Origin of the sequence: Enterococcus durans, from assembly GCF_002277935.1 — a bacterium.
GTDB lineage: Bacteria > Bacillota > Bacilli > Lactobacillales > Enterococcaceae > Enterococcus_B > Enterococcus_B durans.
Map to the genome: position 1 here is coordinate 730,172 of NZ_CP022930.1, position 57,671 is coordinate 787,842.

The window sequence follows — 57,671 nt, forward strand, 5'->3', positions numbered from 1 at the left end:
CAAAGTCCAACTTGAGGGCGGATAATCCACGGTGCCACCTCAATCATATGCTAAAAAAACATATCTCTATCGACCGTCTAACAACGGTCTTTCTCTATAACGGGAGTACCCGGAAGTCCCTACTTGATTCAACACTTCAGTCCAAAAGTCCATTTCACATCATCCACTTACTGATTCGCAGCCCCATCAGCTCTCTGAAAAGATCAATCATGTTACTTCTCTTTTGTAAGACACTTATTTTTGATAATAATACGCTCTCTTATTTTACTTGTCAATACTTTTTTTAGTCAAAATAAGGTAAAGGTCCGTTGGCTAAAATTGCCAATTGTTCCTTCGTCGTTCGCTTGATCGATAATGGTGGCAACTCATCTAAAGCAAAAAAAGCACTGTTTGATGTTTCACTATTTTCCACAAATGAGCCGGCCAGGATAGTACAGGAAAAAACAAGCTTATAATATTGAAAAAGTTGCGGAACATCTTTTCTTACATTTGTATCGAACAATGCAAGTAGTTTATCTGCTGTCACGATGAGCCCCGTTTCTTCTTCAACTTCTTTTTCGATATTTTCTTTAGGCGAGAGCCCAACTTCTGCAAATCCCCCTGGCAGTGCCCATTCTTTTGTCCGCTTATCTTCAATCAAGAGAACTTTATCCTCCTGCTTGATGTAGGCTCGAACATCGATTTTCGGTGTGGGATATCCTTCGTTTTGCTCTGTTAAACGAAATAGTTCAGCTGAAGTTTCTGTACCAATCCCACTCAATAATTCAAGAGCAATCGTCCGCAGCTCTTCATATCTTTCTTTATCAAATACGTCTTTTCCGTAAAGTAAGCCTGCTTCTGCAATCGTCAATAGTCTTCTGTACTGATCAAATCTGGTCTGCATCTCGTTTCTCCTTTATCGACATCCTTTTCTCAAGTATAAGGATGTTTGGACCAACTGACAAATCCGTCTACTTGAACGTAGCATAATTTTAACTTTTCCATTACTTCACTTATCCACATGATTTATAAGCTATTGTCTATGGATCGTTTAATCTGTGTAAATTGGTTGAATAAAATCTGCTCTCCAGAGATTTTCTTCCTGATCATAGTCAAAGTACCATATTTGAGAAAAATGCTGTTGTCTCCTACGGCTACCTGAAATAACCCGTCTATCTCGCCGATCGATCGTGTAATCTAAACAACTGAAATCAATACGGATCGAGAAACTTTCTTCGTGGATTTTCCGATAATTTTCTAAGCCTTGAATACTTACCTTTTTAGTATGATTCTTGACCCCATCCGCTTCATTTTCCTGCAGTACCCGTTGATGTTCCTCAAATAGCCGTTGTGTATAGTAGTTTCTCACTTCCTCAAGAGTTTCATGATCCCAAGCATTTTGAATGGTCAGAAAGATATTTTCTACTGTTGCACATAATTCTTTTTTTTGTTGTTTCGTTCCTGACATAGCAGCAAATAGAACATCTTTACGCTTGCGTTCGACTTTATTCCGTTTATAGCGCCTGAAACCATAAGAACCGATGATCGCAAGCGGTGCGATCCACATTCCACGACCCACAGGATAGTTACTTGTTTCATAATCGCTGTAATACCTACCTCCTGTGTTCATATAGCCACGAGAACTCGATCTGTTACCAATCGAAACTCCTCCAGAACTAAACCCGCCACCGCTACTACCAAAACTACCACCGCCATGTCCACCAGCAACTGCAAAGCAAGCAGTTGGCATAGCAAATAAAGCGAAGAAACATCCTAAACTCACAACTAGACCGATTATCTTTTTCATCATTATCCTCTTTTAACTAAAATATTATAAAAATCATATCCTTTGTTTCTTTGCACGTCAATATGTATTACAATGTATCTAATTTATTGTTCTGTGAACCATTCTATTCACAGAACAACAGTGTTCAACAATTTAGGGGGAAGTACACATGCTTGCTGATGCATTACTGATCATCGATCTTCAAAATGGCGTCTGTCACCAAGAAGACCACTCAATCGATCATCTCGAACAATTAGTTCTAACTGTTAATTCTTTGATACACAACTATTCCGAGCGACCAATCATCTTTGTTCAACATTGCGATGAAGAATTGGTGGAAGGAACCTTTGCTTGGGAGATCATTCCTGAGATCCACACTGAAAAAGGAACTCATTTTGTCAATAAGATCCATGCCAACTCTTTCTATCAAACAAATCTTCAGGAACTGCTCACACAATTAACTATCACTTCTTTAGAAGTCTGTGGTGCTCAAACACAATATTGTGTAGATACCACCGTTAAATTTGCCCATGGATTAGGGTATCACCTACAGATGCGTAAATCTGCTTCTACTACGTATGATACTCCTGTCATGTCTGCAGAAACGCTGATTCGTTTTTATGAAGATATCTGGGATGGCCGTTTTTTGACCCTCTACGAAGAGTAGTCCTAGGACTTTTTTATCTCTGACAATGCGTATTGAACAAAAAAAGAATTAAGTTGTATTTACGTAGAAATAACCTCAAAAGTTAGTTGATGTTGCACCCCATGACTCGGATATTAGGCCAGGTTATGGCGCTCTTCAATGAAAGTCTAACTTTTTTGGGTCACTACATTTTTCCGATCACCTACCATGTATTTAGTTCAACAATCTAAACTTCCAAAACAATTTGAATCCTATGTGTACATTGTACTTGTAAGAATCAACAATCTAAGCTAATATAAAGAAAAGGAGCTATGCGCGAACATAGCCCCCATGTAGAACTGTTAAAAAGACAGTGACAGTTATTAATTGTTTTTTTCAAACCATCTAACGACCTGTCAAAGTGTTTAGATGGTTATTTTTTGTCCTTATGGTCACTAATCAGCAAAACCAATGTCGCAAAAGCGATCATCAGTTGAATTGCTTCAAAAGTTGACACTTGCTTACTCCCTTCTAGGGATAAAGCGATGAACCATAGGCATCACCCCTTTTTCAAGAGATTAGCCACCATCTTTTCACTTTTCTACTTTACTAGTATATCATATATCGAAGCAAGAATAAGACAAAAAAATACGATAAAGCGCCCGAGAATCCCATCTCATCGGTACTTTATCGTATTTTAACTTATTGAACAATTAGTCTGCTGAATTTTTTAAGTTCTAATTGCTGAATGGTTACTGATGATCCCATAAATCGTTCTACTATTCTGGACTTTTCTATCTTCAGAAAAGTTGGCGTTAAGGTAATCCATTATCGTTTAAAAAACTTGTGTAGGTCCAATTCCATTTAATATCTCAGTCATTCATTAACAGTTGAAGCCAAGTGTTCTTCCGCTGTCATATCAGTATGTTTGATTACTCAAGCATTTAAATTATCTCTTACGATATAAAACCCTTGTTTCTCTTCAACACTATAATTACCTAAATTTAATTGTTCTTCAACAATATAAAATTGATCTTTTTTATCTAGTTTAATCAGACTAGTATAAACATGATCAATTTCATTCACTAATTTATTTTGTACTACAAGTGCTGTAGGTGTCCCTACAGTTAAAGGAGCTACAACATCAAAAATATCTGCAACTTCAGAAGTGATAGCCGGGTTCTCTGTTGCTAGAACAGTAGTCCAAAAAAAAGCTAAGCAATCCTGCTTAGCTCCCAATGATCCAGTTTTATGGGTGCGCTACATTGTTGGTCTAACTTTTGGGGCGCACTTCATTCCCCTAACTTTTTGGGGTTATTTTTATAACAAACTGGATGCTTGTATGTTTTACTAATGTTGAACGAGAACACGATCGTTTCCTTGGCTTTTTTTTTCCCAACTTTTCACTTCTACCAAAAATATACCAGCTGCCAGCAGATCTGCACTGCCGCCAGGTGAAATTTGTTTCTTTTGGCAAAAACGAAGAAGTTCAGAAAAACTAGGATTCGGTAGCAGACGTTTACTAGCATCATAAGCCAGTTTTTGCATCTTGAACAATGTCGTTTCATCGCTACGATGCAACACACAGGTATCTTCAATCGTACTCATCAAGACTAATAACATATGCAACTGCTTTTGCTCTTTTGAATCTGTCGAAAAAGACTCATAGGAGGTCAATGCATGTGCCAAATTAGGATAGCCTAAGACAGCTTCTTCGTATGCCCCATTGACACCATATTTTTTCTTAACGACAAGTCCATGACTTTTTTGTTTCGTTTGAAATTTAGAGTCTGGAAAAGCAGCTAATTTTCCCACAGTTTCGAATAATTGAGGATAGTCTAAAGATTCATTACTACTGATTTTCTGAGAAATGACACTGCTTAAGAGCCCCATGACCCAAATAGCCCCTTTATGCGTATTCACACCATTGGTTGCTTTAAGCATCGCTTTTTCCGCCTGTCGGCCAATTTCTGCAATTTTCTCACGTAATTCTTGGTCGATTGGATGGTTCCACGATACAATAGCCATTTGTTTAAAAAAAGGAGTCAATGACTTAGCTGAGCGAAGAAACAAAGACAGATCCATATCATGATGGGCACCCGTACTGTGGGCATCCACTAAACCAGGCTTGGGGCTCAATTCCACTTCTGCTATCAATGCTTTCTCCACAGAATAAGCAATCTGCGCTGCCACCATTTCCCTTTGTTTTTCTCTCATGACAAAAACTCCTTTCATTTTTTACTTACTAAATACTTTCTTCACGTTAGACCAGATAAGGTGTAAGATCCAACTTAAAGCAAATGCACAGCTAGCTGTAGCTAAATATGCCACAAGGATCATTATTCCAGAAGGTAATCGTAAGAAACTATCTTTAAAGAATAGTAACAATACTTGGAATACAAAGACATTCGCTAAATACGTACGATATGCGTACACAGATAACCATTTGAAAAGTGGTAATTTAGGTGAATCATTGATGATCATTTTTGAAGCGCCCATGAAGACGGCAAAAATAATAACTAAGCTATACAAACTTTGAATCGTATTCAAGTAAGGAGCGTTAGCAAAACTCAAATCTCCTGGATGTTCTAATAATGAACGAACAGAAAATAGCGCAATGACTAAGCCTACAGGCAAGAACAAGTAACGAACTCGATTCAATACATTGAATACTTCCTTGTGATACATGAAAGCAGCTACGCCATAGATACCATAGATAATAAAACTTAGTACAAATCGATCAAGTAGGTATAAACTTTGATGGTATGGTCCATTCAATACTTGTGATTGATAGAATAAATACCAAACAACGTAGATGGCTGTTGAAACGATCATTGTTGGCCAAACATGCTTTTTATTCGCAAAGAATTTATAGCCTAACCAAACAAAAAACGGCATAAACAATTGGATCTGTAACATCATCACGGTATACCATAAATGTGGCGCTCCGTCACCAGTCACATATTTCAATAAGAAGCTACCTACATTTGTATACAGTGTTTGTTGTTGTACAGCTGGGAATAACCATAGATACGCAGTTGCCCATAATACGTACGGAACAAATAATTCAAAGAATTTTTCTTTTAAAAATTCCCCGTAAGATATATGTTGACTAGTTTTTACCATATTATAAACAATTGCAAAAATAAACATCGGAGCAGTATATTTAACCATCACGTAAAATGTTCCAATAAAAGTAGCTGTCGTTTCATTGTGTGCATTCGCTAATGCAAATGATAAAATAGTTTGCATCATTACAGCAGTTACAGCAGACACTTTTCGGAAATCGCTTACATTGATTTTGATTTTCTTATTTTCAAACATCTCTTTCTCTCACTTCAAATTTATTACCAAATTTCTTTGGTTAATTTTGGACCTTCTGTTGTTTTCAAAAGAATTTTTTTCTCTGGATTTCTCAAATATTCTTTTAAGGAAAAACCACCTTGAGTTGTGATCACTTGGGTATCGAATTGCTCAAAAAAATCAGGGTGTGACTGGATCGCCTTCAATGGCAATCCAGCTGGAGTATCCACATAAAGTAAAAGATCAAAGTCACTTGTTTCTTTTACTGCCGGTATATCCGTTGTCAGTTCAAAACCTAAACTTCCTCCGACTCCCCACTTTGTTCCTGATAAAATTTCTCTTGCAGCATGAAATTGCTGATAAACAGGGAATTGGGCAATGTCTGTTTGACGAAATGATTCACGGTCTGTGATTTCCCACGGATGTATTACTTTTTGAACCATTCGAGTAGGTATTTCTAGTGCAAACCGCTGATTTCTGGCAGTTCCACGCAAGCCGATCGGTAAGGTTTCAGAATAGTCGGTCATTGCTCGGCGGACTGTCGCAAAAACATGATCTGAAAGAGTTACCCAGTCAGGCAAATCATTATTTTCAATTACTTGTTTATCAAAACAAACAATATCATGTGCGTTGATCATTTTTTAAGCATCCCATTCTTCAGCCATTTTGGCACGTACTTTGTTTGTTTCAACACGTCCCATTTTTTTAGCTGTTTCATTTGTATAACGAGCTGTTAGCATCGTATCATTTTTTTCACGTACGTCACTGATAGCAGCATTGATTGCTTTGATGACTTCATTGACATTTTTTTCTGAAGCTTTTTGATCAGTGATATCTTCTAGGAAGCAATGGATTGCTCCTAATTTTGTATAATTGTTGATATCGTAAGCAATAGCAGGAACTTTATCTGCTGCAGCTTCGATTTCTGCAATCGTCCGTTTTGTTACACGAGCAGCACTTGCTTTAGACATTGCTTGAACAGTGATTTCTTTACTGTTTAAAGCAATCAAGCGACTTGATTGTAATCCGTGTGCTAAGAATGCACCAGAAATTGCGTTACCAGCAATCAAACCGATAACTGGATGACCAGCTTGACGTAATTTTGCATATGCAGCAGCGCTGTTTGCAAGAGCGACATGGATCCCGATCAATTCTTCATTATAACCATATGCTTGACTAGGAACATCAATAACGATGACGATTGGACGTTTGATGACTTTATCTTTATCTTCTTCATAAACATGGTTCAAGATTTGTCCCATGCGGAAGCCTTCAACCAATCCAACTTCACCATTACGGACACGGTACATTGGATTTTTTGGATCAGGAACGATTGATGTAACAATTGCATCTTCTGCAAATTTATCTGATTCACCATAGTAAACTGTACCAACAGATGAAGTAGGATTTTTCATATCAGTCAATGCTTCAAACCATTCGTAACCAACACTTGTAGCTGCTGGTTTGTCGCCTTCTGAAACAGTTGGTAATTCAACTGGTGTTGCTTGATGTTTCGCAATTGCTTCGTTGTATTCAGCGATAGTCATTGGTTTTGAAAGATCAAGTGAATCCAATAAAGAAAGATAGAATTCTGAGCTTTCACTGCGATGTGTATCTTTACGTTCATTGATTGCAGCTACTACTGCTTCTTTGATCGATTCAACACTATCTGTAACCAATTCATCGATGATTTTTGATTCAACACGTTGGCGTGAACCTAATGTGTTCCAAATCAAATCTTTATCACTTGAATCGAATTCACGTACGCCAGCTTCTTGTTCAATAACTTCTGGTCCATTCAAACCAACTCTTGCTTTTTTCGTTGCAATCAAGTAGCTCATTAGTGCAGAAGTGATTGACATCCCACCAAATGAACCAACGCGGCCAGGAACAAGTCCAATAACTGGAACATATTCTTTTAATGCAATAATCATATTTCCGATTTCAGAAATAGATAATAAACCGTAGTTTGCTTCTTGTAAACGAACACCACCGGTATCTAAAACGATGATTGGAAAGATTTCATTTCCTTTTTTGTTTTCTTCTAAAGCATGTTCCAATGCAGAAACGATTTTCGCACCAGAAACTTCACCGATACCACCACCTTGGAATTTACCTTCCATTGCAATGACTAATGCTTGTTTTCCAGCAATCGTTCCTCGGCTTACGACGATTCCGTCATCACTTTCAGGGACGATTCCTTGTGCTAATAAACTTGGTGCGATCAATTGATCAAAAGGATCGATCAATTCATGACCGTTGTCTAACAATGCGTTGACACGGTCTCTAGCATTTAATTCTACAAAACTATTTTTCATCAGACAGTTCCTCAATTGCTTGCGTCAATCGTAAATAGACAACACCTGGCGTTGCGCCAAAGTCATTGATGACGATATCTGCTGAAATTGGATAACGATCAAAAAATCGAGTTAGGACATTTGCCCAAACTTCACCAAAACCGTCACTACCTGTACAGATTTTGATTGTTGATTCTTGTTTTGTTGTTGGAAACATCAAGATTTCTAAGTCTCCTGATCCAACTACACCTACATGGATTTTTTTATTAATTGGTTGATTCGTTGGGTACGTATAGGATAATTGTTCCATGAATCTCTCCCCTTTTCATCCGTATTTTATTTGATTCTTTCTATTGCTTCTATAGAAGAAAGCACAAAAATCAAACATTTCTTTTTGCACTTTCTTTCGGAAGCGAAATGCGTAGCAATGCTCTTTTATGCATGTACTAGCATATTTTTTTCAACTATAAGACAAGTCAAAAAGTTGTTGAAACACTGTCACCAAAATAGTACGACTCGTACTTTCTATGACCAAGTTCTGAATTTCATTGGAGGTTCATACAATCCATCTGACCATTCGATCAAATCATCGACTGTTTGAGCAGCTAACAATGAACGTTTTGCATCACTACGTTTGATTCCTAGATCTTCTGGTAATTTAACGATTCCAGCTGCACGTAATTGATCCAATGATTCTTTTGTGCTTGTCATACCTAATGGAGTAACGCCGCCGACAGCTGCAATGGCTGCTTGACGTTCTTCTTTTGTTTTTGCTTTATAAAGGTAAGCAATACCTTCTTCAGTAACGATATGTGTTGTATCTTCGCTATAGATCATGACTGGTGCATTTGCTAATCCTGCTTGTTTTTGAACAGCTAAAGCATCTAATTCTTCTACAAAGACAGGTTTTTTATTTGAGCCAAATGTTTCAACCATTTGAACAACCAATTTTTGACCTTTGCCTAGTGGATCGCTGTTGTCGCGTAATGATTGCCATGCTGGTGTAGAGTGACGACGTCCGCCAGGGTTATGTCCCATGTTTGGCGCACCACCGAAACCAGATAAACGACCTTTCGTAACAGTAGATGAATTTCCATCATAGTCTAATTGAAGAGTTGATCCAATGAACATATCGATCGCGTATTGACCAGCTGCTTGAGACAACGTACGGTTACTACGCATTGAGCCATCTTTACCAACGAAGAACACATCTGGACGAGCAGCGATATATTTTTCCATCCCTACTTCGCCACCGAAACTGTGGATACTTTCGACCCAACCAGATTCGATTGCTGGAATAATTGTTGGATGTGGATTCAATACCCAGTTTTTAGCAATTTTTCCTTTTAATCCAAGAGATTCGCCGTAAGTTGGCAACAATAGTTCAATTGCTGCTGTATTGAAACCAATCCCATGGTTCAATGATTGTACGCCATGTTCAGCATAGATACCTTTGATTGCCATCATTGCCATCAAGATTTGTAATTCAGTGATGTTTTGAGGATCACGAGTGAATAATGCTTCTAATTGATAAGGTTGATCTGCTTTAACAACAACATCGATCCAATCACCAGGAATATCAACGCGTGGTAATTCGTCAACGACTTCATTTACTTGAACAATAACGATTCCGTCTTTAAAAGCCGCAGCTTCAACGATTGTTGGTGTTTCTTCTGTATTGAAACCTGTATATAGATTACCGTCTTTATCTGCTTTGTCGGCAGCAACTAATACGACATTTGGAATCAAATCAATGAACAAACGTCCATAAAGTTCCAAGTACGTATGGATATCTCCTAATTTCATCGTGCCGTCTTCAATCATTTGTGCAACGCGTAGACTTTGTGCGCCTGCATAAGAAAAATCAATTTTACTTGCGATTCCTTTTTCAAAAACATTCAAATGTTCCGGTCTTGAAATACTAGACATGATCAAGTGAAGGTCATTCACTTTTTCTGCATCTACTTTTTCTAAACTTTCTGATAGGAAACTTGCTTGTTTTTGGTTGTCTCCTTCTAAGACAACTTTATCACCAGGTGTGATCAATGATTCTAGTACTTCAACGATCTTATCAGTTTCAACATATTTACCTTTTAGTAAATGACTGATGCTAGCTAATCGTTGCGCTTTTTTTTCACGCTTTGAAGCCCAATTACGTGTTGGTTTTTCCATAATATTCATCTCCATTTTTGATATAGAAACGTGGTGTCATCAACGCCATGTTGATCTAAATTAAGAGTTCGTATCCCTTGATCTACACCAAATCTTGCGTGAATCAACTTTGTTAAAGTATTGCCGGGTGGAAATTCAATCGTCAAATCCATTCCTAGCTCATGTGCAATCCCCATCATTTGGTTCCATTGAACAGGAAAAGCCAGGTTTTCAAGTAAATCTTTCCGGATCTCTTCTGCATCTTTCGTTGCTCGGCCATCGATATTTTTCAAATACAAACAGTCGGCATCTTTAACAGAAACGGTATCCATGTAAGGCTTGAATTTTTCAACGGTATCATTCATCAATACACAATGGGAAGGAACTGGGACCTTCAATAACTTCGCTGTCCGCGCTTGCTGTGTTTTCGCTGCGGCCAATGTTTTTTCTAAGCCAGTGATACTGCCAGAAATCGTATGTTGCAATGGGCAATTCTCATTTGAAAGATAAACTGGTTCATTGGGATCAAATGTTTCTGCAACGACTTTTTCCGCTTCACTTCTTGTTAGACCGACGATAACGCCCATCGCATAACCGCTTGGGTATGAAGTTTTCATCAAATTTGCTCGGTGATAAACAAGTTCGGCAGCATTTTCAAAGCTTAATGCTCCACAAGCTACTGCTGCACTGAATGCCCCAATTGAATGTCCTGCTACAAGATCTGGCTTGATTCCTCGTTCTTTCATTTCATCAAGGTAATAAGCCGCTTTTGTTAGCAAAGCTAACTGGATAAAAACCGTATCCTGATAAGATGCTTCTTCATCTACCAGTCGAAATCCAGTCACATTTTCAATACTGTCAATGTATTCAGTTGGCACATCTTTTAACATCCCAAGTGTTTGACTTCCCTGTCCCGGAAATAAAAATCCTGTACTCATGAATGTTCCTCCTTTGGCACTTACTTTTTCCTCTGTTATCATAGTAAAATTCTGCTATAATGAAAAATACCAAAAAAAGAAAAATCCATAACAAAAAGGTATGAATCGGGTGTAGGACATGAAATTACTTCATTTACAGTATTTTAAAAAGGTTTTTGAAACACAGAATGTCACACAAGCAGCAAAAGATTTATTTATTTCCCAACCAGCTTTAAGTAGGGCAATCAAACACCTTGAAAGTGAGTTAGGCGTTCCTTTGTTTTATCACAGCGGGCGTAATATCGAACCAACGATTTACGCAGAAGAGTTTTACCCTTACGCTGTCAAGACATTAGCCACTTTAGACGAAGGAATCAAATTGATTTCTTCTGTGAATGAAAAGATCATCACCTCTGTTATTCTCTACTTAGAAGTCGCTTCGGTCTCGATTCCGAATCTAGTAAAAATTTTTCAAGAAAAACATCCTACGATCCAATTAACGATCATGCAGCATCAGTTACCAGAAGATATCACTGATCCAGTTTTATATATCACTTCGGAAATAAAACCAGGTATGACAAACGTGCCGATCATGGAAGAGCCTGTTTATGTAGCGATCCCTAAAACACATCCATTAGCTAAAAAAGAAACTTTGCAGTTAGATGATATCCGCCGCACACCGATGCTGATGCTGTCTAAAAATAATGCCTTTCGCCATACATTAGACGTCGCTCTCGAAGCAAAAAATATTGAATTAACGATCAGTTCATCGACTGATGATCCCGCTACCCTTCGCTCCATTCTTAGACAAGGATTAGCGATTAGTTTCTTTCCCAAAATTTCTTGGTCTTATGATGAGAACGATCCATTTGTTTTGAGAGAGATCGAAGACTTACCACTCAGTAGAACGATTTACCTTTCCACGACATTCACAAAAGATCATCCTTTGACTAAAATGATTTCGAAAACATTGAAGGAATTCTATTTAAATTAATTAAAAAAACGAAGCAGCAAGAAAAAATTCTTTGCTACTTCGTTTTTATGGTTTATTTTGTCGATCGTACTCGTAGATTTCCGACTATCGCTCATTGATGAAAAAACAGACACCTTTTCTCTGAGTAATCATCTTTCTAGCATGTCTCGCTTTTCTTTTATTTTCTATTTCTTCTAATTCTTGGGACTTGGTTGACCACTCCAACTGATAGCAACGAGAAAAATAAAGAGCATTCCACATCCTTGTTATCTCTATAGTAGCTTGAGCTGACAGTAATTCGCGTTCCTGCGCCTGATCCACTGCTGCTGCCAAACTAGCCACCGCATCAGACGTACATTCACTTAAACTAGACATCTGATTCCACACGTCATTCTTTTTTTCATCAGCCACTTTGACTTTTTTTCGATCATACATGCCCCCTTCGATATGGCTGGAACTCTTTTGTCTTTCTTTTATTAGACTGTTTGCTTTTATGTAATTGAAAGATTGTTGCAAATCTGGCGTAATAGGTATATTTTTCATTTTCTCCCCCCTGAACCTAGAATAAATCATTTACCAGAATCTGTGAAAACTATTTTTCCCAAATAATAGAAACTTTATTTTTATTAAAATAACAAAGATCCTAATCAAAAAGTAAGCGATGAGATTTTCTTTTTTCTTTATTGTTAAAGAATATCACTAGTTTTTTACTTTCCTTTCTTTTTTCCTTATACTTAAGAAAAGCTATTTTTTATAAAGCAAAGAAACAAAACAATAATTAATCCATGTCTTGTTTATAGGCAAAAAGGAGAGCCTTATGTATTCTTTGATGAAAAAAATTATTACTGAAAAAGACATCCAGCGTCAGGTCACCCTACTCGAACTACTGTTGAACCACCCAAAAATCACAGTCAATGAACTGGCCAATGAAGCAGACACGACAGAAAGAACCGTATTTTCCGATCTGCAAATGATCCGAACTCAACTTCCAGACGGTTGGGTGATCGATAGTGATCAAGCTGGTATCCACTTAAACCATCAACCAAATTTATTGGCCAACGATCTATGGGAAATCTTTTTGCGGCAATCCATCAGTGTCCAACTTTTAAAAGAACTATTAGTGAATAAACAAGTAAGAATCCCTTCTTTTTTAAATAACAACGGTCTGTCCTATGAAACGCTAAAAAGGCATGTGAAAAAATTGAACCTCTCGTTAAGCCCTTACCATTTGCAGATCAAGTTGACGCGTCACACGGCGGAAATCATCGGCAAGGAACAAACCATTCGCCTTTTTTATCATCGGTTACTTTTACCATTCACCCATAATAGTTATTTTTTCGAAGATTTTTCTGTACATGAATCACATTATTTCCGTTTTTTAAAGCAGATCGATCAGACTGATTTAGCAGTAGAAACAGAAGAGATTTTTGGTGTCTGTTGGTTTTTCATTAATACGATTCGTATAAAAGCAAATAGTCGAATGGCAACATATAGCCTATCACCGACTGATCCGTTGTTTCTCCTTTATCTCTCTGATCTACAGACATTATACGAAAATGAAGGAGTTTATTTAAAAAATGAAGAAGCCGTTTTTGCCTTTTCTTGTTTTTTGGATAGTTGGAATTACAATAACAACTATACAACTAAAATTACTAACACTTTATCAAGTTATCCTTTTTCAACAAGTATCCAAGCGTTTGTTCAGGAACTTTCAGATCATTTATCCCTGTCTTCTTTACGGGATACAAAATTAAGTCATAATTTGATTTTGATGTTATTGAAATATCATGAATCACCGTTACTTATGGAACAACTCCAGTCACAATATCATTATTTCGTGGAAGAATATGAAACTAACTATACCGACTTGTATCCTTACAAAGTACGTTTGTTTGAAAAAATAAAAACACCCGCTCTTCCAATCAATGATGAAACCTATTTTTTCTATCTATTATCTTTACTAACACAGCAAGCACTCTTAGCCGTCAAACCGAATCAGGTAATCGTCTATTTTCTCTTTCAAGGAGAACCCTCATGGAAAGCATTCTTGCAACAGGAACTAAATGCCTCCTTTGGAAAAAGAGTACAAGTAAAACCAATAGAATACAGTCAACTCGCAGAAATAAAACTCAATAAAAATGATTTATTCGTCTCAAATATCCCAATAGAATCACCACCAATAGAAGTAATCTACCTCTCAACCATCCCAACAAAAAACGAACTAGACCGCCTCTACAAGAAAACAAAAAGAAGTTATGTATAAAGGTTGTGAAAAGGCTGGTCTGCATCAAGCAATAAGAATGAACAGAGAAAAACAGCTTCTCATGTTTTTCATCTGTTTAGGCTTATTGTTGAAGATGCAAGCCTTTGAACACCGTGAATAAGGTTGTGAAAGAAGCGCCCAGCTCCGAGCAAATAAGAACTAGATTTTTAAAATAGCTTCCCATATTTTGAAAATCTAGGCCTTATTGCTGAGGAGTTGCTTCTTGAACACCGTGAATAAAGGTTGTGAAAAGAGCGTTTTGACCTGAGCAATAAGGAGGAAAATCTCGAAATAGCTTTTCATATTTTGAGATTTTTTGACTTATTGTTGAAGGTCAGCTCTTTGAACACCGTAGATAAGGTTGTGAAAAGGCTGGTCTGCATCAAGCAATAAGAATGGGTTTTTCGAAACAGCTCTCCATGTTTTGAAAAATCCATTCTCATTTCAAGGAGTTGGTCTTCGATAAGTTAGATGTTCCACAAAATCTTTTCCATGGATAATTTATTCTCTCATTTTGATCATTTTCTTACTAACTATCTTCTCTACCTCAACGATTATAAATAACATGATGATATTTAATAAGATTGGTAGTTGCTGTTGTAGTGAAAGACTGGTTGTACCAATCAAGTGTTGCATGAAGGGAAGATAAACGACCGCTGCCTGTAGGATGAAAAGGATTCCTAAAGAAATGAACAATGCTTTGTTTTTCAGCATTCTTTTATTCAAGGAAGCATCTACTAATTCTCGGCAATTGATCATATATACTGCTTGCGCGCCGACGATATTTTGTAAAAGCATGGTTTGCTGTAACGCTTGTCCCTCAAAGCGCATTGCCAGAAAGTAAGCTGGGATCATGATCAGCAAGGAGACATAAAAGATTCGAAAAACATTGTACCTCGTGAGAATTCCTTGCTTTGGATCTCTAGGTGGTCTTGTCATCGTATCTTTCCCTGCCTGTTCGAATCCTAATGCGTAGGATAACGTGATCGTCGTGACCATATTTACCCAGAGAATTTGTACAGGCGTCAACGGTAGTGGTTGGTTAGCCAACAGTGCCCAGATAATGATCAATCCTTGTGCTAAAGCTGTTGGTAAGAAGAAGTTGATCGTCTTTTGCAGATTGTCTAAAATTCTCCGTCCTTCTTTGACTGCTTTGGCAATCGTATGGAAATTATCATCTCCCAAAACCATATCTGCTGCTTGTTTACTGACTTCACTACCCTTGATTCCCATAGCGATCCCGACATCTGCTCGCTTTAAAGCTGGAGCGTCATTGACTCCATCACCTGTCATCCCAACGATTTCCTCATTCTTTTGTAGCGCCTCAACGATTCGGAGTTTATGCTCTGGTGTCGTTCTGGCAAAAACATCCACTGTTTGGACCTTCACTGCTAATTCTCCCGCCGAGAGCTGATCCAAGTCGATTCCTTCTAATACAGTAGTGGTATGTTTCAACCCAATCTGCTCTGCAATAGCTTTTGCCGTGTCTTTGTGATCACCTGTGATCATTTTGACCGAAATCCCTGCAGTTTGACATTCCTTGACAGCCTTGATTGCACTTTCTTTAGGCGGATCAATGATGCCAGCGATCCCGACAAACGTTAATTGCTCTAACGCTTCATGTGTTAATGGTTGCTCATTCGGGACCACTTTATAAGCAAACCCGAGTACACGTTGCCCTTTCTGTGCTAAAGCTTTTGCTTTTTCTTGCCATTCTTTTAACTTTTCAGCCGTTAAGTCTGCTTTAGCCATTAATACTTCCGGTGCTCCTTTGACATAAATGACTTTCCCACCTTGGTGTTCGTGCATCGTAGCCATATACTTGTAACTGGAGCTAAAAGGCAGTTTTCCGTGTAACTTTTCCAAAGAAACTTCTGCATTTTCAGCGTAGCGCAATAGCGCTAACTCTGTCGGATTCCCGTTCAATTCTGCTACACGTTGATCTGCTTTTGTTTGTGCTTCCTGACAATTTTTCATGATCGCAATCATCTTTTCTTTCTCATCTGTCAGAGTCTCTACAACACTCATCTCGTTCTTTGTTAAGGTTCCTGTTTTATCCGAACAAATCACGGTCATTGAGCCGAGAGTTTCAACTGACGGTAATCCTTTGATGATTGCTTGCTCCTTCGCCATTTCATTCACACCCAATGAAAGGATCATCGTCAACACCGCTGGCAAACCTTCTGGAATCATTGACACGATCAAAGCAATGATCGTAGAAAAGAGAAAATTCAATTCCAATCCGTAGCGGAATGTTGTGAAGAAAATCAGGAATAGGCTCAAGAAAATGATTCCGCGAAAAATCTGCTTATTCAACTGATGGATTTTCCTGACAAGCGGCGTGGTCTGTTGTTCTACCGTTTGTAGTGCTTGGTTGATCTTACCGATTTCTGTTGAGTTGGCTGTTTCAACCACTACGCCAATTGCTGACCCCGTTTGTACTAACGTTCCTGAAAACGCCATGTTCACTTGGTCACCAGTAGCAACCCTCTTTTTGATCGTTGCGCTCGTTTTTTCGATAGCTTCCGATTCCCCTGTCAAAGCAGCTTCTTCTACCATGAAGTCATGGACCTCAACCAGTCGAATATCTGCAGGAACGACATCGCCAGCTTTTAAAGCGATAATGTCTCCAATGATCAGCTCTTTGGCCTCAACCAGTTCTTTGATGCCTTCCGTAAAGATCACAGCTTCTTGCCCCATCATCTCTTTTAATCCATTTAGTGATTCTTCTGCTTTACGTTCCTGCCAGTAGCCCACAAAACTATTCACGACGACCACAGCTAAAATGATGCTTCCTTCGATCACATCGCCTGTGAAAAATTTCAAAAGAGCCGCAATCAATAGTATGATCATCAGCAAATCGGTAAAGTGCTTGAAAAATTTTCTTAAAGGATGAACTTTCTTTTTGACTTCGATTTGATTGTACCCATGTTTCGCTAAGCGTTTCGTCCGTTCTTCTTGTCCTAATCCATCTTGGGTTGTCTGAAGTGTCTGCATCACCTGGTCAACTGTTTCTTTATACCACATCATGGCAATCCCTCCTGTTTCAATTTGATACTTTTATTATACGTAGGAGAGCCATGGATGAACGGCGATTATTTCAGAGACCCCTGAAATAAATAATTTTAGAGGAGTTGCTTCTGCTCCCACCGTTTATTCGTTTTTAAAGAATGAGATAAAAGTATTTCTTACTTTTGTTCCACGCTCATTTCTTTTTTATGGCTGACGTGGATTTTTCTATACATCAGATTCAAGACAATAAACCAACCAAGGGAAATCAATGGAATCATTCGGGTAGCTGATTCAAAAAACAGACTCAATCCCACCATAAGGAAGAAAAGAAACGTTACTTTATCTCGATTTTTTTGTAGCAGATTGATTGGCAATTTAAGATGGGCACAAAGAATCGAAGACCAAACAAATAAAAAGCAAACTGTAGTCATCCCAGCTAATAATTGAAATAACATGCGACTATCTGCAACAAAAAAGTGTAGACACAACCCTAGCAAGAACATACCACCTGTAAATAAAATGCCATGTAGCGGTACACTGCGGGAAGAAATAAATAAAAACCATTTGGAGAGATTTTTTTCTTTTGCCGTATTATATAAGATACGACTTGTACTGTAGATTGCACTATTCGTGGAGGATAAGGAAGCCACCAAGATGATAAAATTGATCATTCCCGCACCTTTGCTCCAATGGACCATTTGAAGCATCGTGACCAATGGACTTTCTTTTAAATCAAGATTTTGCCAAGGGACAACCAATAAAATTGCTACGATCGTTCCAATATAGAAAAAAAGAATGCGTGCAGGTAAACATTTGATTGCTTTTTTCAAATTTTCTTGTGGGTCGCTTGTTTCCCCTACTGTCAATCCAATCATCTCCACACCGGCAAAGCTAAATAATACCATCGGAAAAGAAGTAGCGATTCCTGTCAGCCCAAATGGGAAAAAGGAATGAATCGTCCCGAAATTCTCCTTGACTCCAATATGAGGTGTCTGAAAATGCCAGATGCTGATACCGATACCCAACAAAATAAATAGGAAGATCCCAAAAATCTTGATCGTAGAAAAAAATGATTCTAATTCGCCAAACCAGCGTACAGCAACAATATTGACGACGACCAACACACTAAGAACGAGGATTCCGCTAAGTAATGGCGAACTGTCAGGAAACCAAAAGCGAATATACAATCCTATCGCCGTTAATTCCGTTAACCCTGCTGCCATCCAACATAACCAATACGTCCAATTGACAAAAAAAGCCCAACGGTCACCCAGATAGTAATGAATGAAATCACCGATCGATTGAAAGTCGCTATTCGTTAAAAATAGATCACCCATTGCGTGCATCAAACTATAAATAGCAATTCCACAAATAAAATAAGTGAGTAAGACAGCCGGTCCAGCCAATCGGATTGCTTTAGCAGAACCTAAAAATAATCCTGTACCGATCGCACCTCCTAGCGCAATCATTTGGATATTTCGATTCGTTAAAGCTTTCTTCATTGTTGTTCGTTCCATCTTACTCACCTTTTCTTTATTCTTTGTTCAATTTGTCAGTTACTTCTTGCTCCCATGATGGTTTTCTGATTTTTTCGATACCTAAAGGTGCAAAAAATAAGACAAGGCTGATCGCAGTCACTGCAATCAAGTTGATCAATGTGCCTGCTTTCATCGTCAATCCCACAGAAAATACAATCGCTGTAAACAAGATAAGGACAACGATCCAAGCACCTAGATTGCTATTGCTTCCTTTTTTGCCAATTCTAAATGGTCGTTTGTATTCAGGATGAGCCTGTCTTAATTTCAAGATAGCGATCCCCATGATCACATAGACGATACAATAGATAACTGTGGTTGAATTGACTAACATCAAGAAAGCTTGATTGACTCCAGGAATCAATAGATAAAACAATGCAAAAATCGAAATAATTGTTGATTGAGTTAAAATCACTGATTTTGAAACATCAAATTGATTCGTTTTCCAAAAGTTGAATTTTGGTGGGTAAGCTCCTTTTCTGGCACTTGCGGTAACTGTTTTCGCAGGTCCCGAAGCCCAAGCAGACAACTGTACAGCAACTCCGACAAAAACAAGCAGACTGAAAATATTCACGATGATATGTGGTAACCCCAAGATTTGACAATAGATGGAGATAGATTGAGCAATATTGTTTAATTCCATTTGTCCTTTTGGTACCACATTCGCTACAACTAGCGCATTTAGCGTATTCACCAAAAATAAGAAAATCAAAGCAGCAAAAATCCCGCGAATATAAGTTTTCACTGGATTTTTAAGACGAGTAATATAAACAGAAGACATTTCGATCCCAGTAAAAATAAACATGATTGGTGCAAAATAAACAAATGAGCTAGCTGTTTTCGCATCAGGAATCAATTTTTCCCATGAGAAACTTCCTAATGTGCCATGTGGTAAAATACCCACCTTGATCCAAGTAATGATGCCTAATAGAAGCATCATCGCTAAAGGAATATATAGTCCTAGCCAGACACCAATCTTTCCGCCGATCTTTGCCATATCGAATTTCAAATTCAATAAGGTAACGATCCAATAAACAACTAAGATCACAACTAACGTAAACTTGCTATTCAACCCAAGTGGCACGTTGTCGATGATATTTCCAAATAATGGCGCAAGAGCAGAAGCAACCATCACCATTCCAGGAAACATTTGGACCCATAGAAGCCAAGAAACAACAAAACCCCATTTTCTTCCTAAAGAATTAGATACCCACAACTCTGGCCCACCATTTTGTGGAAACATCCCGGCAAACTCTCCAGAGATCAATGAAATCGGAAACGCATAGAATAATACCGCCACAAGCATGTAAAACAACATCGTCCAGCCAGTTGCAGCCACATCTGGGATATTTCGGACACTAGCAACAAGCGCACAAGTCATCCCAATAAAGGTCAGCGTGGTAATTTGTTTGGATTTTGAATCCGCCATTTTATTTTTCCTTCTTTCTATCACAGACAAATAAACCGTCTAGCTTTCTGAATGCCACAGGGGGAATGAGATCATAACAGCAAGAACGCTTTTTATATCAGTCAAAATACACGTGCAATTTTGAAAAATAAATATTGACGTTTTTCTTATGGATACTTACTTTTATGATCTCCTGTGGGCAAGCTGGGGAAGTGTCTTTCATTCATTGCTAGACGGTTCAACGATTCGTTTTTTTATAGTAATTCGTTCAATTTCTTTTCAATGGCTTTTGTGATCGCATCTGTATAAAATTTAAAAATCTTATCATCATTCAAATAAGGCGTCATGATTGCGGCTCTCAACAAAGTCACTTGTTGTTCTTTTTGCCATTCCTCTTTTGAGAGTCCTAGGCTTTCAATAAATTTCACTGGCGAATCACCATAATCTGCTTTTGTAAAGGTCGTATGTGAAGTAATAAAGCGTTCATCATACACATCTCCATCCATATAAGAAGAGACATCAAACATTTTTTCATTTAAGTCGTTGATCTTCTTCAAATCTGTGCAATCTTGGACTTTGAATACCCAGTCGACCATGTTGAAATCAGGATGATTCAATGGATGAACTTCGATTGTTTTCCCTTTGACTGTAAAGCTTAATTGACCTAAGAATTCTCTGAAACGTTGCGCAGCTTCGATCGATGCACCAATCAATTGCCCATATCCTGTCACATTCAACGGTAAGACCCGATGAGCTGTCCAGACTGCGGCGGCTGTTGCTCCAGCTTTTGATCCTTCTAGAATATATGCACCTAACATATCAGGCGCTTTGACTGATTTTTCAAAAACATAAGGGGCAAAATAAGAAATGATGTTCCGCATATTTTTATGTTTGATGACGATACCGCCAGCTGCATAAGGAACATACCCCATTTTATGAGGATCGATCGTCACAGAGTCCGCTTCAGTGATTGCCTTAAAGCCATCATAAACACTCTTATCGATTTTCACTTGATGATGAAATACTTGATGTTCCTCGAAGAACTCAGTCAATGATTCATAAGGAACAAATTCACCTGCTTCATTCAAGAATAAGGAACGAGCATAACCACCATATGCTGCATCGACATGGAGATAGAAATAGATCCCTTCTCCTCGTAATTTTTCACGTAATTCTACGATTTTATCAACGCTGTCAACTTGCCCTTCTTCTGTCGTTCCAACCACAGCTACGACACCAAGAATAGGGACTTTTTGTTCGGATAACTCGCGGATCGTCTTTTCTAATACCGCCACATCCATGCGATAATCTTCTTGTACTGGGATAGCGATCATTTGATCTAGTCCTACTCCACAAATATCTAGAGCCTTCATCCATGAATAATGTTTGGTTTGTGGCACGAGCCATTTACCTAATTCTTGGATATGTTTTCCGCTACGAGAAGATGCGGCTTTCACTGCATCCAGCTCTTCATCTGTAAATGTTTCGATCATTTCGAGTATTTCTTCAACAGAAAGGTTCAACAATTCCCATTCTGTCTTATTCTCAACTTTTTCTGGGAAGACGTCTTTCACCGCTAATGGAATTGATTTGATACAACGTGCGTACCACAGACCTTCTAAATTGGCAATCGATCCATCCGCTGTAATATGGCCCCAACCATCTGTCATATTGAATAATTCGGCAAAGTCTTGACCAACCTCTGCTTCCATTTGTGAGGTAGCCATTGAGGATTCTAAGGCAACGTTATTAGGATTCCAAAGCATGGCATAATTATAAGCTAGTAAGGAAGGCATCAACGTTTCTGCATTCATTTGCCCCCAATAACGACCGGCAGAATGCCAAGGAATCGAACCAGCACGCATCCGTTCACTGACTTCATCCAACACTGTCATCATTCGTTCTCGGGTGGCGATGTATCGTGGAGCCAATTTATCTTCCTCGCTGATTGCAGGAAGATCACTAGGAAGGTAGTTTTCTCTCCATCCAAGATGTTCATCGACCATCTTGTTCAATAACATTTTGTAAACTGCACCATTTTCTGCTTTGTCGCCAATAAAGACGGCTTTGATATCCATATCTTTCATGTTTCATTACCTCCATTTTTTTCGTTGGCCAACGTGTTGCAACTGCAGATGTTTCGTGCATCTGTATCACACAACTGACTATAGACCCAAAAAATGAGATAATTTTTTTTATAACAAGTTAAAAAACAGGCTGATTTCTAAAAAAAAGAAATAAAGTTAGATTTTTCTGAATTTTCTTTTTGTAAAGCCGAACATTCAAATCCTATGAATGTTGCCAATCACTTCTACAATAAAAGCAAATTATTTTAAAAATGAACAATAAAAGTCTTTCTTATCATTTCATTCGCATCTCCATCTATTCTATTATGCATTTGTTTAATTTTCACATTCATTTTTTCTCTATATTTTTTTATTATTTCATTTTTTATAACAAAAAAAGCCTTAAAAAAGCGAATAAAAAGACATTTCAGAAAAATATTCATGTTTTCACTTTCGAAACATGGCATAATTAATATGCATTTGCTCAATTATTTACAATGTGGAGGAGTCTTAATGATTGAAGCCTATTTAGAAAAAAACATTTTACGTCAATTGTTTCTTTGCGGCCAATTCTACACAACGAAAGAAATCGACTTGGATACGACCTCAAAATTATTACGAGTCTGCAAAACAACTTTATTGAACGATATCAAAGCATTGAAAAAAGAATTAGCACCAGATGTGATCTATGCAACAAGAGATAAAGATCATTATTCTTTATATTTCACGCCAGATGTTCCACGATTCCATTTGATGCAGCAACTAGCTCGCCCTTCTTTATTTCTAAAAACAGTCCAGTTGTATTTAGAAGAAGAGCCAGACTATATCCAATTAACAGAAGTAGAATTTGTTTCTGTCAGCAAAGCCTATTCATTAAAAAAGCAAGTTCTTGACTATTTTTCCGATTGCGGAATCAAGATCGAACATTGTTCCCCTAAATTTACAGAAATCGAACGCAGATTGTTGCTCCTGAATGTCGCTTATCGAACAGGCATCCTAAAAGTACCTGCTTTACCGCCAGATTATTGGGACGAAGTCGAAACTTTTATTGACTCTTTAACAGCGAAATGCGGTCGGATCTATGATAAAGAAAATCGGGAAATTCTACGTATGGGGCTAGTAGTTAGTTATATCAGTCAGCGTACTTGGCCTCTATCGACGAATGCTCATTTCATCGAAGAAATCCAAAAGCGCCCGATCTATGCTTATGTAAAAGAGATATGGGAAAAAACGAATCTCAAAAATCATTATGTACCCGATGAATTCTATTTTGTCTTAGTGCTATTCAACTTATGTGATTACGGTTTTGATTCTTATGAAGCAATCGAAGAAGATTTTCGCCAATTACATCAAGTCTTTATTGAAGATAGTCAGGAAATCAAAGAGTTGATCCACCGATTTGAAACTCATTTCGATTACCCCTTTCTTGGAAATAAAGCATTCGAGCGTGCATTGATCCGCTTGATGCGCTCTACTTGGGACAACTATCAATTATTTATGCCAGAAAAGTTTTATCTTTTATCAGAGGAACAACACCGATTATTGGCAGAGGTACTTCCTTTATTTCAACAATGGCAAGCACGATTACCTTATGATCTAAGAATCAATAATAATAGTTTAGATGCATTTATTATTGAACTAAGTGGCATTTTACGTCTCGACAAATCTCGCTTTCATATCTATATCGTCACTAACTCAGATGTTCGCTATTTGATTTATCGCGAGGCTTTGGAAAAAGTAACTACCTGTATCCTTCATGTAGAACCCACTATCTATAATCAACTTACCGAAGAGTTGAAAACACTCGCAACAAAAGAAAATACCAAGATCTTGTGTGAACGTACACTTTATACACCAGATGCTATCCCTTTTTCCGGTATCATACCTGTTTCTGTCGATACCATTGAAAAAGCGATCGTCTTAGCTGTAAAGTGATATTTCAAGCCTTGGTTTAAGATGTCCACTATTGCCTATTTATTTCAGTAACAATCCTTAATAACATCTCAAGGCATAAAAAGAGAGGCTGAGACAGAAGTGTTTAACTCCGAGAAATAAAAAGAAATGAACGAAAATTACTTTTCAAATTTTTGTGAATTTCGGCTTATTTAAGAAGGAGTTGCTTCTGCTCCCACCGTTTATTCGTTTTTAAAGAGTGGGACAAAAGTGTTTCTTACTTTTGTTCCACTCTCTTTGGTCTATTTTTCGAAGTATTTACTTCAACTGCTCCATGGGATTTAGAGGAAATGAGAACAGTTTTCCCCTTACTTATTGTGTTTCTACTGAACCAATTTCTTTATTCAAGAAATACGAAATAACTGTTCGGATAACCACCAATGCCGCCAATTGAAAGATATCCTGCAATGTCGGTTTGATGATTGACTCAATGATCCCAGCTGAAATCAGGATTTCCAGGCTTAAGAGAATGTAGCCGCCCAACATCTTCTTGATCGCATTATTTTGAAAGATTCGTTCTTCTTTCGCCATTTTTTTATCCAATGAGAAAAAGATAAAATCTTTCAATGCTAACCACGCCCCCCATAAAAGAAGCCCAATCGCAAATAGATCGATCAGTAGTACTAACCACTCCAAATAAGGAGCCAATCCATCGATCATCTCAGCTTTCATCTGTCATCCCCGCCTTCGCTCGTTGTTGTTCTTTAATCTCTAAATTCAAGAAATACGAAATGATCGTACGGATCAAAATAATCAAAGCAAGTTTTAAAATATCTGTCCAAGTTGGTTTGATGACAGATTCAATGATATCTGCCACCACTAAAACTTCTAAACTTAATAAAATATAACTAGCCAACAATTTGCGAATCTCTGCATTGCGACTATTTCGCTGTCCATAATCTTTCTTCAAAGTCCGCCAATCAAACAACGTTTTTAATACTAAAAAAACACCGACCACTAAAATAATGATCGAAGCAAGATTTAAAATCGTCATCAGCCAATCTAAGCAAACCATCAACGTTGAATCAAACATATCCCCAACCACCCTTCTCCTTTATGTTACTAACAGAAAGCATCGCCGTCCAATTATATGAAAAAAAGAATAAACAACCCCTCGGTCATCTATTCTTCATCCTCTAGACATTCAAATAACATAGCTCTAAAACACACCCACTGTAGCAATCAATCCTAGCTCTGTTTTGGAAGCATTCAAAACAACATAGCTCTAAAACAAGAGGAGGCAGAATCAATCATGCGAAAGAGTTTTGGAAGCATTCAAAACAACATAGCTCTAAAACATCCGTTGCCGTTTTAATCCTAATCGACTCGTTTTGGAAGCATTCAAAACAACATAGCTCTAAAACTAGCTTGCTTACTAATATCTAATGCTTGCTGTTTTGGAAGCATTCAAAACAACATAGCTCTAAAACTTGTTAGTTCAATGATTTCACTAACCATTTGTTTTGGAAGCATTCAAAACAACATAGCTCTAAAACTGATCTCGATTAATTATTTTTTTTCTAAATGTTTTGGAAGCATTCAAAACAACATAGCTCTAAAACCTCGCAGAAAATTTTTTCTACGTGATTTATCACCGAACTACTCGTCCATAGCAAAACTTTCGTCTTGAATGCTGAATGACTGCTTCAAGTCATTCGTTCTTAAGTTCATTTTAGCATAGTTTTTATGTCAAAAAATAGTCTTTATCTAAAACCTTTTGAGGGACTCCCTCAATTTTACGTGGTTCAAGAAATAAAACATCCATGTTGTACAAAGAGATGTAATTTTGTATCTCCAATAGCTCCTTTAACGTAAAATAAGCGCATGTATTGACGAAAACTAGTAATTTCTTTTTAGATAGATATTTGTATACTTGCAATATCTCCAATATTTTCTCAAAGATGGTATCACTGTGCGTTTCAATTTTTACACCAAGTGCTTTAAACAGCTCTAATACCGTGATTTCATCACTTTCCAAATCCAATTCATGATCCAATAGCTCGTAGTCGATCAATTCGCTGATCGTAGTGGTCAATTTGTCGATCATGGATTTTACTTCAACTTTTTCATTCAACTGTTGCTCCAGATCCGCATAGATCAATTTTAAAACTGGTGCTGAATTTACATCGAATCCTAAAATATCCGTCACGACCATTATTTCTGTTGCTTTCAATTTTTGATACTGGTCGTTGAATAATTTCAACTCTCCTTCTTCATATCTATAAAGACATTTAGTGAGATTGGCAAATACTGCTACATCTTCAATAACGAAGAATGTGCCTTTTTCAATTTTTACTGGTTGATCCAGTATTGGAAAATTAAGATTCATCATCTGCATCCTCCCCAAGAAACACCACACGCTGATCAGAATTAGCTGTACTAACATCCCTCACGCCATTCAAATAAACCATTCGTGCAAATTGTTTTTCCGTAACCGTCAATAACGTGATCAATCCCTTTTTAGGATTATTGGTTCTTAATCGTCCCAACATTGCTTTGTTCGCAGTATCATTCAGCAACAACTTACTGTATACAGAGAACTGGTGCATAATAAACCCTTCACTTAACAAAAATTTTCTAAATCTTCGATAAGCTTTACGGTCGTCACTGGTATCAGTGGGCATGTCAAACATCAATATCATTCTCATATAGCGGTAGCTCATATCCTAAATTGAGGAACTCCTTTCAGATCATTGTTTAACACCTTGACTACCTTGTTAGTATAATCAGCCACGATGTTGGTCAAAAACATTTCTTTCTTACCATACAGATACTTTTCCGAGAACAAATCAAACAATCTTCTTTTGATAATCGGAAATTCTTTTTCTCGATACGCAAATACGATTTGATCCACTAAAGGGCGAAACGGTTCCATCAAATCACTTGCGAGATTAAAATCATTGAACTGATTGGCATGCTTCAAGCCAAATTGTGTCATACATCCATTCTTAACGATTTCCCTTGCAAATAGGCTCATTAGTAGAGTATAGCCGTAGTTTAAGCTAGCATTTAATTCTGAAGCGGACTCCCGCGAAAACTTAGTACCAAACAATGTTTGAAAATAGATTCTCGCTGAATGTCCTTCCCGATTTGTGGGATCAAATATTTCTAACCCATTTTTTAAAGTTGATAAAGCTTCCGCTTTTTCATGAAAGCCATTTACTTGCAAAAGGTTATACTGGTTTTGGATCTTTTGCGCAATGATGTCTGTCCAAACAGTTCCTTTTAGCTCTGGCGTCCATTGAATTTGCTTTGGCAGTTGCAAACTGCTGTCATGTCTTCCATAAAATGGCAGCAGTTTCGCCGTTGGTAGTCGTTTATCATCACAGAAAATCACTAAGATTTTTTCATCCATCAGGCGTTTCACCAACATCGTCGTCAATGTGATATCGGTTGTTTCTAACACTAAAATGTCGATTTCCGAAAGATGGATCTTCTCGATTTTTTGTGCATTTTTAAAAATCAAATGATTGTTCGTATAGGTCAACTTCGAATGCGTATTGATGATTACTGTTCGCCATCCCATAGAGTCGCCATCCTTGTCCTAGTTTCGCGTAGTCCAGTAATTGATTGATAGATAATCGTTGATTCCCATATTTCTGTTAAACTCGTATAACGTTTTCTCGGAATGATCACATCAAAAAACTTGAAATCTGCAGGAGCACCCATCGCATTTAACTGCATGAGATTGATAAAGGATTGCGCTAGATTTTGGGCAGTTGATTCTTGGTTTTGCTCAAATAATTCAGCGATTTTTTCTGTATTTTTAGCAGCTATCGTATATCTGTTCGAAAAATCGATTACCTGATCTAGGATCTCACGAAATTCAGAGAGATGATCGTTTACATAGTCAAAACTTTCTTTATGGGCGATTTCATCATAGTGTTGGGCATGGTAAAGCAATGTCACTAATTTTTCCGGTAAAATAAACGAATTGGCTTTTTGTGCTTCCTTGTGGCTAGCAACCATTCTTCGCCGTCCATTTTCTAGTTCATATAATGTATACTTGGGCAATTTAATAAATTTGGTAACATTTGAGTATCCTTTGTTACTTAAAAAGCCAATTGGGTCTTGTTCAAATAAGGACTGCTCCATGATAGTGATTCCTTCGATTGCTTTTGCTTTTTTGCGTGCCTTTCCTTTTTCGTAAATAAACGCAACGGCATAAGCCACCACTGGACTGCCAAATCCACCATATTTCGAAACATCCCAGCCAGCTTTTCTTTGGATCAGTTTATCTGGTTTTCCTTTCGGATTTACCGTTTCTTTGTAAAAACCACCTGTTTGTACTTCGACTTTTTTGACGATATTGACTTGATGTGAGCTGATGACCTTTTTGATCTGCGGAATATGTCTTGCTTTATCCCAGAAAATCTCACCATTTTCATCATAAGAGTATTCTTCTTTTTCAAAGAATCTTAGAATATTCGAGTAAAATTCTTTTTTCGCCGTTGCTTTATTTTCTGTTGCCAAATTGAATTTAGTATAATTTCCATACACAAATTCAGGTTCAAGTTTTGGATATTTTTTGAGTAACGCAATTGCTACTACCCCATTCAAATATGCATCGTGTGCATGGTGATGGTTGTTGATTTCTCGCACTTTATGGATGCCAAAAGTTTTTCGAAACTGACTGACTAAGGATGATTTTAGGGTGATGATCCGAATACCTTTATCCTTGCTTTCTTCTGGTTGATTGAAGTATTGATCCAAAATAGCAGCAACATGCTTAGTGATCTGTCTGGTTTCCACTAATTGTCGTTGAATAAATCGCGCCTTGTCTTCAGGTGTCAACTCCAGTTTAGTCAAATAAGCGAATTTTCTTTCACTGATCAAATTGGCTCTCAATAATTTTTCCCAATATCTTCTCATATGAATAACGACTTTTTCACCTGGAACATCATCCATTTTCAGACGATTTTCTTTGGAGGATACCAATACTTTATTATCGATCGAGTTATCCACGATAAAGCTTCTTGGAACGATGTGATCGATATCGTATTCCGAAAGTCGATCAATATCTAAGGCTTCTCCTGTATACATATCTTTACCGTTTTGCAAATAGTAAAGATATAAACGGTCTTTTTGAAGTGCTTGATTGTCTACGGGTTGCTCTTTTAATAGAGGGCTATCAAAGCTTTTTAATGCTTCTTCCAATGCTTTCAAGCGTGGTTTTGAACGATTCGTTCGTTGGTTCTCTCGAGCCATCTCAACTACGATATTTTTTGGGTTGTAGCCAATGATTTCAATCAATTCTTCAACGATCTTAAGTGTTTGCCAGATACCTTTTTTGATCGCTGGGCTGCCTGGGAGCGCCTCGACCACTTCTAGTAATGACTGATTGCCTGCCAAAGCCAGTTCGTTTGCTAATTCTTCTTTGAACGATAGACTGTCATCATTGATCAATTGCATAAAGTTGCGATTACGATTGTAAGGAAAATCATCATCATCGATCAGATAATCAAGGATCGTTTTATTCGTTTTTTTGTCTCTGATCCCATTGATCAATCGTTCAGACAAACGTCCCCAACCAGTGTAATGTTTCTTTACTAATTTTTTAAAGAATCCATCCCCCAAGACACTCTGATATTTTTTCAGTTGTGTTCGGATCATTTCACGATCTTCAAAAATAGTGAGTATCTTCACGATATCTTCGAACATTGCGTTCATTTCAGGCTGTTCTAGCAACTCTGCTACTCTTTCTGTATTGGGTTTTGCTAGATCCAAAAAATCATGGTATGTCGCATAGGAGGAATTGAATGCTTTATCAACTCCTAAAATTTCTGCATCTTCAATATTGTAGTTAGCAGAAAGAAACTGTTGTAGTTTCTTCACTGTTACTTTTCGTTGTTTTTGAAAAAGTTCTTTGAAGATTTCTCGTTTTTCTTTACTTGAAAATTGGTGTTTTATCCCTCGTTCATCCTTATAGGCTACCTTGGTTAGCTCATTGAATATAGTGTATTTTTGGTAAAGTATACTATGTTTAGGCAACACTTTTTCTGTTGGAAGGTACGTATCATAATTGATCATTCGTTGGATGAATTTCATTGCTGAAGCACTGTAATCAATCACTTCTGTTGCGTTCCATGGCGTTACTTTCTCTGGTGTTTTTCTTTCCAACCACGCAAATGAACTGGTTTCTTCACCTTGTGCCAAAGGACCTACATAGTAAGGAATGCGGAAAGTCAGCAAATGGATCATTTTATCACGTGCTTCTTCTAAAAACGGGTAGTATGGCTTTTGACGTTCAATGATTGCCTTGAGTTCGGTTAAGTGTACTTGATGAGGAATGACACCATTCGCAGTCGTTCGTTGTTTCAATAAAAAATTTTCCTGATCGACTTTTTCCATGAAACGCTCGCTACCTACGATACCATTCAATTCTTTTTTGAGAAATTTATAAAAGTCCTCTTGTGTTGTTTTTCCATCAATATAGCCAGCGTAACCGTTTTTTGAACTGTCTTTGAAAAAAATTGCTGTTTTTTCAGGAAGGTTGGCCTTCACGAACTGTTTTAGTTCTTCTAAGTCTTTTTTATGACTGTCATACCGCTCGATCATTCCCAATGATAATTTTGCTTTTGAGTTCTGTTTTTTCGTTGAGAGGATGTCTGAAAGTAAAATAGCGTCATATACCTTTTTTGCCTGAAGAAATACATCACGAAATTCTTCGCCACTTTTTTCTAAGAGACTTTCAAGCTCTTCTTCATAACTTTCTTTCGATAGTTGGATTTTAGCCTCTTCATCCAAGTCAAAAACTTGTTTGAAACTTCCTTGATTCCCCACGATCAATTTTAAGAATTGAGCAAGGCATCCATTCGTCTTTTCCGTAGGATAGTACTGAAGTATTTTCTCTACTTTTTTAGTTTTAGAAAGTTTTTCCGTCAGAATCACAGCAATACCTTCGTAGAAAGCACTGGCTTGTTCAAATTGTTCATTATAGATCTCAAGAAAGTCTTTAAATGTTTCTTCCACAGAAGTATTTTCTGTATCCAATTCTCCTTCAAATAAAAAATGTCCACGGTATTTGATGATATGTGCTAAAGCAAGATACACCAATCGGATGTCTGCTTTTTCCGTTGAATCAGCTAATTTCTGACGCAAGTGATAAATTGTTGGGTATGTTTGATAATACGATTTTTCTTCTGCCATTGTGGGGAAGATCGGAAAACGAGTATACTGTTTGTCCTCTGGATTCAAAAAGCTTTCGTCCAATCGTACAAAAAAATTGGTATCTATTTTCAAGATTTCTTCTGCAAAGATTTTTTGCAATTCCAATATACGGTTTCTTCTGCGCATCAATCTTCGGCGTGTTGTCCGTTTACTTCTTCTAGCCTCAGCTGTTTGCCCTTCGTCAAACAAACGTGCGCCCCAAAAATTCTTTTTCACCTTTTTCTTCTCGGTATTTCCATGGATAGACATTTTCTTCGCCATCAAGCGATACTCATCTGTGATGACCGCCCAACCTACTGAATTCGTTCCAATTTCTAATCCTATCGTATAATCCTTTGCCATTCACTCTTCACCCTCTCATTTCTGATCAAAACTGCAAAAATTCTGATTGTCCACTCTTGGAAGAATCCGCTCCTATATTTTTATTTCTATGTAAACTTTTGTGTTCTACCACTTGTAACCGTTCTAAATTTTGGTATAATGAAATTGTTGGTAGCATTCAAATCAACATAGCAAGTTAAAATAAGGCATTGTCCGTATCCAGCTTTGAAAGCAAGCACTGTTCTCGGTGCTTTTTTATTTTGTTCACCAATCATGACTTTTCAGATAATTTTATATTTATACTATAACATAAACAAATTTTATAATATTTGTTTTTTTACATTCAATAGATGAAATATCAAAGACCTCGTACCTTTACTGGGATTAAACAACTTATGTTTTTTAACCTCTTTTCCCTCCTTCTTTTTATTTAAAAAACACCTGAGATAAATAACGAATTGATCCTTTCGATGTACCTTTTCTTTTTTACTGATCCTATCTCCTATCCTGCTAGATTTTCTTTCCATTAAAAATGATTTTCCTTCCACACACTTTTTTTATTAAATTCAGACACAATGAACAATCTGTCAAAATCACCTAATTTCTCTTACCCTATCATTTGGCAATTTCTCCAAAAGAAACTATCCTTTTAGTTAGATAGACGTGACAAAAATTCAAAGGAGGATTTTCTTATGAGCGAAAAATTGATCAAAATCGGTGTTGGATTAGGTTTATTGGCATTAGGTGCTGTATATCTAGGAAAGAAAACTGGATTGCTCGAAGACGACAGCCATCTATACGATGAATACGAATCAATCTAACAAATCGAAGAAAGTCGTTAGTCCGTTCACTTGTAAAATACTGGAGGAATCACAATGAGAAAAAGTAAAGCAATTATGATTGGCGCAGGTATCGCCAATATGGCAGCTGCGGTTTATTTGATTCAAGAAGGAAAATGGAATGGTGATCAGATTACGTTTTATTCTTTAGATGATCATGGTTCAAATGATGGCGCTCCAACCGACACTGTCACAGATGAATACTGGAATAAAAATCATCCCTTAGAAAATCAAAAAGGTTATGTCGCTCGTGGTGGACGAATGTTGAATTATCGAACTTATGTGGATCTGATGGATCTATTAAGTCGCATTCCTTCTGCAACGGAACCAGGCATGACTGCGGCAGAAGATACTAGAGATTTTGATGCAAAACATCGGACATTTGACAAAGCACGTTTGATGGAAGGCGGAAAAGGAATCATTGATGGCGGAAAACTTGGTTTCAATAACAAAGACCGTTTGTTATTAACAAAATTGATTGCTATGCCTGATTCAGAAGAAGAAAAATTGGACAATGTGACAATCGAAGAATATTTCAAAGATGACCCCCATTTCTTTGAAACAAACTTCTGGTTCATGTGGGAAACAACATTTGCTTTCCGTACTCGTAGCTCTGCTCAAGAGCTCCGTCGCTACATGCACCAAATGATCTATGAATTTACTCAAATCGAGCATCTGGTCGGCGTAAACCGGACTCGCTATAACCAATATGAAAGCATCATGTTGCCACTCATCAATTATTTAAAAGCTCAAGGATGTCAAATCATTTTAAATCGTCGTGTGACGGATTGGGAGTTCAAAGAAACACCTATGCAAGATGAAATTACCGTTACAGGATTGAAAATGATCAATACCCTTACCGATGAAGAAGAATATGTAGCAGTCGATAGCGATACAGCTGTTCTTTTCACAAACGGTTCAATCACTGACTCCGCAACATTAGGTGACTATGAAACCCCCGCTGTTGAAAATATGGATTACGGTGCAGCTTCTAGCTTATGGAAAAAAGCAAGCGAACGTTTCTATAATGTAGGAAATCCCGATAAATTTTTCGCAGATCGTGATGCAAGTGAATGGGTCAGCTTCACTTTGACAACAAAGGATCATTTATTATTGAATGAAATCACTCGAATCACTACGCAAGTTCCAGGTAATGCCTTGAATTCCTTTATCTCTACCACACCGATCACACCATTAGGTCAAAAAGACGTCAATATGTCGATCGTTGTGCATCATCAACCACACTTCACTTCACAAAAACCAAATGAAACTGTCATTTGGGGATACTTCTTATACCCAAGACGCCGTGGAGAATTTGTGGATAAACAATATATCAAGATGAATGGGAAAGAAATGTTGGAAGAATTGATCGGCCAACTATCCAAAGTCGATCCTGGTCCAGAAAATATTCGCACAAAAGAAAAAGAAATCTTTGCTAGTGTCGTCAACAATATCCCAGTATATATGCCATACGCGTCTGCGTTATTCAACAATCGAGCAAAAAGTGACCGTCCAAAAGTCATTCCACAACATTCAACAAACTTAGCATTCACTGGTGAATTCGTTGAACAACCTTATCAAATGATCTTTACGGAACAAAGCGCTGTCCGTTCCGGAGAAATAGCAGCCTTCCACTTTGCCGGAATCCCAATGTCCCGTTTAGTCAAAACCCCACGTTACGACAAAGACATTCCAACGCTTATGCGTGCGGCAAAGAAAATGTTTGACTAAAGGTTGTGAAAAGAGCGTTTTGCCCCGAGCACTAGTAAGAAAAAATGAAAAATTGCTCCTCATATTTTGCATTTTTTTGAACTAGGGCCGAGGGGTTGCTCTTTGAACACCGTCTATTCGGGTTATGAAAACATGTTTTACTAAATCGTGAAAAGAGCGTTTTGCCCCGAGTACTAGTAAGAAAAAATGAAAAATTGCTCCTCATATTTTGTATTTTTTTGAACTAGGGCCGAGGGGTTGCTCTTTGAACACCGTATATTTGGGTCAAGGAAAAGATGTTTCCTAAATCGTGAAAAACTAGTGATTCAACTCCCCCATTTTTGAATCTTTTAACTAGTAACGTACTTCTATCCTCTGATTTCTATGGACTGTTATGCAAAGAAGCGGACCTATTCTCTCCAGAATATGCTCGCTTCTTTCATTTTGTTGATTTGTTCTACTATCTATAATTGCTATATTATTGGAACAAAATACATTTATTCTCGCAGTTAATTTGGCACTCGCTCTTTTTTCTTATATCGCACAAAACTGTATAGCCCAAGGATCACACCAAGGCTAACAACGATTCCTCCTGAAATGACAAAATAGGAAAGAACGGTTTGAATATAGCTAGCCATCAATACCTGAACAGCTGGGGATCTAAATTCCAGATTTTGCGACAAACGACTCAAGTAAAGAGCACCAGCAACTATGAGTAGCACACCGCCTACCACTCCCAGTTGCAAAGAAGTATACCTTATGAAACGACCAATATTTTTTCTTGATAAAAGAATGATAATGAATTGGCAGACAAGAAAGATACTGAGCATGATCAGAAAAAGAAAATCGCCTTTCTCCATCGTCTCGATCATATTATGAATAAAGTAAAAGAGATAGTAGCTTCCTGCTGTTCGCTGAAATTGATTCACCAAGGTCACTTTCATTGTTTCGATCTTATTTTTTTCTGTCTCATCCAACGTCAATTGATGCTCTTGTATGTATGATTGAAGCACACTGTCTATTTTTTCTGTTACCTCCGTTGTTTCACTTATCTTACGTTTGCTTCCTGTATATGTATCATGGATGAATACTTTGATCGACAGTTCGATAAACGCTTGTGGGATCGAAGTAGCGATGACTTCTACATATTCACTTTCTTCCAAATTATCTTCTCGAAAATTTTGGCTGATTTCATTTGCAACGAGTTGACTGTACTCTGTTTTTTTCGTTTGTTCGAGCAAAAAAGACTGATTAAAAAAAGTTCCTTTGACAATTCCTAAAGAAATCGTTCCTAATAACGAAACCGTACAAATCAGTAATAAAACACCTAACCTGATACGGGATGTTTTCTCTTCTTCCATCGATTCCCTCCTTTTATGGATATATATTTGATCATAAACGTTATTTTAATAAAACCAATACATCTATTGTACTATTATACTAGCATTAATTTGTTATCTCAATCATAACAAAGTTATTTTAATTATCACTTTCTATTTTGAACAAGCATTTTATTATCAATATGGTCAAGCCTCCTTTAGAATGAAAGTAGATTACACCTAGAAATAATGATTGGTTGCTACCTGTTCTTGATGAGAGGAGATTTTTTTATGAAAGCTGTTACTTGGCAAGGCAAACAAAAAATGGAGATTCGAAATGTTGAGGATCCCAAAATTTTAGAACCCACCGATGCGATTATCCGTATCACCGCTACAGCAATTTGCGGCTCCGATCTGCATCTTTATCATCATGGTGAAGCTGTTTTGGAAAAAGGTTATGTCGTAGGTCATGAACCGATGGGTATCGTCGAAGAAGTTGGTTCTGCTGTTACCAAGTTGAAAAAAGGCCAACGTGTGGTCATCCCCTTCAACATCAGTTGTGGTCATTGCCACTTTTGTCTGAATGAAATGGAAAGTCAATGCGACCGTTCGAATTCTGATCAACTGTATGGTGGATTATTTGGTTTTGGTAGTCTGAATGGCAACCATTGGGGTGGACAAGCAGAATATCTTAGAGTACCTTTTGCAGATACCACTTCTTTTATCGTACCAGACAACGACCTAGCAGATGAAAAAGTTCTTTTCTTATCTGATATTCTTCCTACAGCTTATTGGAGCGTACAAAATGCGGGTGTGAAACAAGGCGATACAGTGATCGTCTTAGGATCAGGACCTGTCGGATTATTTGCACAAAAATTCGCAACGATGGCAGGCGCTTCTCGTGTGATCGCAGTTGACCCTGTGCAACATCGAATCGATAAAGCAGGAAGATACAACAATGTAGAAACATTTCTCTTAGAGGATGTTCAAAATGCAGGTACTGACCTCTATGAATTAACAAAAGGCGGTGCGGATGTCATTATAGACTGTGTGGGAATGGATGGATTAGAACCGGTCAAAGAAAAGGCGAAAAATCTAGTTAGCTTACAAAGCGGAACGATTTCACCGATTCAGATTGCTGCAAAAGCAGCGAAAAAATTTGGAACTGTCCAAATCACAGGCGTTTATATGACTCCTGCTTCATCGTATCCTTTACAAGAATTTTTTATGCGAGATATTACTGTGAAACACGGTCAAGCGCCAGTCGTTCACTTGATGCCAAAAATCTACGAGATGATTGCTGATAACCAGTTTGACCCAGCACAAATCATCACACATGCAATGCCATTGGCAGATGCCGCACGCGCATATGAAATCTTTGACAAAAAAGAAGATAAAAATATCAAAGTTGTTTTGAAACCTTAGTTTTAATCAATAGTTAGGTGAGTTAAATGCCAGAAATCAAGCGAAATACGCACGAAATAGATATTGGAAAAGAAGAAGATATCGAGATACGCGGTCAACGATTCCGTCTTTATTTTCAAAATCGTTATACTTTGCTTTCACTCGCAGTCGATTTTTTGACAGGAATCTTCTATATTTTTGGAAGTGTTGCTCTTCTGACAAAGATACCCGATCGTTACAGCACCTACTGCTATCTTGCAGGAGCGGTCTTTTTGACAGCTCGCCCTATCTTAAAAATCATCCGTAATGTCTTTATCTACGATAAAAAAAAGAAAGAAAAACTTCAGCAAAACAAAACCTAAGTTTTTATTAGAGGGAAAAGCTGCGTGTCACACTTATCCAGAATGGATAGCTATCGTTCTCTTGTTTTAAAAAAAGCACTTCTTTCCTTTATAAACAAGTAGCCGTCTAATCTCGAAAGAGGCTAGGACAGAAGTGTTTAACTCCGAGAAATAAGCCGAAATCCACGAAATTTGCTTTTCAAATTTTTGTGGATTTCGGCTTATTTAAGAAGGAGTTGCTTCTGCTCCCACCGTTTATTCGTTTTTAAAGAATGAGATAAAAGTGTTTCTTACTTTTGTCCCACGCCCTACGCGTTTTTTTAGGCTGAGCTTTGCTATACTTCTTTAGTCTTCGGCAGTATCGATTTGATACATACGCACTGGTATTCCTTCGTTATCTTGAACCATCGCTAAAAAATCCCAATCATATCTTTCATAAAAATCAGTGTGATCCGTCACGAGATACAACCGTTCGATCCCCATATTTTTCATGTCTTTTCTAGCTAACATTAAAATTTCTTGTGCAATCCCCTGATCCCGATACTCTTTTTCTACAAATAAAGCACACAGATTAGGCGTTAAATCCGGACGATCATGAAAATCATTGTCGATGATCCCCGCACCAGCGATGATTTCTTCGTCTTCATTTAATACGATATACCACTGAGGAACTGGTTGTACTTTTGAGATGGCTTCATCAATACTTTCTTCATATACTGAATAGGGAAGATGCCATTTAGAAGCAAACCATTCCGCTGCCTGCTTTTTCCATTCGGGTCGTTCCCTTAACTTTATTAGTTGGTATCCTTTCATATTTCTCCCACTCCCATTCACATTTGCCCTATTATAGCATGCTTATTCGTGAACAACTCCCCTGTTGCTTTTTTCTACTAAAAAGCAAAGAAGATGAGATAAAAGTAAAGATCACTTTTATCTCATCTTCATATAAACTGTATTATCGTAATGCTCGATAACCAACTATTTAAGCGCTTAATTCTTCTTTTCGTCTTTCTTGGATCGTCGCTACTTTAACGAACGGTAGATAGATTAAGACTGATAATAGCAAGTTGACTGCGGCTAAGATACCGCCAGAAATACTTTTCGTTGCTAAGACCCCGCCAATGATTGGTGGTGTTACCCATGGTGGCATAACTGTAGCTGCTGGAACTAGACCAGTAGAAGTAGCAAAGTAAGCTACAGATACTAAAACCATTGGTGTCAAGATGAACGGAATGAACATGATCGGGTTCAATACGATCGGCAAACCAAACATTGTTGGTTCATTGATGTTGAAGATACCTGGTGCAATCGACAAGTTCGTCACGACCATGTATGGTTTGTTTCTGCGGCCAACTAAGTAAATCGCTAATAGAAGACCTAAAGTAGCTCCTGTACCACCTAAGTTAACAAAGCTGTCAAAGAAAGGTTTGTTAACGATGAATGGTGCGCTGTGTCCTGCGGCAATTGCATTCACATTTGCTTCAATTGCTGGTGCGTTGATTGTTTGCATCAATGGATCGACCATATTTGCACCATGTAAACCAAAGAACCATAAGAATGGTGTGATGAAAGCTAAAAGTAGTGCTGATGGGTAAGAGTTTGCTAATCCCATGAATGGTTCTTGAACAAGTGTATAGAATGCACCAACGATATCAGCCACGCCGAATGCAGCAAAGATTGCAGCAACCAATGCAAAGAATGAGATCGTGATCATTGCTGGTAATAGTGAAGCAAAAGCTTTCGCAACTGCTGGTGGTACACCATCAGGCATTTTGATGATCAATTTTTCATTTCCACTTAAACGAACAAAGATTTCTGTTGAAATAATCCCAACAATAATAGCAATAAATAAACCATTTGAGCTCATGCCCAAAGCTCCGCCTAGAGCGAAGAATGATCCTAAAGAAATAACACCGGCAGATACGCCGTCTTTACGATAACCGTTTGCTAAATGATAAGCGAGTAAGAAAGCAATCAAAACAGAAAGGATCGCAAAAGTTCCGTTCCAAGCTGATGTTCCGAATCCTTTCCAAGCTTCTCCACCAAAGATGGAATTCATCAATTCTTGGAATCCTGGAATCGGTAAGTTATTGATCATTACCGCCAAAGCACCCAAGATCATTAATGGCATACTAACCATAAATGAATCACGAATCGCAACTAAATGTCGCTGTGCCCCAATTTTAGATGCGACAGGTATAAAATGTTTCTCCATAAATGCAACAAATTTATCCATGTTTCTTTCCTCTTTTCTATTTTACCATTTCGATTTATGCGTCTAAGCGACGGTATAGATCGATAATTTCTTTTGCTAAATCAGTAAAAGCAATCGAAGTCATCAGGTGATCTTGACTATGAACAGTCAATAATGTTACTTCCACATGATTCCCTTGAGCTTCTTGTGTCAGCATTTCTGTTTGAGAATGATGCGCTTGTACTAATGATTCTTCTGCATCTTTGATTTTTGCATCGGCTAATTCAAAATCGCCTTTTTTCGCAGCGGCAACCGCTTCCATTGCATCGCTTTTTGCATTTCCGCCAAACATGATCAATCCCATGATGGCTTCAAGATTTTTTTGATCCTCCATTGTGATTCCTCCAATCCTTCTTATTTATTGATTAATGATTCTGCTTGTTCCAATACTTTTGCACCATTCATCATTCCATAATCTTGCATATTGATAACATCCAAAGGAATACCTTTAGGTGCAAGTTTTTCAGCAAATTGATTTTGCATGAATCGTACTTGTGGGCCTAATAATAAAACGTCTACATTTTTTGATTCTAATTGATTATCTGCATCGGATGCTGATACAGCAAAGATATCCGCTTCGACTCCTTTTTCTTCGGCTGCTTTTTGCATTTTTGTTACGAGTAGACTAGTACTCATTCCTGCTGAACATACTAACATAATTGTTTTCTTTTCCATGTGGAACACTTCCCTTTCTTGTTTCTTACACTTTTATATAAAGCAAGTATCGTGCCAACTTTTAAAGCGCTTCACCCTTGATATAATAGCGTTTTCAATATTTTAGAGTGTACGTCCACATCTGTTTTTCGTTTACACACTAAAAATAGTGTGCAAAAAAAAGAGATTTAGCCTCTTTTTGCGCCAATCTCCTAACACTCTCTATCAATGCTTTTCAGCTACATGTGTGTTCTAGTGATGTTTTTCTTTCTATACTCACAAAATCAGTACTCTATGATAGTACTCCGGCAAAAAAATATCGCTAATTCATACAGCATGTTAAATGAAATAAACTACGCCTCGACGTTTTTTGAATCCCACTTCATAACCACGACAAAAAGAGGTTGGGATAGAAGTGTTTAACTCCGAGAAATAAGAAGAAATTCACGAAAATTGCTTTTCAAATTTTTGTGAATTTCGGCTTATTTAAGAAGGAGTTACTTCTGTCCCACCGTTTATTCGATTTTAAAGCATGAGACAAAAGTATTTCTTACTTTTGTACCACGCTCAAACTGATTACTTTAGTCCTGTTTTAAAATCGTTTCTATTTTTACCTCTTCTTCTGGTGAAAAATGGAGATTGTCCATCATTCGAACACTTTCTTGTAATTGACTTAGACGACTTGCTCCCACAAGCACGCTCGTCACTGACTCCTGCCTTAAATTCCAAGCTAATGCCATCTGCGCAAGAGACTGATTTCTTGTCTCAGCTAATTCTTGCAACAAAGTGATTTTATGCAAAGTAGGCGTTACTTGATCTTCTGAAAGAAATGGGATTTCTTTGCGATGGGCACGAGAATCTTCAGGAATCCCATTCAAGTAACGTTTTGTCAGCAGACCTTGAGCTAATGGGCTAAAAGTGATTGCCCCAAGGCCATTTTCTTCAAGTACAGAGGCTAGATCATCCTCTAGCAATTCTCTTGAAAACATATTGTAACGCATTTGGTGGATGATAAAAGGCGCCTCTTTTTTTCGAAGAATCTCTGTCATTTTCTGCGTATCTTCTCCATTATAGTTAGAGATCCCAACATACAGCGCTTTTCCTTGGCGAACCAGTTGCATCAATGCTTCTGCAGTCTCTTCCAAAGGTGTTTCAGGATCTGGACGATGGTGGTAAAAGATGTCCACATAATCAAGCCCCATTCGTTGCAAGCTTTGGTCACAACTTGCAATGATGGATTTACGTGAGCCCCACTCACCGTAAGGACCTTCCCACATATGGTACCCTGCTTTACTTGAGATGATCATTTCATCACGGTAAGCAGTAAAGTCTTCTTTGAAGATCCGACCAAAGTTCTTTTCTGCAGCTCCAGCCGGTCCACCATAATTATTTGCTAAATCAAAATGAGTGATCCCCATATCGAACGCACCTCTTAAAATCTCACGTTGATTACTGATTGGATCATGGTCTCCAAAATTTTGCCATAGCCCTAAGGACAATAGTGGCAGCTTCAATCCAGATTTTCCCGTTCTTCGATACGTCATTTTTTCGTAACGATCCTGTTTTGCTACATACATTGCTATCTCTCCTTTATCTTTTTAGCATAGCTATTTTAAAAAAGCGCTATCATTTTATTTGTTCATCGGTTTTTGATTTACCAATGGCACCTCTGTCAAACAGCGTCCATCACCCTCCTATATAGACTGAGTGATTCTAGTTCAACTGTTACAGTTAATTATACCCTTTGGAACCAAGCATTACTAATTTTTACAGCAACTATCATCTTGTATACTTGCTATCTGCTGAAAAACTTTTTCCAACACCCTGACTTTCTAGCAACACTCCATTAGTCACTATATATAGTAGGATTCTTTAAAAAAATTCCAGAATTTAAATAAGTAGGTAAAACTTGATCGGTGCTTTTCAAATGAAGAAGCAGATTTATAATAGAAATTAGTGACTTTGATTCCTTCCCCTCCTGTATCTCATTTTTTCCGTTTAAAGAAAAGATAGAGTTCATGAGAATGCTTCATCTTTTTGTAGCGCTTAGGCTGTTTAAGATAGAAACGTTGATGGTAGTTTTCAGCAGGCCAAAAAGTTGTTGCATCGCGAATCTCAGTGATGATTGGCTGATTGAAGCGTCCTGATTGGCTTAATCGTCTTTTTGATTCTTCTGCTTCGGCCCGTTGTTTTTCATTTTCAACAAAAATAATCGAACGATATTGTTTGCCACGATCCTGAAATTGTCCAAACGCATCTGTTGGGTCTGAAATTTGCCAGTAGATGCCCAGTAATTCAGTATAGCTGACCTTTCGTGTATCAAACAGGATTTCCACCGCTTCAACATGTCCTGTGTAGCCTCCGCTGACCTGATCATAACTCGGATGTTCAACCTCACCACCCGTATAGCCTGATAAAACAGAAAGGATTCCTTCTCTCGTTTCAAAAGGTTCGACCATACACCAAAAACAACCTCCAGCAAAAATGGCTCTTTCTTGATACATTGGATCAGTGAGCTGGTGTTTAGAAAAATCATAGATCGTTTCTTCGTCTTGTTCTCCCGTAATTTCCGCATAAAAATCCATGACATCAGGGGTTAAGTTTCTACGAATGGCTAAAGGACGCAAATCAGCCTCTAGTTTTTCTACTTCTTGTTTGACAGAAGCCTTCTCCCCCAACCGTTCTTTTGTCTGTCGAAGTAGTGTCCTTTCCCATTCCCGCGTGTTAGGGTTCAAGATCAAATTATAAATAGTTGCAATTACTTCTTCTTCATCCAACATCATTCACTCCCCATTTCTGTTATATGCTTTATCGCTTTTTTGAAATGATTTTATTGAAATTTAGCATAAAGAACAAGTTTACGCGAATAGTTGGTTTCTATTGGGATTATTGAAAAAGACTTTGGCGATATCCACTCAGGAAATATCATCAAAGTCTTTTTATAATAGAATGAATGTCTTATCTAGATAAGCGTGCGCCGTTCCCATTTTGGGCAACTTGATTGATTTCTGCTTCTGAAACTAAATTCAAATCTCCAGTGATCGTCAACTTCAAGACACTGGCAGCTAAAGCAAATTGGATCATTTTTGCTTCATCAAATCCGCTAACAAGTCCATGGATCAAGCCAGCGCCAAATGCATCACCAGCTGCTACACCTTCCATGACATGCATATTATAAGTCGTAGTTTCGTAAAATTTGCCTTCTGACAACAGTAGTGCCGTCCATTGGCTATCTTCTACTGAATAGATATTTCTCAAAATACTTGCAACTTTCTTACAGTTCGGGAATTTTTTTGTCACTTGCACCATTGCTTTTTTAAAGGTTTCTTTTTGATCGATGCCTCGGGAATCATCACCATCGAACGCTTTGATACCTAAAGTTGCTTCAAAATCTTCATCATGTGCAATACAAACAGTGACAAATTCCATGATTTTAGAAATCGTTGCTTGCGCTTGTTCTGGCTCCCACATCTTACGGCGGTAGTTCAAATCAGAAATAATCTCAATCCCATGTTCTTTACAATATTGACAAGCTTCCAAGACGATTTGTTCCAACTCTTTAGAAATTGCCGGAGTAATCCCTGAGAAGTAAAAGTAATCGACATCTTTAAAAATTGCTGACCAGTCAAATTCCGTTGCTTTGACCTGTGCAAATGAACTATAAGCCCGATCATAGACAACATTCGTTGAACGGATACTTGCACCTTTTTCAAAGAAATAGATCCCTAAGCGGTCACCGCCTCGCAAACATTTTGCTGTATCTACTCCATATTTTCTCAACGTATTTATAGCGCTCTCCCCTAAAAGATTTTCAGGAAATTTAGATAAGTATTCTACTTTATTGCCTAACAACGCTAAGGAAACGGCTACATTTGCTTCCGCTCCACCGTATGTGGCTTCAAAATTTTGTGTTTGCAGAATTCGTTCATTGGTTGGCGGTTTCAGCCGTAACATCATTTCCCCAAAAGTTAATATTTTCATCTTTCATCCACCTTTTCGCTTTTATAAGTTATACCTTACGAATGCTCTTCAATTTATCGGCATATTGTGTGGCTACTTCAGTCACTTTTTCGAAATCGCCTGTAGCAGCTGGTGCTAGTAGGTTGCCGCCAACGCCTACAGCAACGACACCTGCAGCAAACCAATCCTGCATATTTGCCAGACTGACGCCACCAGTTGGCATGATATTCAAGTGAGGGAGTGGCGCTTTGAATGCTTTGACAATGCTAGGACCAAAAGCACTGCCTGGAAATAATTTGACGATATCTGCACCATAAGTGAGTGCTGTTTTCATCTCTGTAATGGTCATACACCCTGGTAAGTATGGGATTTGATATAAGTTACAAATTTTAGCTGTTTCTTTGTCAAAACAAGGGCTGACAATGAATTCCGCTCCAGCCATGATAGCTAATCGTGCGGTTACTGCATCAAGTACAGTACCTGCACCAATAACGATCGTGGGATCTTTTTTATAATTTGCAGCTAATTCTGCAATCGCATGATCAGCATTCGGAACTGTAAACGTCAATTCGATCCCAGTGATTCCACCTTTAACAATCGCATTGCTTGCTTTGATTGCTTCTTCTACAGTTTCCCCACGGACAACTACGATCACTCCGGCATTTTCTAATTTATTTAAAATAGCTGTTTTTTTCATAATTTTCTCTTCTTTCTATTTATCTGTTCGCCACACCAAAACCAATCACTTATTTGCATAAAAAATTCGCCAATACCCACGATCTCGCCTTTAGAAAATACCTTTATTCACTTATTCACAAATCATTTTTAGTACTAAGCCTTAAACTTCCAAAAAGAATACGTTTTTTGAAAGATCAAGGCTCACTATTTTTACTATTTGATATTTATGGTTGTTTACCGATGTATGCCAAAATACCACCGTCTACATATAAAATATGCCCGTTAATAAAATTGGAAGCATCTGAAGCAAGGAAGACTGCAGGACCTTGTAAGTCATCTGTATTTCCCCAACGCGCAGCTGGTGTTTTAGAGATAATAAATTGATCGAATGGATGACGAGAGCCATCAGCTTGGAGTTCTCTTAATGGTGCAGTTTGCGGTGTAGCAATATAACCAGGACCAATTCCGTTACATTGGATATTCGCATCCCCATATTCAGAACAGATGTTACGAGTCAGCATCTTCAATCCACCTTTTGCAGCAGCATATGCACTTACTGTTTCGCGTCCTAACTCACTCATCATCGAACAAATATTGATGATTTTTCCGTGCCCATTTTTGATCATTCCTGGGATGACCGCTTTAGAGACAATAAAAGGCGCATTTAAATCTACATCGATCACTTGTCGGAAATCTTTGGCACTCATTTCTAACATTGGAATTCGTTTGATGATGCCAGCATTATTCACTAAAATATCAATCAAACCAACCTCATCTTCTACTTTCTTGATGAAATCAGTAACTGATTCTTCATCCGTCACATCACAAACATATCCATTTGCAATGATCCCATTTTCCTTATAAGCGGCAATTCCCTTATCAACTAATTCTTGTTTGATATCATTGAATACAATCGTTGCACCTGCTTTTGCAAAAGCTGAAGCAATCGCGAAACCGATTCCATAGGAGGCTCCAGTGACTAATGCTACCTTTCCTTTTAAGCTAAATGAATCTAACGAAAAACTTGACATAAAAATTCCTCCTCTTTTCAAATTTCTTATACAGAAATTATAATTACCTATTAGGAAATCACATGTTTATTATAGGACTAGGTTTTCCCTTTTGCAATCGCTTTTCAATTAAATAATCGAGATTACGCTTTTTTTGATTATCCCTCTCCATGAAACCGTTATTCCATTTAAGTTCTTCCTATTCAAAAAAAATATAAAATAACCAAAATCCTTAAACGCTCTTGTTTTTTACCTATCAGAATAAAAAAATACACAAAAAAGAGGTTGGGACAGAAGTGTTTAACTCCGAGAAATAAGAAAAAATTCACGAAAATTACTTTTAAATTTTTTTGAATTTCGGCTTATTTAAGAAGGAGTTGCTTCTGCTCCCACCGTTTATTCGTTTTTAAAGAATAAGACAAAAGTGTTTCTTACTTTTGTCCCACGCTCTTGGAATAATTCTAAAAATCAGTTCTGCTACAGATTCTAGAATAAACGGCGTCCAAAAGTCAGGTTTTTCGGAAATTAAAAAAAAAACGAGCAATACAAAAAGCGTATTCCTCGTTTTTTTCTCCAATTCCTCAAACCGAAACAACTTTTGTCTCGACCTCATTACAAATTTATTTAGTTTGATTCGTTCACTCTTTTTAGCGATTAGATGGTTTCATAAAATGACTTCTCCAAAGTTTTTTCACATCGCTACTTTTACCTCGGAAAAGGCTGCACTGATGATTTCAACAATCCGTTCACTCGCATGACCATCACCGTAAGGATTTTCTTTTTGAGACATTTCTTCCTGGATTTCTGGGTGCAGCAAAATATTTTTTGTTTCTTCATAAACAGATGTTTCATTGGTTCCAATCAGCTTGAGTACACCAGCCGCAACACCTTCTGGTCTTTCTGTAGTATCTCGCAACACGAATACAGGCACGCCTAATGATGGAGCTTCTTCTTGGACACCGCCAGAATCAGTCAAAACTAAGTAACTATGGGCAGCAAAATTATGAAAATCAAGTACATCCAGAGGTTCGATCAACTCGACATTTTCTAAAGAACCTAAGATTTCTTCAGCTGGTAGGCGTACTTGAGGATTCTTATGCATAGGGAAAATAATCGACACATCAGGAAATTCTCTCGCGATCTTAGCCAATCCCCTGAAAACATTGCGCATTGGTTCTCCGATATTTTCGCGGCGATGCATCGTCACTAAAATAATTTTTTCATAATATTTAGGCAAACGCGCATGCTGATAATCCCCCGTAATCGTATAATTCATTGCGTCAATTGCCGTATTTCCAGTAACAAAAATCTGACTTTCTGGATGATTTTCTTTTAGTAAGTTATCCCGACTTAAATTAGTTGGTGTAAAGTAAAAATCGGCTAATACATCTGTCAATTGCCGGTTCATTTCTTCGGGAAAAGGCGCGTATTTCTGCCAAGTACGCAACCCAGCTTCCACATGACCGATTTTTATTTTTTGATAAAATGCTGCTGTTGCTGCGGCAAAAGTAGTAGTAGTATCGCCGTGGACTAAAACCAAATCTGGCTTTTCTTTTTTAAAAATCGGGAAAAGTTGTCGTAATATTTTAGTAGTGATATTAGTCAATGTCTGGGTGGTACTCATAATATCCAGATCATAATCAGGGGTTATATCAAAAATTTCTAAGACTTGATCCAGCATTTCGCGATGTTGAGCAGTAACTGTGATGAGTGAGTCAAAACGCGGATCATTTTCGAGAGCTTTTACTAATGGGGCCATTTTGATTGCTTCTGGTCGAGTACCAAAAACAGACATTACTTTTATTTTCATAAAATCACTTACTTTCCTACTTGAATAATTTCAAAAATAAACGCTACTGATTATTTTCCAAAAACTTGTACAGTTAAAACTACTAGATCATTACACGATGATATCAAAGTAAAAACATGTCGTGTAACTCTTGTCCTAAACTCACCCTGTTATTCTTCTTTTATTTTTCTCAGGCTGTTGTTTTTTGAATAAAAACCAAGAGCTACAAATGAGATCACAGACAAATATAGCGGTACTTGATAACGTGACTGGATTTCCACGATCAGGTAAAAAACGATGATTGCTACATAAAGCATTTCAAAATAAAACAATCCATTGTCATTGTGGGAAGAAAGTCGTGGATGTCTATTCCAAAACAGTCTTTTTAGTAAAGCTAGTAAACTTGCGGCAATGAATAGCAATTGATTGCTAGTGATGATAGCATCCCAGATCTTGACACTCTTTTTTTGAATAAATACTTCATCTGAAGGATATAATTTGATATTTTGATAAATCAAACGTACCCAAGTTTCATCGGTCGCAAAATTTTTCATTTTTGCTTCTAAAAAACCTGTCCATTGTCCGAATGTTTTCCTTTGCGCAAATTGATTGTCACGATACTGGATCAAGTATGTTTGCATCTCATCAAATCGTTTGGCTTGGCTGATTGTTGTATCTTCTTTTATTTTTTCTAGTTGCTCGATGATTTTTTCATTGTACATACCATTTTTGTCACTATTTTGACCTGTAGCGATCGTGTAATCGATCCCTACATTGGCATTAGCCACCGGTAACTGATACCACAAGCGATCTAGCTGAGTTTGAAATCCGCTGACCACCAGAAAGGCTCCTAAAATAATCGCGGAGGTAGCGATCCGCTTTTTAGCCGAGTAACGCTGTGATGCTCGATCATTTCCATAACTAAAAATAGCGTATAAAAAGTTCGCAGCAGCAATGATCAACATCATCGGGCGAAATAGATTTCCCACGAGCAAACTAGCAATCACTGCAGCAGTAAACGCCCAATATTGGCGCGTAGTCCGCTCATATTCAGGCCTAAATAGCTTATTGAAGAAGAAGACACTCAATAAAACAAAGGTTAACCAAAGAGGTTCAGCACCGATCAATCCACTGTAGATATAATAATTCGGGATCAAGTAAAAAAGTAGGGCAGCGATGATGCCTGCACGTTTCCCACCCCAAAATTCAATGATGTAGTAAAGTAAGATTGCATCAAGAAATGTCAACGTGATATTTAAGAATTGTAAAACCAAAACATTTTTCATTACTACCCAATAAAAAGCCCCAAACAGCGAACCAATATGCAAAACATGCGGATAAATCAAATCTAGATCCAACATTCCTCGTTTAAGCAATATAGGCCAGCTAAAGCCCGAAGCTCTGAGATCGGCTAACACATTGTAAGACCACATATCTGATACCGGTTCAAGTGGATAAATAAAGATCATGATGATTTTAGGTATAGTCAGAAGAAACAACACCAGCAATAGCCAGCCTAAATAGTTTTTCTCTAACACTTTACTGATTTGTATGATTGCGATGAAAACACCAATACTAATTACACCGCCTATCACCAGCCATAGCCAATCAGCACGTGCATTTTCAAAATAAGCTTGCCACACGATCCAAAGAGAATTTCCTAAGACTACAAATGTCAAACACAGACCAAAATAGTGAACGATTTTTTTTAACCCTAATTCTTTTTTCACTTTACTTCCCCCAGTTCTTTGGAAGATTGACTGCCATCGTGACTGGTTTTTTCCCAATTGTTTTTACCTATCACTAAACGGAAAAAAGCGATGTAAGCTACTGGTGACAACAGCCATGTATACAAAAGATTGCCATAAGCAAACTTTAGAATCGATAGTTTATTGTCCAGTGTTTTATCCACTTTTAACACATAGGCAGTCGAATAATACACTGTAAACGCAATGAGTCCGTTGATCAGAAGGATGCCACAAAAAATGAAAAAAGTAGATAACGGATAATGGAAGAATAGAATGATCATTACAATGATCGATACCAATGATGATGGAAAAATCAGCATCGAAAAAAAGGCAGAAATCATAAAAGCCACAATATCCGATTTTAATTGCGGACTGATCATTTTACTTTTGAAAACAGATTTTGTGTACCGAAAAAAGCATTGCATGCCGCCTTGACACCAACGAACGCGTTGCTTGATCAACTTGTGATAACTCAAAACTCCTTCCTGTGGGACCAGTGTTTGGGATAAGAAACCACCATAATACCCTTTCAATAAACCATTGATAGAAAAATCCAAATCATCTAGCAATGTTCCTCGCCAACGAATTTCACTAGTCATTTTCAATGTCATGAATTGCCCATTTCCACTTGCCAAAGCTGAACCCCAATCGTTACGAATAATCTGTGACAACAAATTGATAATCTCAAATTCAAACTTTTGCATCAATGTTAAAAAGCTGTTGGCATTGACGATTTGAACGCCAGTTTGGATCAAATCATAGTTGGAATGAATAAATGCTTGGTAAACATTTGAAAAGAGTAAACTATCCGGGGTACTGTCACTGTCGATGACCCCAACGATTGTTTTATTTTCATCTAGACCTAGCGTTTCGATCCAATCTAATCCTGCATTTAATGCTACTCCCTTCCCTTCTTGTGCATCAGGCAGTTCTCGTGTAATCACTTTCAAATTTTGATGTCCCTGATAATTAGCAAGTACTTCGGCGGTTCCATCTGTTGAGGCGTCATTGATTACCACCAGGGTAATGGGAATCTCATTTTTTAGCTTGTTACTGATTTCCACTAAATTCTCAATCATCGCCCCGATTGTTTCCTTTTCATTTAGCGTAGGTACGAGGACAAACATTTTATCAAACGAACGTAAAACTTCTTTGACATAATGTTCTTTTGAACGTTTGTGGCGCAGGGCTAAAAAAAGCTCCCATATCCCATAACCACTAACGGCAAACAATGAAATAAGCAATGGAATAAACAGATAGTTGACATGTAACTGTGACATAGGTTATTTCCTCCATAATTGAGACATACCATTTTTAACTTTGTGATTATTTCATGGTGCGTTGTGAAAAAATTTATGAAATAAGTTGTCCAGTTAATTCCTCATAAAATCGCCTTCTTATTATGTATATACAATATACTTACTTTGTGTAAGCCATTATAATCCTAGTCACTTTTTTCCGCCAGAAAAAATACTTTTTTCACAATAGTCAACGAATTGGAAGCGTTTTACAAAAAGTGAACTAGGAAAAATTGTCCAAATAAGCGAAAGAAAAAGGAAAAAAAGCGAAAGGGAAAAATAGGCAATTTTAATGGGAAAACATTGATGTACAGCTAATCTTATGTTGAATTTTATGCCGTTTATTTTCCTTGATCTATGACACATTTTATTACAAGGAGAACAAAATCATTCTTCTCTATAGACATGTACAAATTTTCACGATTAAATGCAAAATAGAACCTCCTAAAAATAGTGATCACTACTTTCGGGAGGTCCCATTGACTTTTCGACTTATATTTTTTACAAGCGCACTTGTATATTTATTCTATTTATTGATAATACACTTCATCTAGAAATAGACCTTGCGCAGGCACTGTTTCACCCGCTTGCTTTCGTATTTTGTTTTCAAAAATCTCATCGATTTCTGTGACTTGCATTTTTCCTGTTCCGATATCAAGCAAAGTTCCCATGATAATCCGCACCATCTTGTACAAGAAACCATCACCTACAAATGTAAAGTGCAACATTTGTCCTTCTTGTTCGATCGATGGTTCTTGAATCGTCCGAACCGTTGATTTTTTCGTCTTTTTCAATGCCGAAAAACCAATAAAATCATGTGTGCCCTCTAATTTTTGGCAAGCTTCCTTCATTTTAGCAAGATCTAACGTTTGGGGAAAATAAAAACTATGATTGCGTTCGAAAACTGTTGGAATTGTTTCATTCCAGACATAATAGCTATATTTCTTACCTTTTGCGTTGTAGCGTGCATGGAAACGTTCAGGCATTTCTTCGATTTGTTTCACCACGATATCTCTTGGCAGATAGCGATTCAAAAAAGCAAGCATTTCCTGTAGTGCCATCTCCGAGGAAGTTTTAAAGTTTGCTACTTGTCCCCTCGCATGTGTTCCAGCATCTGTTCTGCCAGAACCAATGATTTCGATTGTTTCACCAGTCATCTTTGCTAACGTTGCTTCGATTTTTCCTTGGATCGTTTTATCGTCATCACCTAGCCTTTGCCAACCAGAGTATCGTTTACCATCATATTCGATCGTTAATTTTATGTTTCTCATCTAAATTTATAAGCTCCCTCATGGAATTTTTTATGCCTTAGTCGATTCATCTTATCATTTTGAAACTCAAAATCAAGGTTTTATTTGCAAGATACTTAATATTCCAATCGGCAAATAATTGAAGAAGAAACTAAGTCGTTGCCAGAAACCTAATTGATTCAACAGTGGCAACCGATTCACCCCAGGTATCCTAGCTAAACCGTACCCACTAGCAACTAAAAAGCTAATGATCGTCAACCCCAAAAAAAGCTGACTGAATTGCGTATTTCCCATTGTACGATAAATGAGAAAAACAATTAAGGGAAAGAGTAGGAAACCAGCATAACCGATCCCTGAACCTATATTGTGGACCCAAGTTGACAGATTCCATGAGGATTCGTTCGTATCCACACTGAATAGTCCAGTAAAAATACAGTCACATACCCCATAAAAACCAATAGCTGCAGCTAGTATCAAAGCCAATGGCCTTGATGCCGCTACAAAAGTCTGATACACAGCAGGGAGTGCTAGAACAAAGAAACAGCCTGAAATAACTGACCAAATCAAAAAAGCTTTTCTAACAGGACTGCCCACATCGCCAAAAACACTGATCACTGTGGTCATTTGATTTAATTGAGGATAGAAAAACCCTAAAATATAGGGTGTCAAAAAATCACTCACGACACCTGCCAATAAAAAATAAAAACCATATCTACGTAAAAATTCCATATTCTCCCTCTTCTCGTATCTAAGAAAAACAATCTCAACCAGTTCATTTAAAGATTGCCTTACCTTACTCTATGGAAATTGTATCTAACTATGGAAAATTAGACAAGTTTCACTATATTCAGTTTTAGCTATATCTTTTCTTGAAATTGTTCCTAACAAAAAGGAGCCCAAGCGATTGCCTGATACTCCATTTCATCAAATGCATTAATTTGTTCAACCTCGTTCTTCTCGGTAATCTTTTGGAGATTTGCCTACGATCTTTTTGAATAGTTTAGAGAAATAAGTCGTGTTATTATAACCTATCTCAGCCGATATCTCATTGATATTCTGATTGCTGTGGAGGAGCAGCCACTTTGCCTGTTCGATACGCAAATGATTGAGGTAGGCAGAAAAACTTTTTTTCGTTTCTTTCTTGAATAATTGTCCAAGATACATGACATTCAAATGCAAGTTCTCGGAGACATCTTTCAAGGTCAATGGTTCTTTGAACTGTTCATGTAAAATCGAGATCACTCGCTCAACATTCTCACTATATTTCTTTTGTTTTTGTTGTGCTTTGATCAGAGACAGCAATAATTCATGGAGTTCTTGCACTGTTTTAGCCTGGTTGATGTACTGTATCCCTTTGAAGTATTCCTCATCTTCTAAACTGATCAATTCTCTTTGGATATCCATGAACAGTAAGAAACTAAAATGCCGGATATCTTCTGGCGTCATGACGGCTGTCTGAAACTGCTCAAAAAAATCGGTCACCATCTGTTGTGCTACGTCCAGTTGTCCACTTTGAAGTGAGCGGCTAAACGAAGAAAAGTCAATGGCCTGCTCTTCCGCTGCGGCTTGCTCTGCAAAAAAGATTTGTTGGTCTTTCTCCCCATAAAACTGGTGCAGCTGTAGATTATCCTTTGCATGTTGGTAACTTTCAGGGATCTTATCTGGATCTGCTGTTTCATCCCCTATACTGATGAACCACTCTTGATCGGTACACTGGTTTTGGATAAAACGACAAAATCTTGAAATAGCTGTTTCATTCAGCAACAGCGTAAATAAAAGCATCTCACCGAAATTTCGTTGTGAATAAAAGGACTCTTGCTGATTTCTCAGCCACTCATAGACTGGTTTTTCCATCGTCCGTGGGAGTTGGGCCAATAAAATACGTCTTTGCTCTCCCCCTATTTTTGCTAACAGCTCTTCTTCGCTTGATTCATCAAGTTCCTCGTTGAGCCATTGACTAAAAAGGACTTCTTGATAAATCTCTTGCTGGTTTTTTTGCTCATTTTGTTGATCTAACCGTTGCTTCACTTTTCTCAGGCTGTCACTTAGTTCTGCTTTATTGACTGGCTTCATCAGGTAATTGACCGCACCTAGTTGCATCCCGCTCTTTAGATAATCAAATTCCTGATAACCAGAAAGTATCATAAATTCAAATGTATGGTGTTCTTTTTGTGCCGCTTCGATAAATTCAAGACCATTCATCTCAGGCATCGTCACATCTGTTATGACTAAATCGATTTTCTGGTTTTCTAGTATTGATAGTCCTTGCATAGCATTTTCGGCAGTTGCTACCACTTGAAATCCTAGACTTGGCCAGTCAATGATCTTTTTTAGTCCAGTCAAAATCATATATTCATCATCTACTAATAACACTCGATACATCTTTCTTCCCCTTTTCCTTGAATGTGATAGTAACCGTTAGACCTCCTTCTTTATTTTTTGTCAATCTCATTTGATAACTGCTGCCAAAGCTAGCACGCAACCGCTCATTGACATTTTGTAAACCAATCGATTGGTAAAGTTCGACTTTGGGTTGTGCCAGTCTAGCTTCGATCTCTTCAATGCGTTCTGGTGTGATCCCTTTACCGTTATCCTTGACGACGATCATTACTCGCTGCCCTTCATGAAAGACTTTGACACTCAATGCATTATCAAAACGAGTAAAGTCGATCCCGTGTTTGAAATAATTTTCGATCAAAGGTTGGATCACAAACTTGGGCACTTCGATTTTTTCTAGCTCAGGAGCAAGAGAAAAATGATAGGCAATGCGGTTCGGATAACGCATTTGATATAAATAGACATACTTTTCACAAAAATCCAGCTCTTCTTTTAAACTGATCGTTTTTTCCTGGTTTGTATTGTTCCGTAACAACGCCGAAAATGCGTAAACTACATCAGCTAGTTCTTCGCTTCCTTCACTTAGGGCATACATTCGGATATATTCCAGTGTATTATATAAAAAATGCGGGTTGATCTGCGCTTGCAGTGCACGCATATGCGCATCTTGTTGTTTGATTTCCAATTTATAGATGTCTTCCACAAACTGATTGATACTATCTAGCATTTCATTGATACCGACCGACAGATCCTTCAATTCATATTCTGTCAAAGTAGTATCGATGCGTGTATCCAGATTTCCTTTCGCAGTTTCATCCATTGCGGACATCACGATATCCACTTGTTGCGAATAACGTTTGAACGTGCGGTACAAAAAGTAAAGGAGGACGCCATCTAAAATGATCACTCCAACCACTAAAGGTGCAAGATTTCTGGCAATTGCCTGCCGAACGGACTGGCGATCCAAAGTAGCTAATACTCGATAATCATCTGGCAATCGCTGATAGCGGACAAAGTTGCGCTGATTCAACTCTTCGATCGGCAATGTAGAATTTTTTTGGAGGCTCTTTAGGATCGTCTGCTCTTGCATCGTCAATACTGTTTTCGGCATACCCTTGTCATGGAAAGTATAGAGCCGATTCGTCGTTCCTGAAATCATATACAGCGACAACCCGTTGAAAGAATTCAGGCTTTCCAAGGTAGCGTCAAGTTCTTGTTTATCAAAGCCAACAAAGATACTCCCTACTTCACTCCCACCTTGTGTGATGGACAGTTTAATATAAAATGCATCTGAAAGCTTTGGCGTACCACTGTGAATAGTACCTCCTTTGTTCTCCCTTGATGATTCAAAGTATTCAGGCAGTTGGCTAAAAACGACATACAAAGTACTGACTTCTTCATAATTCACATAGATATCCCGCATTTGATTGGGAAAGGATTGAAAATCTGCTATGTTTTGCTGTTGGTCATAGGCATACATCAAATACTGATCGATGGGTTTGGTCAAGTAAGTGGTCGCATTCTCGATTTTTTCTGAATTTCCGAATAACTGATCTTTGATGATTTTACTTAGGGTAGTTTTGTCGTTCAGTGTCCGACTTGTACTTTGCAGTGCTTCATTCGTCATTTGTTCTGCTTGTGCTTGTGTTTGCATCCAAGTATGGACACTAATGATCCCTGTCGCTAACATCGTCAATAAGATCATGACCAGCGCATACTTTCTCAGCAACCGATTCAACAATGTCCCCTTCGCAAATAAGATACGTAGCTTACTCATAGCTTTCCAAGTGCGTGTCTAACTTTTCACGCCACTGTTTGGTCACCAAGCCGTTCCAAACGGTGAGCAGTCCGATCAAACCGAAAAGAATCAATCCCTTATAATTCCAAGTGATCCAGAAAATGATGCCCCCGCCGATCAATAATTTTAAAAATGCGGGAAAACTAGAAAAACTAGAGACAAAACTTAATTTTAGTAAATTAGGCAGCGAGATTTCATATTCACTATCTAAGATCAAACTATATTGATACGTTGCATAAGCATAAAGCAAGGCAAAAATAAGTACAAAATCGATCACTAAAAACAAGATTCCCTTGATTTGAACGGATAGATACAAATTATAACCAAGCAAAAGTGCAACGATTAAAAATAAACCAAACAACAGATTTCCTCGTTTAAACGATTGCTTGAAAATTTTCCATCCCCGCTTAAACGTAATTTCTTTATACTCAAACTCGTACGTATAAAATAGTTCATTCACAGCCTTGCATGCTGGACCAATCCCTAGAACGATCCCTCCAAGTACTGTGTATGCCCAAAAATATAACGTCAGTTTCATAACGACCCAGACTCTGATAAATAATGTTTCCAATGCTTTCCCTAACATAACTATCCCCTCCAAGAACGACTTGTATTCCTTTTCATTATACAAGAGCAACGTATAAGTAAACCACACTTTTTCTACGATACCCTAATTTATTTTTCTTTTTATAAACGTTTACTTTACTAAAAAATAAGCAGAATCAACCAAAAATCTGAAGTGCAATTTTCGGAAAAATTCTGCTTATCTTTAGGAGCTTAGCACTTTGACTTAGCTTCTTATTTATTTACTTTCTTTTTGAAATGCATCGTATTGTTTTTGCATTTCCGTCAATACTTTGTCATAACCTGCTTTATCTAAAGCATCCATCAATTTAGGTAATGTTTCATCTGGATCAACTGTTCCTGTATTCAAGCCATCCAAATATTGGTTCATGACATTTGAAATGTTACTCATTTCTGTTTTCACGTTATCTGTATTGAAACTGAATCCTAAGATTGGTGATACTTCTGCATCCGCAATCGATTGATCTCTTTTAGCGATCATTTCATCTGTGATCGTGTCTTGTGTGTAAAGGATCTTGTTGTTTCCTGTATTCCAAGCAGACATATGCATATTTGGTTGGTAGCCATCTAGCAATTTGATCTTGTCATTGCCATCTTTCTCCCATGCATCGCCTTCGATTCCCCATACTAAGCCATTCAACAGTTCTGGATCACTGTTTAGTAATCCCAAGAATTCAACTGCTTTTTCTTTGTTTTTAGAGGTATTAGAAACAACGAAGTTTGCCATTTGTGCTTGTGCTGTTGATTTCAATGGTACAGTGATTGCTTTTGAAACCAATTCTTGTTTTGCTGCATTCGTTAAGATCGTATCACCATAATCGTAAGGTCCTTGTGTTTCTCCACGCATCAACCAAGTGTTTCCTTCTAAAGGATAATCTTTGTTGCTTGTTGCAGCATCACTTGGGATCAATCCTTGTTTGTACCAGCTGTGCATCGTA

Annotated in this window: 50 protein-coding genes, 1 CRISPR repeat array and 1 other annotated feature (1 of these 52 cut by a window edge); of the genes, 9 read left to right on the plus strand and 41 right to left on the minus strand. The window is 37.7% G+C overall.

Annotated features, from left to right (window positions below; genetic code table 11):
• Positions 1 to 10 precede the first annotated feature (10 nt).
• Positions 11 to 238 (minus strand) — a binding site (T-box leader).
• A gap of 45 nt (positions 239 to 283) precedes the next feature.
• Positions 284 to 883, minus strand: a complete 600-nt coding sequence (locus CJZ72_RS03545) for an NUDIX hydrolase (RefSeq protein ID WP_081134183.1) — start codon at positions 881 to 883, stop codon at positions 284 to 286.
• Positions 884 to 1,030: 147 nt separating this feature from the next.
• Entirely contained in the window at positions 1,031 to 1,786 is a 756-nt protein-coding gene (locus tag CJZ72_RS03550; protein ID WP_095443632.1) for a TIM44-like domain-containing protein, read from the minus strand.
• A 148-nt stretch (positions 1,787 to 1,934) separates the two neighbouring features.
• Here CJZ72_RS03550 and CJZ72_RS03555 point away from each other — a divergent pair, with 148 nt between their 5' ends.
• Positions 1,935 to 2,432, plus strand: a complete 498-nt coding sequence (locus tag CJZ72_RS03555; protein WP_081134181.1) for a cysteine hydrolase family protein — start codon at positions 1,935 to 1,937, stop codon at positions 2,430 to 2,432.
• 391 nt (positions 2,433 to 2,823) lie between these two features.
• On the opposite strand, the gene CJZ72_RS15220 is transcribed toward CJZ72_RS03555, so the two are convergent.
• The 9 genes from CJZ72_RS15220 to CJZ72_RS03595 form a co-directional block, all read right to left on the minus strand.
• Positions 2,824 to 2,907 carry a putative holin-like toxin gene (locus tag CJZ72_RS15220; RefSeq protein WP_227259831.1) on the minus strand — a complete coding sequence of 28 codons (84 nt, stop codon included), beginning with the start codon at positions 2,905 to 2,907 and terminating at the stop codon, positions 2,824 to 2,826.
• A 419-nt stretch (positions 2,908 to 3,326) separates the two neighbouring features.
• A complete protein-coding gene (locus tag CJZ72_RS03560) occupies positions 3,327 to 3,629 on the minus strand; it encodes a hypothetical protein (protein ID WP_081134180.1) in 303 nt (100 codons plus the stop codon).
• A 111-nt stretch (positions 3,630 to 3,740) separates the two neighbouring features.
• Positions 3,741 to 4,607, minus strand: a complete 867-nt coding sequence (locus CJZ72_RS03565; RefSeq protein ID WP_081134179.1) for a triphosphoribosyl-dephospho-CoA synthase MdcB — start codon at positions 4,605 to 4,607, stop codon at positions 3,741 to 3,743.
• 21 nt (positions 4,608 to 4,628) lie between these two features.
• Complete coding sequence (locus tag CJZ72_RS03570; RefSeq protein ID WP_095443633.1) at positions 4,629 to 5,714, minus strand: acyltransferase family protein; 1,086 nt, start codon at positions 5,712 to 5,714, stop codon at positions 4,629 to 4,631.
• A 23-nt stretch (positions 5,715 to 5,737) separates the two neighbouring features.
• On the minus strand, positions 5,738 to 6,331 hold the full coding sequence (locus CJZ72_RS03575) for a malonate decarboxylase holo-ACP synthase (protein WP_005880527.1): 594 nt from the start codon (positions 6,329 to 6,331) through the stop codon (positions 5,738 to 5,740).
• 3 nt (positions 6,332 to 6,334) lie between these two features.
• Complete coding sequence (gene mdcD, locus CJZ72_RS03580; protein WP_081134177.1) at positions 6,335 to 8,011, minus strand: biotin-independent malonate decarboxylase subunit beta; 1,677 nt, start codon at positions 8,009 to 8,011, stop codon at positions 6,335 to 6,337.
• A complete protein-coding gene (locus CJZ72_RS03585; protein ID WP_095443634.1) occupies positions 8,001 to 8,300 on the minus strand; it encodes a malonate decarboxylase subunit delta in 300 nt (99 codons plus the stop codon). Before CJZ72_RS03585 ends, mdcD begins: the two co-directional genes overlap by 11 nt.
• 215 nt (positions 8,301 to 8,515) lie before the next feature.
• Positions 8,516 to 10,162 (minus strand): malonate decarboxylase subunit alpha, encoded by a 1,647-nt coding sequence (gene mdcA, locus CJZ72_RS03590; RefSeq protein WP_081134176.1) that lies wholly within the window; start codon positions 10,160 to 10,162, stop codon positions 8,516 to 8,518.
• A 5-nt stretch (positions 10,163 to 10,167) separates the two neighbouring features.
• Complete coding sequence (locus CJZ72_RS03595; RefSeq protein WP_016177830.1) at positions 10,168 to 11,079, minus strand: ACP S-malonyltransferase; 912 nt, start codon at positions 11,077 to 11,079, stop codon at positions 10,168 to 10,170.
• Between the two features lie 118 nt (positions 11,080 to 11,197).
• Between CJZ72_RS03595 and CJZ72_RS03600 the strand changes: the two genes are divergently transcribed.
• Positions 11,198 to 12,052 (plus strand): LysR family transcriptional regulator, encoded by an 855-nt coding sequence (locus tag CJZ72_RS03600; protein ID WP_081134175.1) that lies wholly within the window; start codon positions 11,198 to 11,200, stop codon positions 12,050 to 12,052.
• Between the two features lie 84 nt (positions 12,053 to 12,136).
• On the opposite strand, the gene CJZ72_RS03605 is transcribed toward CJZ72_RS03600, so the two are convergent.
• Complete coding sequence (locus CJZ72_RS03605) at positions 12,137 to 12,574, minus strand: hypothetical protein (protein ID WP_081134174.1); 438 nt, start codon at positions 12,572 to 12,574, stop codon at positions 12,137 to 12,139.
• A 274-nt stretch (positions 12,575 to 12,848) separates the two neighbouring features.
• On the opposite strand from CJZ72_RS03605, the gene CJZ72_RS03610 reads away from it, so the two are divergent.
• Together CJZ72_RS03610 and CJZ72_RS14915 are read left to right on the plus strand one after the other, a co-directional pair.
• Positions 12,849 to 14,294, plus strand: a complete 1,446-nt coding sequence (locus CJZ72_RS03610) for a helix-turn-helix domain-containing protein (RefSeq protein ID WP_081134173.1) — start codon at positions 12,849 to 12,851, stop codon at positions 14,292 to 14,294.
• Positions 14,287 to 14,415, plus strand: coding sequence for a hypothetical protein (locus CJZ72_RS14915; protein WP_264475111.1), 129 nt, complete (start codon positions 14,287 to 14,289; stop codon positions 14,413 to 14,415). The genes CJZ72_RS03610 and CJZ72_RS14915 overlap by 8 nt, the downstream gene beginning before the upstream one ends.
• Before the next feature lie 380 nt (positions 14,416 to 14,795).
• Here CJZ72_RS14915 and CJZ72_RS03615 read toward each other — a convergent pair whose 3' ends face one another.
• From CJZ72_RS03615 to tdc, 4 genes are all read right to left on the minus strand, one after another.
• A complete protein-coding gene (locus tag CJZ72_RS03615; RefSeq protein ID WP_081134172.1) occupies positions 14,796 to 17,324 on the minus strand; it encodes an HAD-IC family P-type ATPase in 2,529 nt (842 codons plus the stop codon).
• Positions 17,325 to 17,482: 158 nt separating this feature from the next.
• Entirely contained in the window at positions 17,483 to 18,823 is a 1,341-nt protein-coding gene (locus tag CJZ72_RS03620; RefSeq protein ID WP_081134171.1) for an amino acid permease, read from the minus strand.
• Positions 18,824 to 18,839: 16 nt separating this feature from the next.
• Positions 18,840 to 20,270, minus strand: a complete 1,431-nt coding sequence (locus tag CJZ72_RS03625) for an amino acid permease (RefSeq protein ID WP_081134170.1) — start codon at positions 20,268 to 20,270, stop codon at positions 18,840 to 18,842.
• 233 nt (positions 20,271 to 20,503) lie between these two features.
• Entirely contained in the window at positions 20,504 to 22,336 is a 1,833-nt protein-coding gene (tdc, locus tag CJZ72_RS03630) for a tyrosine decarboxylase (RefSeq protein ID WP_081134169.1), read from the minus strand.
• Between the two features lie 492 nt (positions 22,337 to 22,828).
• On the opposite strand from tdc, the gene CJZ72_RS03635 reads away from it, so the two are divergent.
• Positions 22,829 to 24,250, plus strand: coding sequence for a DNA-binding protein (locus CJZ72_RS03635; protein ID WP_081134168.1), 1,422 nt, complete (start codon positions 22,829 to 22,831; stop codon positions 24,248 to 24,250).
• 330 nt (positions 24,251 to 24,580) lie between these two features.
• Here CJZ72_RS03635 and CJZ72_RS03640 read toward each other — a convergent pair whose 3' ends face one another.
• The 6 genes from CJZ72_RS03640 to cas9 all read right to left on the minus strand — a co-directional run bounded on the left by CJZ72_RS03640 (position 24,581) and on the right by cas9 (position 31,780).
• Entirely contained in the window at positions 24,581 to 24,940 is a 360-nt protein-coding gene (locus tag CJZ72_RS03640; RefSeq protein ID WP_081134167.1) for a DUF1622 domain-containing protein, read from the minus strand.
• Entirely contained in the window at positions 24,930 to 25,301 is a 372-nt protein-coding gene (locus CJZ72_RS03645; RefSeq protein WP_081134227.1) for a DUF1622 domain-containing protein, read from the minus strand. The genes CJZ72_RS03640 and CJZ72_RS03645 overlap by 11 nt, the downstream gene beginning before the upstream one ends.
• Positions 25,302 to 25,464: 163 nt before the next feature.
• A CRISPR array of direct repeats spans positions 25,465 to 25,830; the repeat unit is 36 nt; unit sequence GTTTTGGAAGCATTCAAAACAACATAGCTCTAAAAC.
• Between the two features lie 122 nt (positions 25,831 to 25,952).
• Positions 25,953 to 26,597 (minus strand): type II-A CRISPR-associated protein Csn2, encoded by a 645-nt coding sequence (gene csn2, locus CJZ72_RS03650; RefSeq protein WP_081134226.1) that lies wholly within the window; start codon positions 26,595 to 26,597, stop codon positions 25,953 to 25,955.
• The gene (cas2, locus tag CJZ72_RS03655; RefSeq protein WP_005877885.1) at positions 26,587 to 26,931 is read right to left on the minus strand and encodes a CRISPR-associated endonuclease Cas2; all 345 of its coding nucleotides are present in this window, start codon (positions 26,929 to 26,931) and stop codon (positions 26,587 to 26,589) included. The genes csn2 and cas2 overlap by 11 nt, the downstream gene beginning before the upstream one ends.
• On the minus strand, positions 26,928 to 27,794 hold the full coding sequence (gene cas1 / locus CJZ72_RS03660) for a type II CRISPR-associated endonuclease Cas1 (RefSeq protein ID WP_081134166.1): 867 nt from the start codon (positions 27,792 to 27,794) through the stop codon (positions 26,928 to 26,930). The genes cas2 and cas1 overlap by 4 nt, the downstream gene beginning before the upstream one ends.
• On the minus strand, positions 27,776 to 31,780 hold the full coding sequence (gene cas9 / locus CJZ72_RS03665) for a type II CRISPR RNA-guided endonuclease Cas9 (RefSeq protein ID WP_095443635.1): 4,005 nt from the start codon (positions 31,778 to 31,780) through the stop codon (positions 27,776 to 27,778). Before cas9 ends, cas1 begins: the two co-directional genes overlap by 19 nt.
• 671 nt (positions 31,781 to 32,451) lie before the next feature.
• Between cas9 and CJZ72_RS03675 the strand changes: the two genes are divergently transcribed.
• Positions 32,452 to 32,580 carry a methanol dehydrogenase gene (locus CJZ72_RS03675; protein WP_095443636.1) on the plus strand — a complete coding sequence of 43 codons (129 nt, stop codon included), beginning with the start codon at positions 32,452 to 32,454 and terminating at the stop codon, positions 32,578 to 32,580.
• A 54-nt stretch (positions 32,581 to 32,634) separates the two neighbouring features.
• Positions 32,635 to 34,329, plus strand: a complete 1,695-nt coding sequence (locus tag CJZ72_RS03680; RefSeq protein WP_005877895.1) for an oleate hydratase — start codon at positions 32,635 to 32,637, stop codon at positions 34,327 to 34,329.
• A 488-nt stretch (positions 34,330 to 34,817) separates the two neighbouring features.
• Here the strand turns inward: CJZ72_RS03680 and CJZ72_RS03685 are convergent, their stop codons facing one another.
• Positions 34,818 to 35,669, minus strand: a complete 852-nt coding sequence (locus tag CJZ72_RS03685) for a hypothetical protein (RefSeq protein WP_081134163.1) — start codon at positions 35,667 to 35,669, stop codon at positions 34,818 to 34,820.
• A 249-nt stretch (positions 35,670 to 35,918) separates the two neighbouring features.
• On the opposite strand from CJZ72_RS03685, the gene CJZ72_RS03690 reads away from it, so the two are divergent.
• Both CJZ72_RS03690 and CJZ72_RS03695 read left to right on the plus strand, forming a co-directional pair.
• The gene (locus tag CJZ72_RS03690; RefSeq protein ID WP_005877898.1) at positions 35,919 to 37,052 is read left to right on the plus strand and encodes an alcohol dehydrogenase catalytic domain-containing protein; all 1,134 of its coding nucleotides are present in this window, start codon (positions 35,919 to 35,921) and stop codon (positions 37,050 to 37,052) included.
• 26 nt (positions 37,053 to 37,078) lie between these two features.
• Entirely contained in the window at positions 37,079 to 37,393 is a 315-nt protein-coding gene (locus CJZ72_RS03695; RefSeq protein ID WP_081134162.1) for a YrhK family protein, read from the plus strand.
• Positions 37,394 to 37,717: 324 nt separating this feature from the next.
• Here CJZ72_RS03695 and CJZ72_RS03705 read toward each other — a convergent pair whose 3' ends face one another.
• The 18 genes from CJZ72_RS03705 to CJZ72_RS03800 form a co-directional block, all read right to left on the minus strand.
• Complete coding sequence (locus tag CJZ72_RS03705; protein WP_081134161.1) at positions 37,718 to 38,185, minus strand: GNAT family N-acetyltransferase; 468 nt, start codon at positions 38,183 to 38,185, stop codon at positions 37,718 to 37,720.
• A gap of 169 nt (positions 38,186 to 38,354) precedes the next feature.
• Positions 38,355 to 39,608, minus strand: coding sequence for a PTS sugar transporter subunit IIC (locus tag CJZ72_RS03710; RefSeq protein ID WP_005877904.1), 1,254 nt, complete (start codon positions 39,606 to 39,608; stop codon positions 38,355 to 38,357).
• A 34-nt stretch (positions 39,609 to 39,642) separates the two neighbouring features.
• Positions 39,643 to 39,960 carry a PTS lactose/cellobiose transporter subunit IIA gene (locus CJZ72_RS03715; RefSeq protein WP_095443637.1) on the minus strand — a complete coding sequence of 106 codons (318 nt, stop codon included), beginning with the start codon at positions 39,958 to 39,960 and terminating at the stop codon, positions 39,643 to 39,645.
• A gap of 20 nt (positions 39,961 to 39,980) precedes the next feature.
• Entirely contained in the window at positions 39,981 to 40,301 is a 321-nt protein-coding gene (locus CJZ72_RS03720; protein ID WP_005877911.1) for a PTS sugar transporter subunit IIB, read from the minus strand.
• A gap of 560 nt (positions 40,302 to 40,861) precedes the next feature.
• Positions 40,862 to 41,857 (minus strand): aldo/keto reductase, encoded by a 996-nt coding sequence (locus tag CJZ72_RS03725; RefSeq protein WP_081134159.1) that lies wholly within the window; start codon positions 41,855 to 41,857, stop codon positions 40,862 to 40,864.
• 408 nt (positions 41,858 to 42,265) lie between these two features.
• Positions 42,266 to 43,060: a peptide-methionine (S)-S-oxide reductase MsrA gene (gene msrA / locus CJZ72_RS03730; RefSeq protein ID WP_081134158.1), complete on the minus strand. Its 795-nt coding sequence runs from the start codon at positions 43,058 to 43,060 to the stop codon at positions 42,266 to 42,268.
• Between the two features lie 178 nt (positions 43,061 to 43,238).
• Positions 43,239 to 44,261 (minus strand): sugar kinase, encoded by a 1,023-nt coding sequence (locus tag CJZ72_RS03735; RefSeq protein ID WP_081134157.1) that lies wholly within the window; start codon positions 44,259 to 44,261, stop codon positions 43,239 to 43,241.
• A 28-nt stretch (positions 44,262 to 44,289) separates the two neighbouring features.
• Positions 44,290 to 44,937: a bifunctional 4-hydroxy-2-oxoglutarate aldolase/2-dehydro-3-deoxy-phosphogluconate aldolase gene (locus CJZ72_RS03740; RefSeq protein WP_095443638.1), complete on the minus strand. Its 648-nt coding sequence runs from the start codon at positions 44,935 to 44,937 to the stop codon at positions 44,290 to 44,292.
• A gap of 205 nt (positions 44,938 to 45,142) precedes the next feature.
• A complete protein-coding gene (locus CJZ72_RS03745) occupies positions 45,143 to 45,949 on the minus strand; it encodes a gluconate 5-dehydrogenase (RefSeq protein ID WP_005877919.1) in 807 nt (268 codons plus the stop codon).
• A gap of 670 nt (positions 45,950 to 46,619) precedes the next feature.
• Positions 46,620 to 47,738, minus strand: coding sequence for a non-hydrolyzing UDP-N-acetylglucosamine 2-epimerase (gene wecB, locus CJZ72_RS03760; RefSeq protein WP_081134155.1), 1,119 nt, complete (start codon positions 47,736 to 47,738; stop codon positions 46,620 to 46,622).
• A 149-nt stretch (positions 47,739 to 47,887) separates the two neighbouring features.
• On the minus strand, positions 47,888 to 49,447 hold the full coding sequence (locus tag CJZ72_RS03765; RefSeq protein ID WP_081134154.1) for a phospholipid carrier-dependent glycosyltransferase: 1,560 nt from the start codon (positions 49,445 to 49,447) through the stop codon (positions 47,888 to 47,890).
• Entirely contained in the window at positions 49,444 to 50,745 is a 1,302-nt protein-coding gene (locus CJZ72_RS03770) for a glycosyltransferase (protein ID WP_081134153.1), read from the minus strand. The genes CJZ72_RS03765 and CJZ72_RS03770 overlap by 4 nt, the downstream gene beginning before the upstream one ends.
• A gap of 548 nt (positions 50,746 to 51,293) precedes the next feature.
• Positions 51,294 to 52,034, minus strand: a complete 741-nt coding sequence (gene truA, locus CJZ72_RS03775) for a tRNA pseudouridine(38-40) synthase TruA (RefSeq protein WP_081134152.1) — start codon at positions 52,032 to 52,034, stop codon at positions 51,294 to 51,296.
• A gap of 72 nt (positions 52,035 to 52,106) precedes the next feature.
• Positions 52,107 to 52,742 (minus strand): DUF998 domain-containing protein, encoded by a 636-nt coding sequence (locus CJZ72_RS03780; protein WP_081134151.1) that lies wholly within the window; start codon positions 52,740 to 52,742, stop codon positions 52,107 to 52,109.
• 213 nt (positions 52,743 to 52,955) lie between these two features.
• Positions 52,956 to 54,395 (minus strand): response regulator transcription factor, encoded by a 1,440-nt coding sequence (locus CJZ72_RS03785; protein ID WP_016177815.1) that lies wholly within the window; start codon positions 54,393 to 54,395, stop codon positions 52,956 to 52,958.
• Positions 54,370 to 56,127 carry a sensor histidine kinase gene (locus tag CJZ72_RS03790; protein WP_081134150.1) on the minus strand — a complete coding sequence of 586 codons (1,758 nt, stop codon included), beginning with the start codon at positions 56,125 to 56,127 and terminating at the stop codon, positions 54,370 to 54,372. Before CJZ72_RS03790 ends, CJZ72_RS03785 begins: the two co-directional genes overlap by 26 nt.
• Complete coding sequence (locus tag CJZ72_RS03795; RefSeq protein ID WP_081134149.1) at positions 56,120 to 56,734, minus strand: YesL family protein; 615 nt, start codon at positions 56,732 to 56,734, stop codon at positions 56,120 to 56,122. Before CJZ72_RS03795 ends, CJZ72_RS03790 begins: the two co-directional genes overlap by 8 nt.
• A gap of 216 nt (positions 56,735 to 56,950) precedes the next feature.
• Positions 56,951 to 57,671 carry the final stretch of an ABC transporter substrate-binding protein gene (locus CJZ72_RS03800; protein ID WP_005877944.1) on the minus strand. It continues 734 nt past the right edge of the window, so 721 of the gene's 1,455 nt are visible here — the last part of the coding sequence; its start codon lies off the right edge, out of view — the gene reads right to left on this strand; it ends in the stop codon at positions 56,951 to 56,953.

What these genes read in the sequence shown, in the direction of transcription:
- CJZ72_RS03620 (WP_081134171.1), bottom strand. Translation starts at nt 18,823, where the DNA reads ATGGAACGAACAACAATGAAGAAAGCTTTAACGAATCGAAATATCCAA.
- wecB (WP_081134155.1), bottom strand. Translation starts at nt 47,738, where the DNA reads ATGAAAATAAAAGTAATGTCTGTTTTTGGTACTCGACCAGAAGCAATC.
- CJZ72_RS03740 (WP_095443638.1), bottom strand. Translation starts at nt 44,937, where the DNA reads ATGAAAAAAACAGCTATTTTAAATAAATTAGAAAATGCCGGAGTGATC.
- truA (WP_081134152.1), bottom strand. Translation starts at nt 52,034, where the DNA reads ATGAGAAACATAAAATTAACGATCGAATATGATGGTAAACGATACTCT.
- CJZ72_RS03545 (WP_081134183.1), bottom strand. Translation starts at nt 883, where the DNA reads ATGCAGACCAGATTTGATCAGTACAGAAGACTATTGACGATTGCAGAA.
- CJZ72_RS03680 (WP_005877895.1), top strand. Translation starts at nt 32,635, where the DNA reads ATGAGAAAAAGTAAAGCAATTATGATTGGCGCAGGTATCGCCAATATG.
- CJZ72_RS03745 (WP_005877919.1), bottom strand. Translation starts at nt 45,949, where the DNA reads ATGTCAAGTTTTTCGTTAGATTCATTTAGCTTAAAAGGAAAGGTAGCA.
- CJZ72_RS03705 (WP_081134161.1), bottom strand. Translation starts at nt 38,185, where the DNA reads ATGAAAGGATACCAACTAATAAAGTTAAGGGAACGACCCGAATGGAAA.
- CJZ72_RS03785 (WP_016177815.1), bottom strand. Translation starts at nt 54,395, where the DNA reads ATGTATCGAGTGTTATTAGTAGATGATGAATATATGATTTTGACTGGA.
- CJZ72_RS03605 (WP_081134174.1), bottom strand. Translation starts at nt 12,574, where the DNA reads ATGAAAAATATACCTATTACGCCAGATTTGCAACAATCTTTCAATTAC.
- CJZ72_RS03595 (WP_016177830.1), bottom strand. Translation starts at nt 11,079, where the DNA reads ATGAGTACAGGATTTTTATTTCCGGGACAGGGAAGTCAAACACTTGGG.
- tdc (WP_081134169.1), bottom strand. Translation starts at nt 22,336, where the DNA reads ATGAAAGATATGGATATCAAAGCCGTCTTTATTGGCGACAAAGCAGAA.
- CJZ72_RS03600 (WP_081134175.1), top strand. Translation starts at nt 11,198, where the DNA reads ATGAAATTACTTCATTTACAGTATTTTAAAAAGGTTTTTGAAACACAG.
- CJZ72_RS03585 (WP_095443634.1), bottom strand. Translation starts at nt 8,300, where the DNA reads ATGGAACAATTATCCTATACGTACCCAACGAATCAACCAATTAATAAA.
- CJZ72_RS03570 (WP_095443633.1), bottom strand. Translation starts at nt 5,714, where the DNA reads ATGTTTGAAAATAAGAAAATCAAAATCAATGTAAGCGATTTCCGAAAA.
- CJZ72_RS03575 (WP_005880527.1), bottom strand. Translation starts at nt 6,331, where the DNA reads ATGATCAACGCACATGATATTGTTTGTTTTGATAAACAAGTAATTGAA.
- CJZ72_RS03555 (WP_081134181.1), top strand. Translation starts at nt 1,935, where the DNA reads ATGCTTGCTGATGCATTACTGATCATCGATCTTCAAAATGGCGTCTGT.
- CJZ72_RS03770 (WP_081134153.1), bottom strand. Translation starts at nt 50,745, where the DNA reads ATGTCACAGTTACATGTCAACTATCTGTTTATTCCATTGCTTATTTCA.
- CJZ72_RS03695 (WP_081134162.1), top strand. Translation starts at nt 37,079, where the DNA reads ATGCCAGAAATCAAGCGAAATACGCACGAAATAGATATTGGAAAAGAA.
- CJZ72_RS03720 (WP_005877911.1), bottom strand. Translation starts at nt 40,301, where the DNA reads ATGGAAAAGAAAACAATTATGTTAGTATGTTCAGCAGGAATGAGTACT.
- CJZ72_RS03640 (WP_081134167.1), bottom strand. Translation starts at nt 24,940, where the DNA reads ATGAAAGCTGAGATGATCGATGGATTGGCTCCTTATTTGGAGTGGTTA.
- cas2 (WP_005877885.1), bottom strand. Translation starts at nt 26,931, where the DNA reads ATGAGCTACCGCTATATGAGAATGATATTGATGTTTGACATGCCCACT.
- CJZ72_RS03675 (WP_095443636.1), top strand. Translation starts at nt 32,452, where the DNA reads ATGAGCGAAAAATTGATCAAAATCGGTGTTGGATTAGGTTTATTGGCA.
- CJZ72_RS03710 (WP_005877904.1), bottom strand. Translation starts at nt 39,608, where the DNA reads ATGGATAAATTTGTTGCATTTATGGAGAAACATTTTATACCTGTCGCA.
- cas1 (WP_081134166.1), bottom strand. Translation starts at nt 27,794, where the DNA reads ATGGGATGGCGAACAGTAATCATCAATACGCATTCGAAGTTGACCTAT.
- cas9 (WP_095443635.1), bottom strand. Translation starts at nt 31,780, where the DNA reads ATGGCAAAGGATTATACGATAGGATTAGAAATTGGAACGAATTCAGTA.
- CJZ72_RS03795 (WP_081134149.1), bottom strand. Translation starts at nt 56,734, where the DNA reads ATGTTAGGGAAAGCATTGGAAACATTATTTATCAGAGTCTGGGTCGTT.
- CJZ72_RS03625 (WP_081134170.1), bottom strand. Translation starts at nt 20,270, where the DNA reads ATGGCGGATTCAAAATCCAAACAAATTACCACGCTGACCTTTATTGGG.
- CJZ72_RS03715 (WP_095443637.1), bottom strand. Translation starts at nt 39,960, where the DNA reads ATGGAGGATCAAAAAAATCTTGAAGCCATCATGGGATTGATCATGTTT.
- CJZ72_RS03780 (WP_081134151.1), bottom strand. Translation starts at nt 52,742, where the DNA reads ATGGAATTTTTACGTAGATATGGTTTTTATTTTTTATTGGCAGGTGTC.
- CJZ72_RS03610 (WP_081134173.1), top strand. Translation starts at nt 12,849, where the DNA reads ATGTATTCTTTGATGAAAAAAATTATTACTGAAAAAGACATCCAGCGT.
- CJZ72_RS14915 (WP_264475111.1), top strand. Translation starts at nt 14,287, where the DNA reads ATGTATAAAGGTTGTGAAAAGGCTGGTCTGCATCAAGCAATAAGAATG.
- mdcA (WP_081134176.1), bottom strand. Translation starts at nt 10,162, where the DNA reads ATGGAAAAACCAACACGTAATTGGGCTTCAAAGCGTGAAAAAAAAGCG.
- mdcD (WP_081134177.1), bottom strand. Translation starts at nt 8,011, where the DNA reads ATGAAAAATAGTTTTGTAGAATTAAATGCTAGAGACCGTGTCAACGCA.
- CJZ72_RS03635 (WP_081134168.1), top strand. Translation starts at nt 22,829, where the DNA reads ATGATTGAAGCCTATTTAGAAAAAAACATTTTACGTCAATTGTTTCTT.
- CJZ72_RS03725 (WP_081134159.1), bottom strand. Translation starts at nt 41,857, where the DNA reads ATGTATGTAGCAAAACAGGATCGTTACGAAAAAATGACGTATCGAAGA.
- CJZ72_RS03645 (WP_081134227.1), bottom strand. Translation starts at nt 25,301, where the DNA reads ATGTTTGATTCAACGTTGATGGTTTGCTTAGATTGGCTGATGACGATT.
- CJZ72_RS03550 (WP_095443632.1), bottom strand. Translation starts at nt 1,786, where the DNA reads ATGAAAAAGATAATCGGTCTAGTTGTGAGTTTAGGATGTTTCTTCGCT.
- CJZ72_RS03690 (WP_005877898.1), top strand. Translation starts at nt 35,919, where the DNA reads ATGAAAGCTGTTACTTGGCAAGGCAAACAAAAAATGGAGATTCGAAAT.
- msrA (WP_081134158.1), bottom strand. Translation starts at nt 43,060, where the DNA reads ATGTTGGATGAAGAAGAAGTAATTGCAACTATTTATAATTTGATCTTG.
- CJZ72_RS03685 (WP_081134163.1), bottom strand. Translation starts at nt 35,669, where the DNA reads ATGGAAGAAGAGAAAACATCCCGTATCAGGTTAGGTGTTTTATTACTG.
- CJZ72_RS03565 (WP_081134179.1), bottom strand. Translation starts at nt 4,607, where the DNA reads ATGAGAGAAAAACAAAGGGAAATGGTGGCAGCGCAGATTGCTTATTCT.
- CJZ72_RS03615 (WP_081134172.1), bottom strand. Translation starts at nt 17,324, where the DNA reads ATGATGTGGTATAAAGAAACAGTTGACCAGGTGATGCAGACACTTCAG.
- csn2 (WP_081134226.1), bottom strand. Translation starts at nt 26,597, where the DNA reads ATGAATCTTAATTTTCCAATACTGGATCAACCAGTAAAAATTGAAAAA.
- CJZ72_RS03735 (WP_081134157.1), bottom strand. Translation starts at nt 44,261, where the DNA reads ATGAAAATATTAACTTTTGGGGAAATGATGTTACGGCTGAAACCGCCA.
- CJZ72_RS03790 (WP_081134150.1), bottom strand. Translation starts at nt 56,127, where the DNA reads ATGAGTAAGCTACGTATCTTATTTGCGAAGGGGACATTGTTGAATCGG.